The 56,389-nt window shown below is 64.8% G+C and carries 53 protein-coding genes and 1 pseudogene (2 of these 54 only partly in view); 27 read left to right on the top strand and 27 right to left on the bottom strand.

The genetic code is table 11. The annotated features are described in order from the left end of the window. The 4 genes from AB7535_RS15105 to AB7535_RS15090 all read left to right on the top strand — a co-directional run. On the top strand, positions 1 to 73 hold the 3' portion of the coding sequence (locus tag AB7535_RS15105) for a phage tail protein (protein WP_166096569.1). 473 nt of this gene lie to the left of the window's left edge; only the last 73 of its 546 coding nucleotides appear in the window; its start codon lies beyond the left edge, outside the window; the stop codon is at positions 71 to 73. A 110-nt stretch (positions 74 to 183) separates the two neighbouring features. Next, positions 184 to 711, top strand: a complete 528-nt coding sequence (locus AB7535_RS15100) for a phage tail protein (protein WP_166096568.1) — start codon at positions 184 to 186, stop codon at positions 709 to 711. Between the two features lie 40 nt (positions 712 to 751). Next, positions 752 to 1,300, top strand: a complete 549-nt coding sequence (locus AB7535_RS15095) for a phage tail protein (protein WP_085401505.1) — start codon at positions 752 to 754, stop codon at positions 1,298 to 1,300. A gap of 10 nt (positions 1,301 to 1,310) precedes the next feature. Beyond that, positions 1,311 to 1,838, top strand: coding sequence for a GNAT family N-acetyltransferase (locus AB7535_RS15090; protein ID WP_224580747.1), 528 nt, complete (start codon positions 1,311 to 1,313; stop codon positions 1,836 to 1,838). Here the strand turns inward: AB7535_RS15090 and AB7535_RS15085 are convergent. Next, complete coding sequence (locus AB7535_RS15085) at positions 1,835 to 2,791, bottom strand: alpha/beta fold hydrolase (RefSeq protein WP_439036586.1); 957 nt, start codon at positions 2,789 to 2,791, stop codon at positions 1,835 to 1,837. The genes AB7535_RS15090 and AB7535_RS15085 overlap by 4 nt on opposite strands. Before the next feature lie 152 nt (positions 2,792 to 2,943). On the opposite strand from AB7535_RS15085, the gene AB7535_RS15080 reads away from it, so the two are divergent. The 6 genes from AB7535_RS15080 (at position 2,944) to AB7535_RS15055 (ending at position 9,657) form a co-directional block, all read left to right on the top strand. Continuing rightward, positions 2,944 to 4,206, top strand: a complete 1,263-nt coding sequence (locus AB7535_RS15080) for a D-alanyl-D-alanine carboxypeptidase family protein (RefSeq protein ID WP_439036585.1) — start codon at positions 2,944 to 2,946, stop codon at positions 4,204 to 4,206. A gap of 2 nt (positions 4,207 to 4,208) precedes the next feature. Next, positions 4,209 to 4,895, top strand: a complete 687-nt coding sequence (tmk, locus tag AB7535_RS15075; protein WP_085401502.1) for a dTMP kinase — start codon at positions 4,209 to 4,211, stop codon at positions 4,893 to 4,895. Next, complete coding sequence (locus AB7535_RS15070) at positions 4,892 to 5,938, top strand: DNA polymerase III subunit delta' (RefSeq protein ID WP_439036584.1); 1,047 nt, start codon at positions 4,892 to 4,894, stop codon at positions 5,936 to 5,938. The genes tmk and AB7535_RS15070 overlap by 4 nt, the downstream gene beginning before the upstream one ends. Before the next feature lie 109 nt (positions 5,939 to 6,047). Then, positions 6,048 to 8,057 (top strand): methionine--tRNA ligase, encoded by a 2,010-nt coding sequence (gene metG / locus AB7535_RS15065; protein WP_166096564.1) that lies wholly within the window; start codon positions 6,048 to 6,050, stop codon positions 8,055 to 8,057. A gap of 12 nt (positions 8,058 to 8,069) precedes the next feature. Continuing rightward, positions 8,070 to 8,846, top strand: a complete 777-nt coding sequence (locus tag AB7535_RS15060; protein ID WP_283016468.1) for a TatD family hydrolase — start codon at positions 8,070 to 8,072, stop codon at positions 8,844 to 8,846. A 13-nt stretch (positions 8,847 to 8,859) separates the two neighbouring features. Then, entirely contained in the window at positions 8,860 to 9,657 is a 798-nt protein-coding gene (locus AB7535_RS15055) for an MBL fold metallo-hydrolase (protein WP_283016467.1), read from the top strand. Positions 9,658 to 9,672: 15 nt separating this feature from the next. Here the strand turns inward: AB7535_RS15055 and AB7535_RS15050 are convergent, their stop codons facing one another. The 5 genes from AB7535_RS15050 to AB7535_RS15030 all read right to left on the bottom strand — a co-directional run bounded on the left by AB7535_RS15050 (position 9,673) and on the right by AB7535_RS15030 (position 16,202). Further along, positions 9,673 to 11,322 (bottom strand): acyl-CoA synthetase, encoded by a 1,650-nt coding sequence (locus AB7535_RS15050; protein WP_283016466.1) that lies wholly within the window; start codon positions 11,320 to 11,322, stop codon positions 9,673 to 9,675. A gap of 23 nt (positions 11,323 to 11,345) precedes the next feature. Further along, a complete protein-coding gene (locus tag AB7535_RS15045; protein WP_354123802.1) occupies positions 11,346 to 13,235 on the bottom strand; it encodes a TRAP transporter large permease in 1,890 nt (629 codons plus the stop codon). Between the two features lie 30 nt (positions 13,236 to 13,265). Continuing rightward, the gene (locus AB7535_RS15040; protein WP_354123803.1) at positions 13,266 to 14,285 is read right to left on the bottom strand and encodes a TRAP transporter substrate-binding protein; all 1,020 of its coding nucleotides are present in this window, start codon (positions 14,283 to 14,285) and stop codon (positions 13,266 to 13,268) included. Positions 14,286 to 14,790: 505 nt separating this feature from the next. Beyond that, positions 14,791 to 15,342 carry a 4-hydroxylaminobenzoate lyase gene (locus AB7535_RS15035; RefSeq protein ID WP_439036583.1) on the bottom strand — a complete coding sequence of 184 codons (552 nt, stop codon included), beginning with the start codon at positions 15,340 to 15,342 and terminating at the stop codon, positions 14,791 to 14,793. Then, the gene (locus AB7535_RS15030; RefSeq protein WP_439036582.1) at positions 15,309 to 16,202 is read right to left on the bottom strand and encodes an ABC transporter substrate-binding protein; all 894 of its coding nucleotides are present in this window, start codon (positions 16,200 to 16,202) and stop codon (positions 15,309 to 15,311) included. The genes AB7535_RS15035 and AB7535_RS15030 overlap by 34 nt, the downstream gene beginning before the upstream one ends. A gap of 228 nt (positions 16,203 to 16,430) precedes the next feature. On the opposite strand from AB7535_RS15030, the gene AB7535_RS15025 reads away from it, so the two are divergent. Together AB7535_RS15025 and AB7535_RS15020 are read left to right on the top strand one after the other, a co-directional pair. After that, positions 16,431 to 17,408: a LysR family transcriptional regulator gene (locus AB7535_RS15025; RefSeq protein WP_354079939.1), complete on the top strand. Its 978-nt coding sequence runs from the start codon at positions 16,431 to 16,433 to the stop codon at positions 17,406 to 17,408. Between the two features lie 145 nt (positions 17,409 to 17,553). Next, entirely contained in the window at positions 17,554 to 18,750 is a 1,197-nt protein-coding gene (locus AB7535_RS15020; protein WP_354079937.1) for a M24 family metallopeptidase, read from the top strand. A 149-nt stretch (positions 18,751 to 18,899) separates the two neighbouring features. Here the strand turns inward: AB7535_RS15020 and AB7535_RS15015 are convergent, their stop codons facing one another. Further along, positions 18,900 to 19,715, bottom strand: coding sequence for a hypothetical protein (locus tag AB7535_RS15015; RefSeq protein ID WP_354079935.1), 816 nt, complete (start codon positions 19,713 to 19,715; stop codon positions 18,900 to 18,902). Between the two features lie 290 nt (positions 19,716 to 20,005). Here AB7535_RS15015 and AB7535_RS15010 point away from each other — a divergent pair, with 290 nt between their 5' ends. Then, positions 20,006 to 20,644: a ClpX C4-type zinc finger protein gene (locus AB7535_RS15010; protein WP_354079933.1), complete on the top strand. Its 639-nt coding sequence runs from the start codon at positions 20,006 to 20,008 to the stop codon at positions 20,642 to 20,644. Positions 20,645 to 20,674: 30 nt separating this feature from the next. Here the strand turns inward: AB7535_RS15010 and fsrB are convergent, their stop codons facing one another. The 5 genes from fsrB to AB7535_RS14985 form a co-directional block, all read right to left on the bottom strand. After that, positions 20,675 to 21,967, bottom strand: a complete 1,293-nt coding sequence (fsrB, locus tag AB7535_RS15005; protein ID WP_354079931.1) for a siderophore utilization protein FsrB — start codon at positions 21,965 to 21,967, stop codon at positions 20,675 to 20,677. 498 nt (positions 21,968 to 22,465) lie between these two features. Further along, entirely contained in the window at positions 22,466 to 23,872 is a 1,407-nt protein-coding gene (locus AB7535_RS15000) for a Dyp-type peroxidase (protein ID WP_354079929.1), read from the bottom strand. 81 nt (positions 23,873 to 23,953) lie between these two features. Continuing rightward, entirely contained in the window at positions 23,954 to 24,412 is a 459-nt protein-coding gene (locus tag AB7535_RS14995) for a hypothetical protein (protein ID WP_354079927.1), read from the bottom strand. 207 nt (positions 24,413 to 24,619) lie between these two features. Next, a complete protein-coding gene (locus AB7535_RS14990) occupies positions 24,620 to 26,620 on the bottom strand; it encodes a primary-amine oxidase (RefSeq protein ID WP_354079926.1) in 2,001 nt (666 codons plus the stop codon). A 15-nt stretch (positions 26,621 to 26,635) separates the two neighbouring features. Continuing rightward, on the bottom strand, positions 26,636 to 27,832 hold the full coding sequence (locus AB7535_RS14985; protein ID WP_354079924.1) for a serine hydrolase domain-containing protein: 1,197 nt from the start codon (positions 27,830 to 27,832) through the stop codon (positions 26,636 to 26,638). A gap of 179 nt (positions 27,833 to 28,011) precedes the next feature. On the opposite strand from AB7535_RS14985, the gene AB7535_RS14980 reads away from it, so the two are divergent. Next, a complete protein-coding gene (locus AB7535_RS14980; RefSeq protein WP_439036581.1) occupies positions 28,012 to 29,001 on the top strand; it encodes a helix-turn-helix domain-containing protein in 990 nt (329 codons plus the stop codon). 177 nt (positions 29,002 to 29,178) lie between these two features. Here AB7535_RS14980 and AB7535_RS14975 read toward each other — a convergent pair whose 3' ends face one another. From AB7535_RS14975 to AB7535_RS14955, 5 genes are all read right to left on the bottom strand, one after another. Then, positions 29,179 to 29,952, bottom strand: coding sequence for a MetQ/NlpA family ABC transporter substrate-binding protein (locus tag AB7535_RS14975; RefSeq protein ID WP_354079920.1), 774 nt, complete (start codon positions 29,950 to 29,952; stop codon positions 29,179 to 29,181). Between the two features lie 28 nt (positions 29,953 to 29,980). Then, a complete protein-coding gene (locus AB7535_RS14970) occupies positions 29,981 to 30,646 on the bottom strand; it encodes a methionine ABC transporter permease (RefSeq protein ID WP_135213629.1) in 666 nt (221 codons plus the stop codon). Beyond that, a complete protein-coding gene (locus tag AB7535_RS14965; RefSeq protein WP_439036580.1) occupies positions 30,636 to 31,775 on the bottom strand; it encodes a methionine ABC transporter ATP-binding protein in 1,140 nt (379 codons plus the stop codon). The genes AB7535_RS14970 and AB7535_RS14965 overlap by 11 nt, the downstream gene beginning before the upstream one ends. Positions 31,776 to 32,007: 232 nt before the next feature. Then, positions 32,008 to 33,480 (bottom strand): DASS family sodium-coupled anion symporter, encoded by a 1,473-nt coding sequence (locus AB7535_RS14960; protein WP_354079915.1) that lies wholly within the window; start codon positions 33,478 to 33,480, stop codon positions 32,008 to 32,010. Positions 33,481 to 33,607: 127 nt separating this feature from the next. Continuing rightward, positions 33,608 to 34,414 (bottom strand): enoyl-CoA hydratase/isomerase family protein, encoded by an 807-nt coding sequence (locus tag AB7535_RS14955; protein ID WP_063986375.1) that lies wholly within the window; start codon positions 34,412 to 34,414, stop codon positions 33,608 to 33,610. 120 nt (positions 34,415 to 34,534) lie between these two features. On the opposite strand from AB7535_RS14955, the gene nthA reads away from it, so the two are divergent. From nthA to AB7535_RS14940, 3 genes are read left to right on the top strand one after another with little or no spacing between them, the layout of a single operon-like run. After that, on the top strand, positions 34,535 to 35,158 hold the full coding sequence (nthA, locus tag AB7535_RS14950) for a nitrile hydratase subunit alpha (protein WP_354079912.1): 624 nt from the start codon (positions 34,535 to 34,537) through the stop codon (positions 35,156 to 35,158). Next, entirely contained in the window at positions 35,155 to 35,814 is a 660-nt protein-coding gene (nthB, locus tag AB7535_RS14945) for a nitrile hydratase subunit beta (RefSeq protein ID WP_248883302.1), read from the top strand. The genes nthA and nthB overlap by 4 nt, the downstream gene beginning before the upstream one ends. Further along, positions 35,814 to 36,191 carry a nitrile hydratase accessory protein gene (locus AB7535_RS14940; protein ID WP_354079910.1) on the top strand — a complete coding sequence of 126 codons (378 nt, stop codon included), beginning with the start codon at positions 35,814 to 35,816 and terminating at the stop codon, positions 36,189 to 36,191. Before nthB ends, AB7535_RS14940 begins: the two co-directional genes overlap by 1 nt. A gap of 243 nt (positions 36,192 to 36,434) precedes the next feature. Here the strand turns inward: AB7535_RS14940 and queC are convergent, their stop codons facing one another. Beyond that, positions 36,435 to 37,151 (bottom strand): 7-cyano-7-deazaguanine synthase QueC, encoded by a 717-nt coding sequence (gene queC / locus AB7535_RS14935; protein WP_354079908.1) that lies wholly within the window; start codon positions 37,149 to 37,151, stop codon positions 36,435 to 36,437. A gap of 137 nt (positions 37,152 to 37,288) precedes the next feature. On the opposite strand from queC, the gene mazG reads away from it, so the two are divergent. Both mazG and AB7535_RS14925 read left to right on the top strand, forming a co-directional pair. Beyond that, positions 37,289 to 38,143 (top strand): nucleoside triphosphate pyrophosphohydrolase, encoded by an 855-nt coding sequence (gene mazG / locus AB7535_RS14930; protein ID WP_439036579.1) that lies wholly within the window; start codon positions 37,289 to 37,291, stop codon positions 38,141 to 38,143. Between the two features lie 192 nt (positions 38,144 to 38,335). Then, positions 38,336 to 39,358: a DUF2278 family protein gene (locus AB7535_RS14925; protein WP_439036578.1), complete on the top strand. Its 1,023-nt coding sequence runs from the start codon at positions 38,336 to 38,338 to the stop codon at positions 39,356 to 39,358. Between the two features lie 78 nt (positions 39,359 to 39,436). On the opposite strand, the gene hflX is transcribed toward AB7535_RS14925, so the two are convergent. From hflX to AB7535_RS14905, 4 genes are all read right to left on the bottom strand, one after another. Continuing rightward, a complete protein-coding gene (hflX, locus tag AB7535_RS14920; RefSeq protein ID WP_439034979.1) occupies positions 39,437 to 40,816 on the bottom strand; it encodes a GTPase HflX in 1,380 nt (459 codons plus the stop codon). An 11-nt stretch (positions 40,817 to 40,827) separates the two neighbouring features. Then, entirely contained in the window at positions 40,828 to 41,076 is a 249-nt protein-coding gene (gene hfq / locus AB7535_RS14915; protein ID WP_007591126.1) for an RNA chaperone Hfq, read from the bottom strand. Between the two features lie 248 nt (positions 41,077 to 41,324). Continuing rightward, positions 41,325 to 42,695: a nitrogen assimilation response regulator NtrX gene (ntrX, locus tag AB7535_RS14910; protein ID WP_071914044.1), complete on the bottom strand. Its 1,371-nt coding sequence runs from the start codon at positions 42,693 to 42,695 to the stop codon at positions 41,325 to 41,327. A 17-nt stretch (positions 42,696 to 42,712) separates the two neighbouring features. Continuing rightward, the gene (locus tag AB7535_RS14905; protein ID WP_354123807.1) at positions 42,713 to 45,100 is read right to left on the bottom strand and encodes a sensor histidine kinase; all 2,388 of its coding nucleotides are present in this window, start codon (positions 45,098 to 45,100) and stop codon (positions 42,713 to 42,715) included. A 45-nt stretch (positions 45,101 to 45,145) separates the two neighbouring features. On the opposite strand from AB7535_RS14905, the gene AB7535_RS14900 reads away from it, so the two are divergent. Continuing rightward, the gene (locus AB7535_RS14900; RefSeq protein ID WP_166096546.1) at positions 45,146 to 45,430 is read left to right on the top strand and encodes a histidine kinase; all 285 of its coding nucleotides are present in this window, start codon (positions 45,146 to 45,148) and stop codon (positions 45,428 to 45,430) included. Between the two features lie 165 nt (positions 45,431 to 45,595). On the opposite strand, the gene ntrC is transcribed toward AB7535_RS14900, so the two are convergent. From ntrC to dusB, 3 genes are read right to left on the bottom strand one after another with little or no spacing between them, the layout of a single operon-like run. Continuing rightward, positions 45,596 to 47,038, bottom strand: a complete 1,443-nt coding sequence (gene ntrC, locus AB7535_RS14895; RefSeq protein ID WP_028147560.1) for a nitrogen regulation protein NR(I) — start codon at positions 47,036 to 47,038, stop codon at positions 45,596 to 45,598. Positions 47,039 to 47,047: 9 nt separating this feature from the next. Further along, positions 47,048 to 48,223: a two-component system sensor histidine kinase NtrB gene (locus AB7535_RS14890; protein ID WP_028147561.1), complete on the bottom strand. Its 1,176-nt coding sequence runs from the start codon at positions 48,221 to 48,223 to the stop codon at positions 47,048 to 47,050. Continuing rightward, a complete protein-coding gene (dusB, locus tag AB7535_RS14885; RefSeq protein ID WP_193560863.1) occupies positions 48,220 to 49,221 on the bottom strand; it encodes a tRNA dihydrouridine synthase DusB in 1,002 nt (333 codons plus the stop codon). Before dusB ends, AB7535_RS14890 begins: the two co-directional genes overlap by 4 nt. A 282-nt stretch (positions 49,222 to 49,503) precedes the next feature. Here dusB and AB7535_RS14880 point away from each other — a divergent pair, with 282 nt between their 5' ends. After that, positions 49,504 to 50,685 (top strand): bifunctional 2-C-methyl-D-erythritol 4-phosphate cytidylyltransferase/2-C-methyl-D-erythritol 2,4-cyclodiphosphate synthase, encoded by a 1,182-nt coding sequence (locus AB7535_RS14880; RefSeq protein WP_135213616.1) that lies wholly within the window; start codon positions 49,504 to 49,506, stop codon positions 50,683 to 50,685. 3 nt (positions 50,686 to 50,688) lie between these two features. Next, positions 50,689 to 51,300, top strand: a complete 612-nt coding sequence (locus AB7535_RS14875) for a CinA family protein (RefSeq protein WP_439036577.1) — start codon at positions 50,689 to 50,691, stop codon at positions 51,298 to 51,300. Positions 51,301 to 51,349: 49 nt separating this feature from the next. Here the strand turns inward: AB7535_RS14875 and AB7535_RS14870 are convergent. Beyond that, positions 51,350 to 51,478 (bottom strand): annotated as a pseudogene (locus tag AB7535_RS14870) (mechanosensitive ion channel domain-containing protein); the annotation flags it as partial. Continuing rightward, entirely contained in the window at positions 51,479 to 51,658 is a 180-nt protein-coding gene (locus tag AB7535_RS14865) for a hypothetical protein (RefSeq protein ID WP_071914051.1), read from the bottom strand. It lies immediately after the preceding pseudogene. 562 nt (positions 51,659 to 52,220) lie between these two features. Here AB7535_RS14865 and AB7535_RS14860 point away from each other — a divergent pair. The 5 genes in view from AB7535_RS14860 to AB7535_RS14840 are tightly spaced (at most 19 nt apart) and all read left to right on the top strand, a layout consistent with a single transcriptional unit that may run on beyond the window. Continuing rightward, positions 52,221 to 52,832, top strand: a complete 612-nt coding sequence (locus tag AB7535_RS14860) for a c-type cytochrome (protein WP_225048829.1) — start codon at positions 52,221 to 52,223, stop codon at positions 52,830 to 52,832. Positions 52,833 to 52,840: 8 nt separating this feature from the next. Next, positions 52,841 to 54,097 carry a cytochrome c gene (locus AB7535_RS14855; protein WP_439036576.1) on the top strand — a complete coding sequence of 419 codons (1,257 nt, stop codon included), beginning with the start codon at positions 52,841 to 52,843 and terminating at the stop codon, positions 54,095 to 54,097. Positions 54,098 to 54,116: 19 nt separating this feature from the next. Beyond that, entirely contained in the window at positions 54,117 to 54,293 is a 177-nt protein-coding gene (locus AB7535_RS14850; RefSeq protein WP_166096542.1) for a hypothetical protein, read from the top strand. Next, positions 54,290 to 54,853 (top strand): cytochrome C oxidase subunit II, encoded by a 564-nt coding sequence (locus AB7535_RS14845; protein ID WP_135213614.1) that lies wholly within the window; start codon positions 54,290 to 54,292, stop codon positions 54,851 to 54,853. Before AB7535_RS14850 ends, AB7535_RS14845 begins: the two co-directional genes overlap by 4 nt. Continuing rightward, positions 54,840 to 56,389: the 5' portion of a b(o/a)3-type cytochrome-c oxidase subunit 1 gene (locus tag AB7535_RS14840; protein WP_135213613.1), read on the top strand. Its footprint extends 73 nt past the window's final position; only the first 1,550 of its 1,623 coding nucleotides appear in the window; the start codon lies at positions 54,840 to 54,842; its stop codon lies off the right edge, out of view. The genes AB7535_RS14845 and AB7535_RS14840 overlap by 14 nt, the downstream gene beginning before the upstream one ends.

Below are 56,389 nucleotides of genomic sequence, written 5' to 3'. Positions count from 1 at the left end.
TAACAACATGCAGCCCTATCTCACGATCAGCTATCTGATCGCGACGCAGGGGATTTTTCCGTCGCGAAGCTGAGCGGCTGCACGGCCGCATTTTCGCAAACGTAATCCGTCCACTTCAATTTTCCCATATTCGCGCATTCGCCGATCGGATCGGAACGGGCGCACACCAAAGGATCATATGCGATGGCAGATCCGTTTCTCGGCGAGATCAGGTTGTTCGGCTTTCCGCGGGTGCCGGACGGCTGGTTCGCCTGCAATGGACAGTCGGTCTCGATTGCCCAGTTTGAGACGCTTTACGCCGTGATCGGCACCACCTATGGCGGCGATGGCGTCAACACGTTCAACCTTCCTGATCTACGCGGCCGTGTGCCGATCGGACAGGGACAGGGGACAGGCCTTCCGAACTATACGCTGGGCCAGCCCGGGGGTGAGGAGAACCACACCCTGATCGAAGCCGAAATGCCGACCCACAGTCATGCGCTGATGTCCTCGACCGTGACGGCAACGGATGTAACGCCCGGGCCGACCCTTCATCTTGCCACGGCGTCAGCAGGTGAACTCTACGCACCGATTGCGAACGCTGGGACGTACTCCACGATGGCCCCCTGCGTCGCCACTTCGGGCAACAGCCTCGGGCACAACAACATGATGCCGAGCGTCGTTGCCAATTACTGCATTTGCTACGCGGGCGTCTTCCCTTCGTCCGGTTAGGCTGCGCACGCATCCGTATTCAGTCTCAAGGAAAGACAACATGTCAGATCCGTTCGTCGGAGAAATCCAGGCTTTTACGTTTCCTTTTGCGGTCGGCGGCTTCAACAGCGCCTGGCTGCCGTGCGGCGGCCAGCTCCTGCCAATTCAGGGTTACAGTGCGTTATTTGCACTCATCGGTACCTACTACGGCGGCAATGGCACGACCAATTTCGCCTTGCCGAACCTGAACGGTTCGGTCGCGATCGGTCAGGGGCAAGGCCCGGGATTGCAAAATTATGTCGTCGGCGAGACCGTCGGCAGTTCGACGGTGACGCTGATCGGCGACAACATGGCGAGGCACACGCACGCCCTGCAACTCGGCGACAAGAGCGCGACAGGCGCTACGGCAGGTCCCGGCGCGGCGGGGACCACGGTTGCGATCGACCCGAACTTCACCGGCTTCACGGCGCCACCCGGCAGTCTCACCTTGGTGCCAAGCGCCGTCACACTCACCGGGCAGAACCTGCCGCACGACAACATGCAGCCGACCCAGGCGATCGTCTGGTGTATCGCCTATGCGGGAATCTTTCCGGCTTTCGGCAGCTCCTGAACGATCTTGAGTGCGCGACGGCATGATTGACGGCGCGCCGCTCGACATCGTCCCGGACGATCCGGCGCTTCGGCTTCGGCCCGCAGGCCCGAATGACGAGCCGTTCATCCGGCATCTCTTCGAGGAGGTGCGGACGGGGCAATTCACCGCGACCGGATTGTCCGGGCCGATCGTCGGCCAGATCATCGCGCAACAGTTCCGCGGCCAGGCGGCCAGCTATGCCGCGCAATTTCCGGGTGCGATCTCGCTGATCGTCACACAGGACGCGACCGCGATCGGCCGGCTGCTGCTTCATTGCGAAAGCGAGCACTGGCACATCATGGACATCGCGCTGCTGCCGGCCGATTGCGGTCGCGGCGCCGGCACGAAGATCCTCGACGCTCTCGAAGCGAGCGCACGGCAGCAGGGTGTCGGCGCGCTGACGCTCTCGGTGCTCGCGGACAATTCGGCCGCGCTCAGGTTTTACCTGCGGCGAGGATTTGCCGAGACCGGGCCGGCGGGCGCCGCTCACATCGCGATGAAAAAGGATCTCGGCTAACGCACAGCCACTTCGTGCAGGAACTTCAGCAGCGCAGCGTTGACCTCGTCGGGCCGCTCCTGCTGGACCCAATGGCCGGCGCCCTCGATGATCAGCTTCCGCGTCAGATTGGGCAGCACGCGCTCGAGCTCGTTGACGCGCTTGGCGCCGATCAGGCCGGTGATGACGGCGTCTTTCGAACCGGCAATGAAGAGCGATGGCTGATGGATCTGCGCGTCCTGCCAGGGCGCCGTCAGCTCCCAGTTGCGGTCGAGGTTGCGATACCAGTTCAGCCCGCCGCGGAAGCCGGACTTGCGGAAGCTTTCGGTGAAATAGGCGAGGTCAGCCTCGCTGAGCCAGTTGGGCAGCGGCTCCTCGGCGAGCGCGTGACCGAGAAAGCCCTTGCCCTCCTGGACGAACATCGCGGCGCTGGGATCGGCAAGGCCGCGCCCGCCGAGCACGATGCGCATGGTGCGGGCGATGTCACGCTCGAACTCGGCCTCGGCGACGCCGGGTGTCTGGAAATACTGCCAGTAGAAATTGGTGACGCCGCCCTGGCGCAGCAGATCGAGCGGCTTGCCGCGGCCGCGGAATGGCGGCGGCACGCTCAGGCCCGCCACCGCCGTGAAGATGTCGGGCCGGAACAACGCCGCATGCCAGGCGACCGGCGCGCCCCAGTCGTGGCCGACCACCATCGCCTTGCTCTCGCCGAGCGCGTGCACGAGGCCAACGACGTCGCCGACCGTGTCGAAGATCGAGTAGGCGGCAACGTCCGCCGGCGCCGCGCTCTGGCCGTAGCCGCGCATGTCGGGGGCGACGACGTGGAAACCGGCGTCCGCCAGCGCCGGGATCTGGTGGCGCCAGGAGTAGGATAGCTCGGGCCAGCCGTGGCACAGCACCGCCAGCGGACCCTGGCCGGCCTCGCGGATGAACAGGTCGATCCCGTTGGCCTTGATCACGCGGGTGGACAACATCGCTTTTCCGCCTTGTTTCAGGGGTTTGGTCGGGAAATATCAGGTGCCACGATAGGGGCGCGCCGAGAATCGTGCAATCTCGGGTTCGGCGGCCAGCCCCGTGTTGTTCGCACCGGTTCCTGCTGTTAGAACGCCGCTCTCAGGGCTTCGCCATGGCATTTCGTCTTTTTCCGCTCCGTCGCACCCGGTTCTCCGCCGGTGCGCTGGCGCGCGGGCTGATCGCGGCGGTTCTGGTGGCGGGCATCGGCTGGGGCGGTGCCCTCTACGCCGCCAACCAGAGCATCCAGGGCGCCAAGAAAGCCGAGGATTCCGGCTTCGACGGCGACGCCCCCACCGCGATCCTGATCGAGGCCTCCAGCGGCAGCGTGCTGTTCGAGAAGAACGCCGACGAGCTGCGCGCGCCCTCCAGCATGATGAAGCTGATGACGGCCGAGGTGGTCTTCAATGCCATCAAGAAGGCCGACATCAAGCCGACCGACGAGTACCGGATCAGCGAGAACGCCTGGCGCAAGGGCGGGGCGCCCTCGGGCGGCTCGACCATGTTCGCCGCCATCAACAGCAAGGTTTCGGTCGACGATCTCCTGCATGGCGCGATCATCCAGAGCGGCAATGACGCCTGCATCGCGCTGGCCGAGGGCATTGCCGGCAACGAGAAGATCTTTGCCGCCGACTTCATGACCAAGCGTGCCCGCGAGCTCGGCATGACGAAGTCGACTTTCGGCAATTCCAACGGCCTGCCCGATCCCGGCAACAAGATGACGGTGCGCGAGCTCGGCATCCTCGCGCGCCACATCATTCTCGACTTCCCCGAATTCTACAAACTATTCGGCGAGAAGGAGTACACCTGGAACAAGATCCGCCAGCCCAACCGCAATCCTCTGCTCAATTCAATGGAAGGCGCTGACGGTCTGAAGACCGGCTACACCAAGGAAGGCGGCTACGGCATGGTCGGCTCGGCCGTGCAAAACGGCACGCGGCTGATCGTGGTCGTCAATGGCCTCGAAGATTCTGAGGATCGCGCCACCGAAGCCAAGAAGATGCTGGAATGGGGCTTTCGCAATTTCGAGACCCGCACCTTGATCGCGGCCGACCAGCAGGTTGGCTATGCAAAAGTGTTTGGCGGCGAGAGCCGCTCGGTCAAGCTGGTCGCCAAGACGCCCGTCAAGGTGATGGTGCACAAGAACGGCAGCGACAAGCTGATTGCGCGCATCGTCTATAGCGGACCGGTGCGCGCGCCGATCGAAGCCGGCCAGAAGGTCGGCGTGGTCAAGGTCTGGCGCAGCGGCAATATCGCGGTGGAGACGCCCGTCTATGCCGCCGAAGCGATCGGCACCGGCTCGACCATGCGCCGCGCGATCGACGGTGCCAGCGAGCTCGTGATCGGCATGTTCCGCGCGGGCGCCGAGAAGCTCTGATCATGAGTGAGAGCGCAGCACAGCGACCGTCCGGACGCGGACGCTTCATCACCTTTGAAGGCGGCGAGGGCACCGGCAAGTCGACCCAGATCAAGAAGCTCGCCGACCGCCTCACTGCGGCGAGGATGCGGACCCTCGTCACGCGCGAGCCCGGCGGCTCGCCGGGTGCCGAGATCATGCGCCACCTGGTGCTGTCGGGGATGGGCAAGCTGCTCGGGCCCGAAGCCGAGACGCTGCTGTTCGCGGCTGCTCGCGATGACCATGTCCGCACCGTGATCCAGCCTGCGCTCAATCGGGGCGCCTGGGTGCTGTGCGACCGCTTCGCCGACTCGACGCGGGCCTATCAGGGCAGCCTCGGCCGCGTGCCGATGGGCCTGATCAACGCGATGCAGCGGGTCACGATCGGCGATCTCAAGCCGGACCTCACCCTCATCCTCGATTTGCCGGTCGAGATTGGATTGCAGCGCGCCGCCGTGCGTCGTGGTAGCGGCACACCTGACAGGTTCGAGGGCGAGCAGCTCAGCTTCCACCAGGGCCTGCGCGAGGCCTATCGCAAGATCGCCGAGGACGATCCCGGCCGTTGCGTCCTGATCGATGCCAATTCCGATCCCGACACGGTTGCTGGACGAGTCTGGACGGCGCTGCGCGACCGTCTTCTCCCAACCCCTGCATCGGTGGTTTCCCTATGAGCCCGCGCCAGGCCGAACGCGAAACCGCCATTCCGCATCCGCGCGAGACGAGCCTTCTGTTCGGCCATCGCGAGGCCGAGACGGCGCTGCTCGCGGCCTATCGCAGCGGGCGCATTCCGCATGCCTGGTTGATCGGCGGGCCGCAGGGGATCGGGAAGGCGACGCTGGCCTATCGCATAGCGCGCTTCGTGCTTTCCAACGGCCAGCCGCTGGCGCCGTCCGTGCAGCGCGCCGAGACCCTCGCGATCGATCCTGATAACGCCGTGGCGCGGCAGGTTGCGGCCAGCTCGCATGGCGGGCTGTTGACGCTGGAACGCACCGCCAACGACCGCGGCGTGATGCGCACCGTGATCACCGTGGACGAGACGCGCGAGACGATCGGTTTTTTCGGCTCGACTGCCGCGGCAGAAGGCTGGCGCGTCTGCATCGTCGACACCGTCGACGAGCTCAATCCGAATGCCGCCAACGCACTGCTGAAAATCCTCGAGGAACCGCCGCAGCAGTCACTGTTCCTCCTGGTCAGCCACGCGCCGGCGCGTGTGCTCGCCACGATCCAGTCGCGCTGCCGCAAGCTGCGCCTGCGCCCGCTCGGCACGGATGATGTGATCGGCGCCGCAGCTTCGGCGGCTGACCTCGATCCGAACGATCCGGCGCTACACGAGGCCGCGGAGGCCTCCGAGGGCAGCGTCGCGCGGGCGCTGACGCTGCTCGGCGGCGATGCCCTGAAGCTGCAGCAGCGCACGGCGGCGCTGCTCGCGCGCCTGCCACAGGTCGATCCGCGCGAATTGCACACGCTCGGCGATTCGCTCGGCACCAGCGATCGAGTCGCGCTGGCGGCCTTCATCGACGGCATCGATCGCTGGATTGCGGAGCGCCTGCACTCCGACGAGGCCAATGCCAACCAGAATCTGCCGCGCCTTGCGCGCCTAGCTGAGGTATGGGAAAAGATCGTCCGCGCCGCGCGCGACACTGAATCCTACAATCTGGAGCGAAAGCCCTTGGTTTTCTCGGTGTTCGGCTGGCTGGCGGACGCAACGCGCTAGAGCATGATCCGGAAAAGTGTGCAGCGGTTTTCCGACAGGATCATGCTCCAAATAATGACCTAACGCAGGTTCGTTTCCAAATTTCGAGAAGCCGGTAAAGGAATTCGTCGTGGCCACGCGAGCTAAGAAAACCGCTAGAGGCAAGAGCAGCAAGAAGAAGGCTGCCAACAAGGCCGCGAAGAAGGCCGTGAAGGCGCTCGCGCGCAAAGCTGCCAAGAAGGTCAAGAAGACCAGGAAGGCTGCCGCCAAGAAGGGCGTGAAGAAGAGCGCTGCGAAGACGACAAAGAAGGTCGGCAAGAAGGCCGCGAAGAAGCAGGCCGTCGCCAAGAAGGCGGTGAAGAAAGCGGCCAAAAAGGCAGCCAAGTCTCCGGCGAAGAGCAAGGCTCCCGCGAAGAGGGCCGCCAAGAAAACGAAAGTGACTGCGCCTGCCGTGACCGTCGCACCGGCTCCCGTCGCCACGCCGCCGAAGGTTGTGAAGCCCAAGGTGTCGAAGCCCAAAGTGTCGAAGCCTGAGGCGCCGCCCGCACTGAGGCCCGTCGCAGCTCCGCAAGCCGCAACTCCTGTTGCCGCTCCCGCGCGCGACAACGTCTTCTACATCTCGACCGCCATCGCCTATCCCAACGGCAGCCCGCATATCGGCCACGCCTATGAGGCGATCTCGGCCGACGTGCTGGCGCGCTTTGCGCGGCTCGACGGCAAGGACGTGTTCTTCCTGACCGGCACCGACGAGCACGGTCAGAAGATGGTCCAAACCGCGCAGAACGAAGGCCTGACCCCGTCCGCGCTCGCGACCCGCAATGCTGGTCGCTTCAAGGAGATGGACGAGCGTCTGAACGTGTCGTTCGACCGCTTCATCCGCACCACCGAAGAGCAGCACCATCGCTCCAGCCAGGAGATCTGGCGGCGCATGGAAGCGAACGGCGACATCTACGCCGACAGCTATGCCGGCTGGTACTCGGTGCGCGACGAGGCGTATTACGCCGAGGACGAGACGCGCCTGAACGACGACGGCGTGCGCCTCGGACCGCAAGGCACGCCAGTCGAATGGGTCGAGGAGAAGAGCTATTTCTTCCGCCTGTCGGCCTATCAGGACAAGCTTCTGAAGCTCTACGAAGATCATCCTGAATTCATTGGCCCGGACTCGCGCAAGAACGAGGTGGTGAGCTTCGTACGCGGCGGCTTGCGCGATCTCTCGATCTCGCGCACGACCTTCGATTGGGGCGTGAAAGTGCCCAGCGACGAAGAGCACGTGATGTATGTCTGGGTCGACGCGCTGACCAATTACATCACCGGCGTCGGATTCCCCGACGAGAGCGACAAGAACTGGCGCTACTGGCCGGCCGACGTGCACATCATCGGCAAGGACATCATCCGCTTCCACGCGGTCTACTGGCCCGCATTCCTGATGTCGGCCGGCATTTCGCTGCCGAAGAGGGTCTATGCCCATGGCTTCCTGTTCAACAGGGGCGAGAAGATGTCGAAGTCGGTCGGCAATGTCGTCGACCCCTTCAATCTTGCCGACCAGTATGGCGTCGACCAGATGCGCTATTTCTTTCTGCGCGAGGTCTCGTATGGCCAGGACGGCAACTACAACCACGAAGCCATCGTCGCGCGCATCAATGCCGATCTCGCCAACGATCTCGGCAACCTCGCGCAGCGCTCGCTGTCGATGATCGCCAAGCAGCTCGGCGGCGTGCTGCCGGAGCCGGGCGAGTTCAGCGACAACGACAAGGCGATTCTGGCGATGGCGGACGGCATGATCGCCGCATCGCGCGAAGCGATGGCGACGCAGCAGATCCATCACTGGCTCAACGCCGTGTGGGCCGTGGTCGCGGAGGCCAACCGCTATTTCGCGGGCGAGGCGCCGTGGGCGCTCGCCAAGACCGATCCTGTCAGGCAGAAGACGGTGCTCTATGTCACCGCCGAAGTCGTGCGCCAGATCGCGATCCTGGCCCAGCCGGCGATGCCGACTGCCTCGGGCTTGCTGCTCGACAGCCTCGGCATTCCCGCGGGCGAGCGGAATTTCGTGATGCTCGGGGGCGCCAAACGGATCGCGCCCGGCTCGACGCTACCGGCGCCGACACCGGCGTTCCCGCGCTACATCGAGCCGGCGGCCTAGGGCGTTCGGGCGATGCTGGTCGACAGCCACTGCCATCTGGATTTTCCGGACTTTGCGGAAGATCTCGACGGGATCGTCTCGCGTGCACGTGCGGCCGGCATCGGCCGTATGGTCACGATCTCCACGCGGGTGCGAAAGCTCAATCAGCTTCTGGCCATCGCTGAGCGCTACGACGACGTCTACTGCTCGGTCGGCACCCATCCGCACAACGCGGACGAGGAAGACGGCATCTCGCCGGACGAACTGATCGGGTTGACCGGGCATCCCAAGGTGGTCGCGCTCGGCGAGGCCGGGCTCGACTATTTCTACGACAACGGCGCGCCGGAGGCGCAGGCGAGGGGCTTCCGCGCCCACATCGCGGCGGCCCGTGCGACCGGCCTGCCGCTGGTGATCCACACCCGCGAGGCGGACGAGGATTGCGGCCGCATCCTGGAGGAGGAAGCGGCCAAGGGATCGTTTCGCGCCGTGCTGCATTGCTACACGGGCGGGCGCGAGCTGGCGCTGAAGGCGGTGTCGCTCGGGCTCTATGTCGGGTTCACGGGCATCCTGACCTTCAAGAAGTCGGAGACCCTGCGCGCGCTTGCGGCTGAACTGCCGTCTGACCGTATTCTGGTTGAAACAGACTCGCCCTATCTTGCGCCCGGCAAGTTCCGGGGCAAACGCAACGAGCCGGCCTATGTGGTCGAGGTCGCCAAGGTGCTAGCCGAAACGCGCGGCGTGTCGCTCGATGAGATCTCACGCCAGACCACCGAAAACTTCTTCCGCCTGTTCTCCAAGGTGAAATCTTAGGACTGGGAGCCGCATGACGCTGACGCTGACGATCCTGGGTTGCGGCTCCTCCGCCGGCGTGCCGCGCCCGGCACTCGGCTGGGGCGCCTGCGACCCCAACAATCCAAAGAACCGCCGCCGCCGCTGCTCGCTGCTGGTTGAGCAGACATCACACCACGGCACCACGCGCATCGTGATCGACACCTCGCCCGACCTGCGCGAGCAGCTCATCGATACCAATGTCGACCACATCGACGCGGTGTTCCTGACCCACGAGCATGCCGACCAGACCCACGGCATGGACGATCTGCGCTCCGTCGTGCTCCACATGCGCAAGCGCATTCCGGTCTATTTCAACCAGTCGACCGCGAAAGACATCATGGCGCGGTTCTCCTATTGCTTCATCTCGCCCGAGGGCAGCGACTATCCGCCGATTTTGCACCGGCATTCGATCGAGGCCGGCGAAAGCCGGACCATCAGCGGCAAGGGCGGGGACGTGACCATGACCGCCTTCCTGGTCCAGCACGGCCAGATCCCCGCGCTCGGCTATCGCATCTGCAATGCCGCCTACACGCCCGACCTCAACGACATCCCGCGCGAGAGCTGGGGCGCGCTGGAGAATCTCGATCTCTGGATCGTCGACGGCTTACGCTACACCCAGCATTCCAGCCATTTCAGCATCAACGATGCGCTGTCCTGGATCGAGCGCTTCAAGCCCAAGCGCGCCGTCATCACCAACATGACGGCCGACGTCGATTACGAGGTGATCCGGCAATCGCTGCCGGCGGGCGTGGTGCCGGCCTACGACGGCATGCGGCTCGAGACGCACTGATCGCGCCGGCTCGGTTCAGGCCGAGATCGCCTTCGACGAGCCGATCTCGTTACGCAGCAGGAATTTCTGGATCTTGCCCGTGGACGTCTTCGGGATCGGTCCGAACACGACGGCCTTCGGCGTCTTGAAGCCGCTCATATGCGTGCGGCAGAAGGCGATGATTTCGGCTTCGGTCGCGCTGGCGCCGTCCTTCAGTTCGACGAAGGCGCAGGGCACCTCGCCCCATTTCGGATCGGGCTTTGCGACGACGGCTGCGAACAGCACGGCCGGATGCTTGTAGAGGATGTCCTCGACCTCGACGGAGGAAATGTTCTCGCCGCCGGAAATGATGATGTCCTTGGAGCGATCCTTGATGATGACGTAACCGTGCTCGTCGAGCACGCCGAGGTCGCCGGTGTGAAACCAGCCGCCCTCGAAGGCTTCTTTCGTCGCCTTCTCGTTCTTGAGGTAACCCTTCATCACGATGTTGCCGCGGAACATGACCTCGCCGATGGTCTCGCCGTCGCGGGGCACCTCCTGCATCGTCTGCGGATTGATGACGGTGACGCCTTCCTCGAGCGGGTAGGGCACGCCCTGCCGCCGCTTCATGCTGGCGCGCTCGGCGGCGGGCAGATCGTCCCAGCCGGGTTGCTCGGCGCAGACGGAGGCGGGGCCGTAGACCTCGGTCAGGCCGTAGACGTGCGTAAGCCTGATGCCGATGTTTTCTGCGCCTTCGAGCACCGCGACCGGCGGTGCGGCGCCGGCGATCAGGCCGACGACGCCGCGCGCGGCACTGCCCTTCGGCGCATCGGGTGCGTTGATCAGCGTGTTGTAGACGATCGGCGCGCCGCACATGTGGGTGACGCCGTGCTGCTTGATCAGCTCGAAGATTTTTGTCGGCTCGACCTTGCGCAGGCAGACATTGATGCCGGCGGCCGCAGCGATGGTCCAGGGGAAGCACCAGCCGTTGCAGTGGAACATCGGCAGCGTCCAGAGATAGACCGGATGCTGGCCGAGCTGGCCGGCGAGGATGTTGCTGACGGCGTTGAGATACGCGCCGCGATGATGGGTGACGACGCCCTTGGGATTGCCCGTGGTGCCCGAAGTATAGCTCAGCGCGATGGCGTCCCATTCGTCCTTGGGCGGGATCGCCGCGAAGTCCGGGTCGCCTTGCGCAACCGCCGCCTCGTACTCGATCTCGCCAATGCGCTTGCCGCCCTTGAAAGCGGCGTCGTCGACGTCGACGACGAACGGCTTCGGGCCCTTCATCTGCGCGAGCGCGTCGGTGATGACAGTCGAAAACTCCGGATCGACCAGGATGATCTTGGCGCCGCCATGATCGAGCTGAAACGCGATCGAAGGCGCATCGAGACGAATGTTGAGCGCATTGAGAACGGCGCCGGTCATGGGGACGGCGAAGTGCACCTCGTTCATCGCCGGAATGTTCGGCAGCATCGCCGCGACGGTATCGCCGACGCCGATGCCCTTGCCGCCGAGCCAGGACGCAAAGCGTTTGCAGCGCTCATGCGTCTCGCGCCACGTGAAGCTGCGGCCCTCATAGACAGTGCTGACGTGGTTGGGATAGACGGCGGCGCTGCGCGCGAGGAAGCTCAGCGGGCTCAGGGGGACGTAATTGGCGGGGGTCTTGTCGAGGCCGATATTGTACTGGTTCTGCCGCTCGCTCATCGAACCCTCCTTGACGCCGCGCTCTACAGGAATCCGATCGAGATCCAGGGGAAGATCGCGACGATGATCAATCCCACCAGCAGCGCCAGCAGATAGCCCCAGATCGGCCTGATGCCTTCGGCCGGATCGACGCGTCCGATGGCGCAGGCGGCATAATAGCCGACGCCGAAGGGCGGGGCGAATAGCCCGATACCCATGGCGAGAATGATCACCATGGCGTAGTGCACCTCGTGCACGCCGACGGCACGGGCGATCGGAAACAGCAGCGGCCCGAACAGCACGATTGCCGGAATGCCCTCAAGCACGCTGCCGAGGATGGTGAAGGCCAGGATCGACACGGCGATGAAGGTCGCAGGCCCCCCGGGCAATCCGGTCATGGCTGAAGCCAGCGAGCGCGAGAAGCCGGATTGGGTGAGCCCCCAGGCCATGCCGGTCGCCGTGCCGATGATCAGCAGGATCGCGCCCGACAGCGCCGCGGTCTCGACCAGCATGGGAAACAGCCGCCGCCAGTCGAAGCGGCGGTAGACGAGGAGGCCGACCAGGGCGCCGTAGACGATGCCGATGGTGGAGACTTCGGTCGCGGTCGCAATGCCCTCGACCACGGCGTAGCGGATCACGAAGGGAAGCGCGAGCGCGGGCAGGGCGATGACGAAGGTCTTGCCGATCTCGCCACCCGTGGCGCGGCGCACATGGCTCATGTCCTCGTGGCGATAGCGCCACCACACCAGCATGCAGAGGGTGATGGCGAGCACGACGCCGGGCAGCAGGCCGCCGGTGAAGAGGGCGGCGATCGATACGCCCGTGACCGAGCCGATCGTGATCAGCACGAGGCTCGGCGGAATGGTCTCGGTTTGGGCACCCGTAGCCGCAAGAAGCGCCACGAGGTCGCCGGGCTTGGCGCCGCGCTGCTTCATTTCCGGGAACAGCACGGGCGCCACCGCCGCCATGTCGGCGGCCTTGGCGCCGGAGATGCCGGAGACGAGATACATCGCGCCGACCAGCACGTAATGCAGGCCGCCGCGGACATGGCCGAGCAGGCTCGCCAGGAACGCGACCATGGCCCGCGCCATGCCGGTCATCTCGATCAGAAGCCCCAGGAACACGAACAGCGGCACCGAGAGCAGGATGAGGTGGCTCATGCCCTCGTCCATCCGCCCGACCAGCACCATCACCGGCGTCCGCGTGGTCAGCGCCAGATAGCCGTAGATCGCGAGGCCAAACCCGAACGCAATGGGAACGCCGGCAAAGACGCAGAAGCCGGCGACGCCGACGAAGAAGATGACGAGGTTGAGGTTGCCGAGCGGCCGCAGATAAGGCTGCGCCAACCAGAACAGACCGACGATGACGGCAACCGATATCACCGCCGTCAGCACCATGCGGTAATCGGCGGCGCGCAGCAGCCGCAGCAGCGCGAACACCGCCATCAGGCAGATGCCGGCCGGCAGCGCCGCGGCGCGCCACATGTTCGAGATCTGGAGCGCCGGCGTGGTGATGAAGCTTTCCTCGTAGGCGTATTCGGCGGATGGCCAGACGATCAGCGCCAGGAACGCCAGCGCCGCGCAGGTCGCGACCATGTCCAGATAGGCGCGCAACGCCGGCCGCGCGCTCGCGACGAGCGCCGTCATGCGCATGTGCTCGGAGCGGCGGAATGCGACCGCCGCGCCCAGCATCGCCAGCCACAGGAACAGGATCGAGGCGAGCTCATCCGACCAGATAAGCGGCCGGTGCACGCCATAGCGTGCGACCACGCCGGCAAACAGGATTACGATCTCGGCGACGACCAGGATTGCCGCGGGGATCTCGACGGCGAGGCCGAGGAGGCGCTCCAGCGAGGCCAGCACGGGGGATCGGCGAGGGGGCTGAACAGCCACCTCGCCCACCACTTCGGTCGCCTGAACCTCGACATGAGCCATCTCGATAAGAACCTCGGCGGCCCCGACGCGTTACGACAGCTTGCCGACGGCCTTTTCCAGGAGATCCCAGGCCTGGTCGCCATACTTGCCCTTCCACTCGGCATAGAAGCCGGCGGAGCGCAGCTTGTCACGGAACGGCGCCACCGCAGGCTGGTTGAAGGTCAGGCCTTTGCCCGCGAGCTCCTGCTGGAGATTCGCATTGAGCTTGGCGGTATCCTCACGCTCCTTGACGGCGGCGGCGTTGATGTTCTTGGCGACGACGGTGCGCACATCCTCTGGCAGCGCGCTCCAGGCGCGGCGGTTGGCCAGGAACCAGAATCCGTCCCACATGTGGTTGGTCAGCGAGCAGTACTTCTGCACCTCGTACAGCTTGGCGGTCGAGATGATCGCCAGCGGGTTCTCCTGGCCCTCGACGATCTTGGTCTGAAGCGCGGAATAGACCTCGGCGAAATTGATCGAGGCGGGCGCGGCGTCGAACGCCTTGAACATCGAGGTCCACAGCGGTGACACCGGCACGCGGATCTTGAAGCCCTTGAGGTCGTCGGGACCGGTGATCGGCTTGCTCGACGACGTGGTCTGGCGGAAGCCGTTGTCCCAGATCTTGTCCATGACCTCGAGGCCGGCCTTCTTGATCTCGCCGCGGACATGGGCGCCGAGGTCGCCGTCCATGGCCTTCCAGACCGTGCCGTAGTCCGGGAACGCGAAGCCGATGCCGTTGATGGACGCGGCCGGCACCAGGGTCGACAGGATCAGGCCTGACAGCGTGAAGAATTCGACGCCGCCGGACCGGATCTGGCTCAGCATGTCGGTGTCGGAGCCGAGCTGGTTGTTCGGAAAGATCTGGAGGTCGAACTTGCCGTTGGTCTCGGCCTTGATCGCCGCCGCCATCTCCTTGGCGCGCACGTTCAGCGGATGGGTGTCAGGCAGGTTGTTGGCGTATTTGTAGGTGAACTCGGCGCTCTGGGCGCGGGCCACATGGGGCGCACCGAGGCCGCCCAGGACCGCGGTCGCGGCGGAGGCCTTGAGAAGCGTGCGTCGGGAAAAGCTCATGGGTCTGCTTCCTCGGAAGTTTGTTGTTGTTCTGAGATGCAAACCTATACGGACGGAAGGCCTGAAGGTCATCTGCGATCTCGCGAGGTCTCGCTTATTGCAGCCGGACACCGTCGCGGCAATATCGGCTTTCGGCAGATGGGCCGGATTCAAAATCTGAAAAACAACCCCATGCACAGTAGCCGTCAAGAGCCGGGAGGCCAGTCGCCGCGCATCGCGGAAACGGACGGCAAGCGAAGGCGCGGTGTCAGGAATTCGACCTAAATACCTGATCTAATTATATATAAAGATATTCCATAATATACCTTATGCGAATTACGGATATGGCGGTCCGGGCTGGGGCCCACTTGGCGCATGGTCGCCGAAATCCCTCCCCACCGTTCATGGTGAGCCGCCCTTGCTGGCTCTGGCGTCGCGGCGCATCGCCGCGCGCGGACTCAGCTGTGCATTCATCTGAACGGGTGACGCTCGCGCACGGCGTCACCCGAGACGGTCCGGCCGGCGATTAGGACGGCGCGGCGAAGTCGTAGGAGATGCGTCCGGCGGGCAGATAGAACAGCGCGATGACGGCGCCGCCGCGCACCTCAGGATAGTGCCGGCTGCCGGGATCGGGCGCGGTCCAGCCGGGCCCTTGCCAGCCCTGCAGCCCCTTGAGCTCGGCGCCCTTGTCCAGCGGCACGACCAGGTTCAGTTCCCCATATGGGTGACCGTGATATTGCCCGCGGAGCACGTCGTGGTCGTCCTCGTCCTTGAAGCGGCGCGGATCGGTGCTGTTCATGTAGACGGCCGTGATGCTGAACTGGAACGTTTCAGGCGTCGGGTCCATGATGCGGCTGCGCCGGTAGTTCGGACCGTCGACCTCCTGGTTCGCCGCCCAGCCTTCCGCGACCCCGAGCTTAATCAGGTGTGCCAGGTCCTGGTAGAGCTGGCTGCCCTCGCCGTATGTTTGGTTGAGCCACCGCTCCATCTCCGCGCCGGGCGTCATATCCTTGACCTCGCGCAGAAACGGAATGCTGTACTGAATCAATTCGTCTCGGCTTCGAAGCGCTTCGACCACGCCCGCGTATCCTCGTTCAGGTCCCAATAGAACGCCGAGCTCAGCATCAGGCCCTGGGCACTCTGGAGCCCGAGACTGTGAATGTCGGCAATGAAGACGAGCAGCCCGACCAGCTTCTGCCGCTGCGTGATGCCGAATTCGCCGGCCTGCTTGACGACGTTGATGAAGTCGCCGCCGGTGTCGGCGAGCGCGATCACGTCCGCCTTCGATGACTGTGCCTGGAGCAGGAAGGACGAAAAATCCGGCGTATTGAGCGGATGTTTCACGGCGCCGATCACCTTGCCGCCCGTGGCGTCGATGACCTTGCGGCTATCGGCCTCGAGCTGGGCGCCGAGGGAATAGTCGACCGAGATGAAGTACCAGGAGCTCGCGCCGAGACGCGACATCGCCCGCGTCGTTCCCTGCGACAGCGCATAGGTGTCGTAGGTCCAGTGAATTCCGGTCGGCGAGCATTCGTCGCCGGTGAGGCGCGACGTGGCGGCGCCGGTGGCGAGGAAGAGCTTCTTCTTGTCGCGTGTGATGCCCTGCACCGCCAGCGCGACCGCGGAATTGGGCACGTCGAGGATCACCTCGACGTTTTCATTTTCGAGCCAGCGCCGCGCGATGGTCGCTCCCACATCGGCCTTGTTCTGGTGGTCTCCCGCGACGATCTGGATGCTGCGCCCCAGCACCTGACCACCAAAGTCGTCGACCGCCATTTGCGCCGCGACCACCGAGCCCTGGCCGCCATTGTCGGCGTAGAGCGAGGACATGTCGGTGAGAACGCCGAGCTTGACCGGACCATCCTGCGCAATGGCCGGCGCCATAAACAGCGCCAGTGCTAGTCCGAAAGCTCCGATCGACATCCCGCAGGATTTCATTGCCCGTCTCCTCCAAATTCGGCGCTGGGATCATGACGGGATCGCGCGAATGCGGAAGTGAAACTCTTGCAGAGTGATCCTGAACCGCCTTCAGATTGGTGGCCCGAACGCCCGGGCGTCGCAGTCCGGGCGCCCTGCTCGGTTGCGTTGGCCGCACGCATGGCCTTAACTGGAAACCATCGCAGGTACGCAACGGGCGCGCGATCCGCCTGCGACGGTGTCCTGCACGTGGCTGTTTCCTTCAAGACCCTGGACCTGAACCTGCTCAAGGTCTTCGACGCCGTGATGGAAGAGCGCAGCGTGCTGCGTGCAAGCCAGAGGGTTGCGCTCAGTCAATCCGCCGTGAGCCATTCACTCGCCCGGCTCCGCGAGATGCTGGAAGACGATTTGTTCGTGCGCACGGCGACCGGCATGCAGCCGACCGCGCGCGCATTGACGATGGCGCCGCAGGTTCGCGAAGCCCTGCGATCTCTCGAGGCGGCGGTCGAGCAGCCGCGCTTCGTTCCGGCGGCCTCCACCAGGCAGTTCACGCTCGCCGCCAACGACTTCACCACGATGGTGCTGGCCTCACCGCTCCTGAAGATACTCGGGCTTGAAGCGCCGGCGATCGACCTGATCATCAAGCCGGTGACACGGATCGACCTTGCCGAGCAGATCGACCTTGGTCGCATCGACGTTGCGATCGGTGTCTTCTCGGATCCGCCGAGCCGCTTCCGGACCTCGCTGTTGTTCGAATATGACGACGTGCTGATCGTGGGCGGAAAGCGCAAGCTCGGCCGGATCGACAACGCGGCCCTGGCGCGCATGCCGCTGGTCGTTGTCTCCTTCGGCGGCGAGCAGGAGGGCGCAATCGGAGGCTTCATCTCCGAGCGCGGCCTCGCAAGGCGATCGGAAATGTATGACCGCGCGGCGCTCGAACGGGCATTGTCCGAAAGCGACCGGCCGCCGCGCATAGCTGTTTCGCTGCCGCATTTCCTGGCGCTGCCCGCCCTGCTCGCGGACTCCGAACTGGCGGCCATCGTTCCGCGGCCATTGGCGCGGGCGTTCGAACGCGAGCATGCCATCACGACGTACGAACTGCCTTACGCCACAACCCCGGTCGAGGTCCGGCTGTTGTGGCACGAACGTATCGAGGGCGAGCCATCGCATGACTGGCTTCACGATATCCTCAGGCGTGCGACCGCGGACCTCAGGCGTGGACGCTAGCTGGCGACGGTCTCAGTCCTGGTTCCATTTGCCATTGGGTCGTTCGGTTGGGGCGCGCGAGTGGAGGTTGTGCTAGACTAGGCGCCGCAGTCCTGAAGAGGTCAACGATACAAGGCGGTCTCAACCGCCGCTCAAGGAGCCCGTCATGCAGGAGAACGTCACCCGCGCGAACAGCTCGCGCGCCATTCCGTTCGACGCCGCCAAGCTCGACCGTCTCATGGAGGCCGCCGGCCTCGACGTGCTGGTCGTGACCTCCAAGCACAATGTGCAGTATTTGCTCGGCGCCGAGCGCGCGATCTTCTTCGACTACATGGACGCGATGGGCGTCAGCCGCTATCTGCCGGTGCTGGTCTATCCCAAGGGGGCGCCGGACAAGGCGGTCTATATCGGCCACCGTCTGGAGACCCATCAACGCGCCGTGGCTCCGCCATGGGTACCGCAGGTCCGGACAGAGTCCAACGGCTCGGTGGATGCCGTGACGCGGGCCATTGGCCTGATCCGCGACGCCGGCGTGCCCTTGAAGCGGGTCGGCGTCGAGATGGCGTTCCTGCCGATGGATGCGGGCCGGGCGCTCAGTGACGCCCTGCCCGGCGCCGACCTCAAGGACGCGCTGCTGGTGCTGGAGCGGCTGCGGGCGGTCAAGTCGGCGGACGAGCTGGCCAAGCTCAAGACGGCGTCCGAGCTCGTCATCGCATCGATGCTGGAGGTGATCGCCGCGCACGGTCCGGGCACCACCAAGCAGCAATTGTCGGACAGCTTGCGCATCGCCGAGGCCAATCGCGGCCTGACATTCGAATACTGCCTGCTCGCCTGCGGCAGCAGCCACAACAGGGCGCCATCATCGCAGCGCTGGGAGCAAGGCGACGTGCTGTCGCTCGATTCCGGCGGCAATTATCACGGCTATATCGGCGACCTCGCCCGCATGGCCGTGCTGGGCGAACCCGACAGCGAACTGCAGGATTGCCTGGCCGAGATCGAGGCGGTTCAGCGCGCCGCCTTTGCCGCGGTCCGACCTGGCGCCCTCGGCGGCGACATCTACGTCGCGGCCGAGCGGCAGCTTGCCCAGATCACTCAGCGCGACTTCACAGATTTCCTGGCCCATGGCATGGGTCTCGTCAGCCACGAGGCCCCTCGCCTGACCGCCAAAGGTCCGGTCCCCTACGACGACACCGACGCCCGGCTGCCGCTTGAAACAGGCATGGTGGTCTCGATCGAAACCACGATGAAGCATCCGAAGCGCGGCTTTATCAAGCTCGAGGATACGGTTGTGGTGACGCCGACCGGGTATGAGATCTTTGGCGAGGGCGGCCGCGGGTGGAATTTGGGCGGCAGCGCGCTTTAGCTTGATGGCGTTGCAAGACCCTCATGGTGAGGAGCGCGGCACGCGCCTCTCGAACCATGAAGGCCCGCCTCTCGCGTGTGGCCATCCTTCGAGACGCCCGCTTTGCGGGCTCCTCAGGATGAGGTGCGGAGTGAGGTGAAGCTGCGCAATTACCGCGCCAGCAGCATCTCCAGCTGGCTCTGCGCCTTCTTCACCGCGCCCGCGAACCAGCTCTGGCTTGGCGCCTCCTTGGCGAAACACTTTGTGTAGGCGTCCATGGCCTGGTCTTCCTTGGCCATGGCGTCCTCTGGAGTCTTCCTGGCCATCATCTGCTTCCAGACTTTTTCGCAGGCCGGGATCTCGGCCGTCTTTACGGCATCGGTGACGGCGAGGAAGAAGACCTTCTCGCCCTGAATCGCGACCACGTCGATTTCATGCGGCGCGCCCTTCAGGTCGCCGTTGCCGCGCACGCCGAGCACGGCGACCGCGGCACCGGCGGAAGCGGGCTTCGTGATCGGCAGCTCGGTATATTTGGCGAAGGCCGAGTCCTGGATCGCCTGATAGTAGAAGCGGTCCGACTTGAAGGCGGCGCCGATCTCCTGCGGCAGGCCGTCCTCGCGGTGCTCGCCCAGCCAGTGCTTGAGCAGCGCGGTCGTCGTCACCACGGCCTGCATCTTGTCGCCCTCTGAGGCGAAGCCCAGCCCGTCGAGATGGCCGAAGCCCGAGTCGCCCTTGAACAGCGTGTCGGCGTTCGACTTGCCTTCCGCCGGCAGCCCCTTGATCGTGACCGGTCCGACCAGGCCGCGCAGCACACCGGTCAGCTCGTTGAGCGCCGCATCGTGCTGTTTGAAAGTCTCGTCGTTCTCCTTGGCTTTGGAGAATTTTGCGATGTAGCGATCGCGCAAATCGAGATAGTGCTGCTCGGGCGTGGCGGCGTCGGTGGGTGTCGCGAAAACGAGCAGGCAGAGCAAGACGAGCAATCTCATTGCAATTTCCGGACGACTGGGAGCGATCTCCAGTCTTTGTGCCGGTGCCGGACGGGAAGGTTCATCGGCTCCTGAACTGCGAACGTGCGTGGCGGTCGGAGGTGTGGATGTACCCGTTTCAGGTTGACAAGAGCGGCCGTCCAGCGCCAAAATTCGATCGGGTCGATACACCCGCTGCCTGCGCCCTTTGGGGATGGTGAACGTATCAAAGTCGCCCTCACCCTCGCTATTGGCGAGCGGGTCGGCAAGGCAGGCACCGATCTTCTCCGTTCGCCGATACGGGTGCTCTCATGCGCGATTTCCGCGATGCGAAGGCTATGGCTCGTTCCTTGCGCGATGCCTTGAATGCCAAAGCCGTGCAAACCACTCACAGCGAAGCTTTGGAACTGATCGCGAAAGCGTTCGGGTACGAGAACTGGAATATTCTGTCGGCCAAGATCGATGCGGCGCAGCCGAGTGCAGGCGTGCAGAATCCTGCCCAGCAGGATCGTCCCATCTACTGTTCGTTCTGCGGCATGAACCGGCATGAAGTGAGCAAGCTGGTGGCCGGGCCGGCTGTCTTTATATGCGACGAATGTATCGACCTATGCACCGATATCGTTGATGAGCAGCTGCTTCGCCTCATCGAAGGAGATGCAGACAGTGCTCGCGCCATGCCCACCGATAGACTGCTTCACTATGTGGAGCACGCGAACAAAGGGGTGGAGCGCAATCGGCTGTTGTCGCAGAGCATCGAAAGGATTTTTGCGCTTCGACAGAACGCCTCGGCGGCGAATGATGACGTGTTCAAGACATCCAAAGTCGCTCGATTGAGAGGCAAGACGTCCGACGAACTGCTGGCGATGAAGAAATTTTCGCTAAGTCAGTTGAAGCGTTACAAGCAGGCGCTGCAGACCGCGATGCCCATCGTCAACGAGCGGACTCTGTAAACGCGCAGACGATCGAGCGGCACGCCGGCCCTACTCCGCCGGCGTGAGTTGCTGCCGGCTCAGGCGCATCGCCGCCGTCTCGCGCGCCCGGACGCGGGCGCGGCGCTTGCGCCACCAGATCACGACGCCGGTGACCGACAGTGCCGCCACCACGAGGCCCATGATCGAGATCAGGATGCGGCCGAACAGCCCGACGATGCGGCCCGAATGCAGCGGGAATTGCGCCTGCACGAAGATGTCGGCGGCGGTGCCGACCCAGGGCAGCCGTTCGCCGATCGGGCGGCCGTCCTCGCTGTCGTAATAGAGCTGCGCCGGCCCGACGCCGCCGGCGCCGTGATCGTCGCCGGGATGGAAGAACGCCGCGGCATAGACGCCATGGGCCGGGCCGTAATTGATCGAGCCGACCGGGACGGTCCACCCTCGCCCCTTGCCGTCGGCCGCCGCGCGCGCAGCGATGTCGTCAAACGTCACCTTGGGCTCGATGGGATCGTCGAGATCGCGATAGGGCCGCTGCTCATAGGGCGTCGGCGTGTAGTTCGACACCATCTTCATCATCGGCGAGAACACCTCGAAATAGAGGTTCAGCGAGAACGCCGTGAAGGCGATGATGAACAGCACGCCCCAGGTCCACAGGCTGAAGGCGCGATGGATATCGAAATTGATCCGGTAGGCGCTGCCCGATGCCTTGATGGTCCAGGCCGGGGCCCAGCGCGCCCAGAAGCCCCGTTCGAGCTGGCGCGTGACCTGGGGTGCCCGCGCGGCCTTGGCGCGCCGTCGCGAGGGCAGCGTCAGATAGAAGCCGACGAAGCAATCGATGGTCCAGATGATGGCGATCACGCCGAGCACGCGCATGCCCCAGCGATCGCTGCCCCAGAATTCCGGGATGTGCATGGTGTAGTGGAGCTTGTAGAGGAACGAGACGAAGTTTTCGCGCGTCACCGGCCACACCGCGCCCCAATAGCGCCGGCCGAGCTCGACACCGGTGTTGGGATCGAGGAAAATCTGGTTGTAGTCGATCGCGAAGCGTTTTCCCGTCGCCGGATCGATCCGCGGCATCACGAAGAACCACAGCGAGTGCCCCTCCTCCGGCGTCATGAAGAGGTAGACGACGCGTGCGCGGGGATCGCGCTGCTCGATCATCTTCGCGAGCTCGATCGAGGGAAGCGCCGGGCCTTTGCTGGTGACATCGAACAGGTGGTGGTTCAGCACCTCGTCGATCTCATGATCCCATGAGATGATCGCGCCGGTGATGCCGGAGAAGAACAGGAATCCGGCCGTGAGCAGTCCCGCCCAGCGATGCAGCCTGCCGAATATCGCTCTCATCGTCTCGACTCTCATCAAGCGGGTCCGGCGCGCTGCGCCGGCGCTTCCACCGAGACCGTGGGAATTTGAGTTTGCGCCTGCACGGGCGCGAAGGGAACGCAGAGAGCGAATATGCTGACGGCGCCGAAGAAAAGCACCTGAAGCTGTCGAACAAGCGCATTGGAGCACGAACGAAGTTGGAAGTCTGACACGTCTATCGAGGTCCCACGCACTGCCGGCTTTGCCGGAATGATTTTTGGACTCTCGCCCTAACGCGGGGACATCTTCAGTGCGAGGGACGAGGAGTTAGAATCTATCGAGACCGGGGAATAAATCGTGCGACCAATGCGCCCATCTGCGCGTCGAGGCGCATCGCCGGCTTCTATGAGCACTTCGATATGGAATGCTTCTAGAGTGAGAACATTCGCCGCTTGTCCGCAAACGCGTGACAACGGCGGACTCGCTGCCGCGAACGAATGGCTGCGGCGACGATGCGACGGCTGACGGGAGCCCGGCAGTTCAACCTTGCGCGGCAATCATCGTGTTGAGCGCTTTAACGCTCGGCGCAAACAGCACTGCGACGCCCTTGTAGCGGATAAATTGCTTCATCTGGAACGTCACGGAGGCGTCCCCCGCAAGCGGAACCTGGAACCGGGTCTCGGCCTTTGGGTCTGCCCGGTTTCCGGTCAACGCATCCTGCGCGTTGGCCCCGTTCGGAAGGCGCATGTAGGCGTCGGCAAAGTCCGTCTGATGCATCCACCGCAGGATGGTATAGAATTGCTCGTTGATCCTGGCGAAGTAGAACAGCCCTACGATGCCGCGGTCCTTGCCGTCGTCCTCCGTGCCCTCCAGATGAGGGCCGTAGGAAAATCCGCGGCGTATGACTCGCGGCGGCCCCTTGGGGAAACGAATCTGATTGGCGAATTTCAGCGGCTGATCGCGGCAATTGACAATGCGAATGTGAGCCCCGAGCGGGCATTTGACGCCGTTTGGATCGTCGCCATAGCCGAACGCATCGTTCAATTGGGGGGTCGACGGTGGTGCATCGGGAAAGCGTGACAGCGGCGACCCGTGTCGCCAGCGCCCCATCATCTTGGCCGCGATCCATTCCTCGGCCAGTTCCGGGCCGACATGCGGCGCCGCCTGCGGTGCATTCGCCTTCAGGAATGTGTTGAAGGCCGCAACGTCCTGATAAAGCCACGACAGGCCGACGTACGATCCATCGCGCGCGAAGTCCTGCCACGGACCGGGCTTGAACGGTGCAGTGGGAAAATCGCTGTTCGGATAGCCGACGACGATCTCGCGGCAATCGACGGCGTCGGAAGCCCTGGCAGCCGGCGCATCCTGCCAGTCAACATTGGGCGCGGTGATTCCATCGCGATAGCCAAAATGCAGGCGGCCGTCGGCTGGCCGACAGCCGGACAGCGCGCCGTCGTCCCAACTGTCGAGCGCCAATTCCCGGACAGCGAAGCCTGTTGCCGACTGCCGCACCTGCGCGAGGCAATCGGCTTTCTGCTCGGGCGTATCGAACCCGATGTGGATGGCGAGATCGATATCGCTCGACTTGAACTTGCCATCCCACCATCCGGCCGGAGCGCTGGCGTCGAAGAAACCAAGCTGTGTCGCAATGCCGCCATCCGGCGCCTGCGCGGGGTCCACGAACGATACCTCGAACTGCTGCCGCCCCTGCGCGACGTCAAGTTCGGCGCGACCCGACATCAACGTCGCGATGCCGTTCCAACTGAACATGAAGTGGAACGCGGGACCATCGGGATCCGGGCCTGCCCCCACCGCTGCTCGCGGTATCCATTGCCGCAGGAAGGACCTGGCACCGCCGGCGTCGCCAAACCTAAACAACAGAACCGCGAGCAGCGGCTTGGCGGAGCTTCGAGCGACGATCGCCTGCAAATTGCCGAGATCCACCATGGCGCCTGTCCTGCAAGAACGGTCAGCCGATAGGCAGCCTCAAAGCCGGCCTATCCCGAAAGCGCAAATACGCTCTGAAAGCTATTTCCCGAGCTTTGCCAGAATGTCCGCGACAGTCATGCCGTCGTAAGCCGAGAACAGCCAGCCGGACGGGTTGCCGCTGATGTCGGTTGAGCCGTCGGTCGCCGTGCCCAGCGAGCGCGCGTTGTGGTTCTTCGAGAATTCGAAGAACGCATTGGGATCGTTGATGTCCAGGCCAGTCGTATCTGCCAGGGAAAATATCGCGGCAAATATCGGCGTGAGCGCTCGACGGAAAAACTCGGTGTATTCCTGGTGCGTTCCCTCATATTCGGTGATGACCTGGATGTACTTGTCGTCGATGACGACGACGCGGGCGAAATGGACGATCCTGGACTGCTTCAACGCCGCCGCGATGGCGGGCTGAACTTTCTCAGTGAAGCTCGCCTCGAGATTCCGCAGCTTTGCCAGGGTCTCGGTATCCTGCTTGATCGGCAGCGTGAGATTCAGTGCATGGGTCATGGGAAATCTCCTTAAAGAATACAACCTTAAGATGGTATCACTCTTGAAAGGAATTGGAAGCGATCTTTTCGACCTGCGGCCGGCCGTCGCGTCGCGGGCCGTTCGAAAGGGGCAGCAATACTCCCCTGACAATTCGACCGCGAGCGCATGCGACCAGCGAACCAGCGCTGGTCGGCCTGCTGCGAACGTTGTTGTCGCGCGACGAGTCTAGGCTTTGCCGGTGTGGCAGCACGCGCCGCCGGCGGCGTCCTTCGGGTCGCCCGCCAGCACGCTGCGGCTGTTGCGCTCCGGCGGAATGTCGCCGGCGGCATTGGCCGCAAAGAATCCGGTCGGCTTCAGCATGAAGCCGGCATATTCGACCGGCATGATCGGAAAATCCTCGGGCTTGCAGACATGGGTGTGGCCGAAGGAGTGCCAGACCACGAGATCTGTATTCTCGATGTTGCGGTTCTGCGCGGCGTAGCGCGGCAGGCCGTCGCCGCCGGCATGGACATTGGGATAATCGCCGCTGGCGTATTTCTCGTCCTTGTCGAAGGCCGTGACCCAGACGTGCTTTGTGGCAAAGCCGCCGCGCTTGCGCACGTAGCTGCCCTCCTGCGCCAGCATCAGCGGGCTCGGATTGACCACGAGCTTGTAGGCCGGCGCGTTGCCGACCGAATTGGTCTCGTTGGGATTGCTGATCTTCCAGAACCGGCCGGTCTCGCCATTGGCGATCGCTGCCGCGTCGCGCTCGCGCGACAGCACGCGCGTGGTGGTATCGAAGGCATTGCCGTGCGGATTGTCCGCGCCCCAGGGCCGCGGCACGAACTCGTGCTCGGTGACGGTATTGCCGCCGCCATCGAGATCCATGTGCATGCGCACGTTGAAGAAATGCTGGTGCGTTGGGCCGCCCAGATTGTCGTCGACCATGCCGCCCCATTTGTATTTTTCGCCGGATGGCACGGCGGCGGTCTGGATGATGCCGGTGAGTTTTGTCTCGAGCTGGATCGTGCCGTCCTGGTACAGGTACCAGTAGAAGCCGTAATCGTAATTGCCGACGGTGGCGAAGAATGAGATGACGAGGCGCCGCGAGCGTCTTACTTCGAACAGGCCGTTGCGGAATTCGTAGTGCTTCCAGGCAATTCCGTAGTCTTCTTCATGCATGCAGATGGCATTCTGCATGACGAATGGCGCGCCCTTGTTGTCGGCGGCCGGCACGTCGAAATAATGGATGTTGCCGAGACAGTCGCAGCCGAGTTCGAGCGCATTGGCGAGCATGCCGAGGCCATATTCGCCGGCGTCGAACGCCGACTTCCAGAAATGGTTCTCGGTCGGATCGGCATAGGGCACCACCATCTCGGTGACGCTGGCGCGATGGATCAGAGAGCGCTTGCGATCACCGTCCTGGTAGGCGAGCTGATGCAGCACCAGCCCTTCGCGCGGCGTGAAGCCGACGCGAAAACTCCATTTCTGCCAGTCCACTTTCCAGCCATCGACCTTGAAGCTCGCGCCCTCCGGCTGCTCGATATGCAGCGGCTTGATGTCGGTGCGCGGGTGTTTGACTTCATGCGCGCCGTAATTCCGCTTCTTGCGCGGGATCGGCACGATCGGATCGGCGTCCGTGAGGTCGATGACCTTGCCGCCGATCAGGTCGACCACGGCCACCACGCCCTCGATCGGATGGGCGTAGCCGTTGTCCTGCAGATGTTCGCGGAAAAAGCTGACGGCGCGCACGATACGGGCGCCGCGTTCGTACTCAAAATCGAAGAAGCCCGAGGAGAACGGATCGACCTGGACCAGCTCGATATCCTTGTCGGTCAACCCGCGCCGGACCATCGCCGCGCGCCAGCCGGGGTCGGCCTTCACCACGGCCTCGCACTTGAAGAATTCCTCCAGCATCACCGGCGGCTGCCCGTAGGGCGCCTCGCGGTTCGGAATGACCTTGCGGCCGACGATCTCATTGCGCGCGAGCTCGACGATGTGCTCGATCGCCTCGCCCGTGGTGACGTCGAGCGTCAGCGCGAAGGCACGGCGCCCTGCTCCGCCCGTAGCCAATTCCTGTTTGGTCGGCTCCTCCAGCCGGACGGTCGGGAAGCGGCAGTTCTCCGGCGAGGTCGCGGCGGCACGAACCAGCGTGCAGGCGGCCGTGATCTCTTCGGCTGTCAGAGGATCGAGCGGATGCGGTGCTGCCGCTTGAATCGGTGATTTGGCTTTGACGGTATCGAGCATGATGATGACCAGAAATCAGCGCGGGGCGAGATGCGCGGTGATGGCGCGGAAGGCCGCGAGCCAGCGGTGGTCGAGCGGAACGTCCATCGCCTTCGGCTGCGTCGCGAGCTTGACGATGACGGTGTCGGTGGCCGCGTCGATATAGAGCCACTGGCCGTGGATGCCGATCCCCGCGAGATCGCTGCGCGAGGGATCGATCGTGTACCATTTGCTGCGGTAGCGGGCGCCCGGGAAGATGTCGGCGAGATCGCCGTCTTTCCACGCCTGGGGATCGCCGTTCTCGTGGATGTCGTCGATCCACCAGCCCGGCACCACCTGCCGGCCCTCGACCACGCCGCGGCAGCGGATCATTTCGCCGAAGCGCAGCAGATCGCGCGCGGTGACGGAAAGCCCGCCGGCGATGCGGCCCATGCCGTGGCTGTCGAGCGTGAGGGAGCCATCCTCCTCGGCGCCCATCGGCTGCCAGAGATAGTCGGAGAGGATGCGATGGTAGGGCATGCCGCAGGCGCGCTCGTAGACCCAGCCGAGCACTTCCGTGTTGGTCGAGACGTAGTGGAACACCTTGCCGTGCGGCTTTCCTGTCCCGCGCAGCGTGGTGAGATAGGCGCGCTGATGGCCGGCCTCGACGCCTGGCGGCGGCACGTCCCAGCCCGAGGAGAAGCGATAGCGCGCGACGTCGCCGGCCGGATCCTCGTAGTCCTCCTCGAACTTGATCGCGACCGCCATGTCGAGGACGTTGCGGACGGTGCAGCTGCCATAGACCGAGCTCTCCAGCTCCGGCACGTAGCGCACCACCCTCGCCTCCGGATCGAGCAGGCCGCGCGCGGCCAGCACCCCGCCGAGCGTGCCGGCGATCGACTTGCTGATGGAGCAGATCAGATGCGGCGTCGTCGCGCTCATGCCGTCGCCGTACCATTCGTGGATCAGCGTGCCCCGGTGCATGACCAGCAGCGCATCGCCGAAGGTTTCGCGCAACGTGGCCTCGACCGTGGTCGGCTTGCCGTCCGGCGCGGTGAAGTTGAGCTTTTGCAGCTCGCGCGGCGCGCTTGCCATCGGTGTGGGATGCGCGGAGCGACGGACCTCCGCGGTCGGCAGCACTTCGCGGGTGTGGGTGAAACCCCAGCGGATGGCGGGAAAGCTGCGCCAATTGGCACGGGTCACCTGGGCCTCGGGCGCGGGCGGGCTGCCGCGCATGATGTCCGTCGGTCGCATCTCGATCCTCCGCAAGGCCGTCCCGACTGCGATGTCGGAACGGCAAGGGAGAAGACTGCACACAGGCCGCATCGGGCGTTATCGAGATCCGGCAATATTTTGCTGGACAGCGGCCGTGGCCGTGCCAGTCTGGCGTAGTTCTTGCTGGCTATTCGGCTTGCAAATTCTGACGTGCTGTCATGGCCTTAAGCGCAACTCTTCCGATTCAAGACTCGGCTGCCAATCTACTTCAAGCGAGCAGCACGGACGTCGACGAGCATTGCGCCACGCTCGGCCGCTGGCGGCTGAGCTACGACCAGATCAGCGCCGGGGCGTTCCGGGGCAGCTTCACGCAACTCTCCCTGCCCCGGCTCGAAGTGTTCTGCGAGATCACCAGCCAGCAAGTCCGCCAATACGGCCAACTCGGTGCCGACAGCTTTGGCATCGGTCTGCCCTGGCACGGCGATGGCGAGGTGAATTGCAACGGGGCCAGTGTTGCGGGCTCCCAGGTCATCGCCAGCATCGACGCCGAGATCGACATGTGTACGCCGAAGGCGTTCGAGTTGCGCGGTGTCGTCGCCAGCGCGGTGCTGATCGCGGAGCTTGCGGCACGGCTCGACATCGAATTGCCGCGCGCCGTCTGGCACCAGTTGCGGGTGATCGAGATGGCGGCGGCGCCGGTCGCGCGGCTGCGCGCCCACCTCGCCGCCATTCACGAGACCATCACGGCCGCACCCGAACGGTTCGACGATCCGGCCGCGCGGCAGGCGCTGGAGGATGCCATCCTCATCGAGATCATGGACATGCTGCCGACGGCCCAGCCCAGCGATCCCGGCCGCAGCGCCACGGCCCGCAAGCGCACCGTGGATCGCGCCCGTGAGCTGATGCATGGCAGCGGCGATCGCTCGCTGTCGCTGCTGGAGGTCTGCAAGGCGGTCGGCGCGAGCCCGCGCAAGCTCGGCTATTGCTTTCAGGAAGTCGTGGGCACGAGCCCGATGCATTACTGGCGCGCGATGCGGCTGAACCGGGTGCGGCGGGACCTGAAGCGCGCCGGCGGCGCCGAGACGTCGATCTACGACGTCGCCGTGCAACACGGCTTCTGGCACTTCAGCCAGTTCTCGCTCGACTACAAGCGCCACTTCTCCGAGCTGCCCTCGGAGACACTGCGGCGCGCGAGGCTTGTCGCCTGACGCGCGCGTCTTCTACTCCAGGACAAGTCGTGGCTAGCAGCTCGCTTGCGGCCATCCTTCGAGACGCCCGCCTCTGGCGGGCTCTCGGGATGAGGTCGCGTTTTGCGTCGAGATATTGGACCCTCATGGTGAGGAGCCCGCGCAGGCGGGCGTCTCGAACCATGCAGACCGGGCACGTTACCAGGTCGGCAAATACGTGCCCTTGAAGCGCGTCTCAAGAAACGCCTTCACGGGATCGGAGTGATAGACCGCGATCAGCTGCTTCACCCACGGCTTGTCTTTGTCCTCCTCGCGGACGGCGAGGATGTTGACCCAGGGACCATCGGGGTTCTCGCGCGCGATCGCATCGGTCGCCGGATTGAGGCCGGCCTGCACGGCGTAATTGTTGTTGATCGAGACGACGTCGACGTCCTGCAGCGCACGCGGAAGCTGGGCGGCGTCGAGCTCGACGAAGCGCAGCTTCTTCGGGTTCTCGGTGATGTCGGCAATGGTCGAGGAGACGTTGTTCGGGTCCTTCAGCTTGATCACGCCGTGCAACGCCAGGATCATCAGGCCGCGGGCGCCATTGGAGGGATCGTTGGCAATCGCAACGCGGGCGCCTTCGGGCAGGTCAGCGAGCTTCTTGTATTTCTGCGAATAGACGCCCTGCGGCGAGCCGATCGTGTTGGCTACCTTGACAATTTTCCAGCCGGTCTTGGAGATCTGGTTCTTCAGGTAAGGCTCGTGTTGGAACGAGTTGGCTTCGAGGTCCTTCAGCGCCAGCGCCTGGTTCGGAATGACGTAGTCGGTGAACTCGACCACCTTGATGTCGAGGCCGCGCTCGGCACCGACCTTCTTTACGACGTCCATGATCTCGGCATGGGGACCGGCGGTGACGCCGACGCGGATGGTTTCAGCTTGAGCGGTGGTCGCAAGCAAGGCTGCAGCCGCAATGGTTGCGAGAAAGCGCATTGAAGTCTCCAGTTTCAGGGAATGTGTATCAGCGCTGCCGCAGGCGGCGGTTGACCCGGCGTGCGAGATAATCGCCCGCGCTCTGCACGAGCTGCACCAGCGCGATCAGAACGACCACGACGGCCAGCATCATCTCCGGCATGAAGCGCTGATAGCCGTAGCGGATGCCGAGGTCGCCGAGCCCGCCGCCGCCGACGGCGCCGACCATGGCGGAGTAGCCGAGCAGGCTGACCACCGCGAGCGTCAGTGCCAGGAGCAAGCCGGGCAACGCTTCGGGGATCAGTACCTTGAGAACGATCTGGATCGGTGATGCCCCGAACGAGGACGCGGTTTCGATCAGGCCGCCGTCGACCTCGCGGATCGCAGCTTCGACCAGGCGCGCGATAAACGGCGTCGATGCGATGACCAGCGGCACGATCGCTGCGGTCGAGCCGATCGAGGTGCCGGCAATGAGCCGGGTGAACGGGATGATGGCGACGACCAGGATGATGAAGGGCGTGGAGCGCGTCGCATTGACGACGATGCCGAGCACGCGATTGATGGTGGGCGCCGCGAACAGCTCGCCTTTCCGGCTGGTCGCGAGGAACACGCCGAGCGGCAGGCCGAAGGCGGTGCCGAGCAGTGCCGCGATGCCGACCATGTACAGGCTTTCGCCTGTTGCCTGGACGATGAGGTTGATGAGTTCAGGCGACATAGCCGAGACGCTCCGCCGGGAGTTGATATTGAGAGAGCCAGGCGAGCGTGCGCGTCACCGCGTCCTCGCCACCGGGAATACCGAGGGTCAATGAGCCCACATGCTGGCCGCCGATCTCGTCGATGCGCGCCGACAGCAGCGCCACGTCGAGACCGAGCTCGCGGGCAAGCCGCGCCACCACCGTGTCGCCGGCCCCTGCCCCGCGCACCTGGACGCGGATCACGGCCTGCCCGCCGGCAGACGGCTCCGACACGATCCGGCTCGCAAGCGACACCGGCAGGCTGTCGCCGATCACTTCGGCCAGGAAGGACTGCGTGATCGGATGCTTGGGGTGCGTGAAGATGTCGGCAACATGGCCGCTCTCGACGACATGGCCGGCGTCGAGCACCACCACTTCCTTGGCGAGCTGGCGCACCACGGACATTTCGTGGGTGATCAGCACGATGGTCACTCCGAGCTCGCGGTTGATGTTGGCGAGCAGATCGAGGATCGCGCGCGTGGTCTGCGGGTCGAGCGCCGAAGTCGCCTCGTCCGACAGCAGCACGCTCGGCCGCGTCGCCAGCGCACGGGCAATGCCGACGCGCTGCTTCTGGCCGCCCGAGAGTTCGGAAGGATAGCGGTCGTGCTTGTCGGCGATGCCGACCAGCGCCAGCAGCTCGGCGACGCGGGCCTTGATGTCGGCCTTGGCCCAGCCGGCGATCTCCAGCGGCAGCGCGATGTTGTCGGCCGCCGTGCGCGACGACAGCAGGTTGAAATGCTGGAAGATCATCCCGATCGAGCGCTGCGCCAGCCGCAATTCGCGGCCTGCCAGCGCCGAGATGTCGCTGTTGTCGACGATCACGCGGCCCGTGGTCGGCTTCTCCAGCCCGTTGATGAGCCGGACCAGGCTCGACTTGCCGGCGCCGGAGCGGCCGATGACGCCGGTGATCGAGCCGCGCGCAATCGCGAAGTCGATGTCTTGCAGCGCGTTGACACCGGGCTTGCCGCGATAGGCCGGATAGACCTTCGAGATGCCCTCGAAACGGACCATCGCGTCAGCGTTCCGGGCGGCAGGTGAAATCGCTTCAAGCGTTTCGATCTTCTGTCCGATCGCGAGCGATTGGTGGGCGTTCATGGAGGCGGCCTTCATGCACAACAGTTCTGCTGCCCCCGTGGGGCATGCGGGAACCGGTCGCGTCAAGCGACGGAGAGTGAAATCGCGGCGAGGGTTCCGGTGGAACGCGCTGCACTGCAGCACGCACCATCGCCTTTTCAGGTCTTCCTTGCAATGTCAGATATTTGCGGGGAGTTGGACGAAGTTTTCCTAATCCCACCCCGGCGAAGAAAATTCGTCTGCCGGGGGTATGAGCTTCCGGCCCCGCTCAACTGATCTGCAACCAGGGCAGCACGATCAGCAGCAGTCCCGCAAAATAGAGCAGCCCGAACAGCAGCCCAAAGCCCCAGAACTGGCCCTTCCCGATGTAGCCGCTGCCGAAATACATCGGCGCGGGTCCCGTCGCGTAAGGCGAGATCACGCCCATCAGGCCGAGCGAATACATGCAGAGCATGGCGAGCGTCGTAACCGGCAGGCCGGGGATGCCCGATCCGACCGCGAGCACCACCGGCAGCACGGCCGCCGCATGCGAGGTGATGCTCGAGAAGAAGTAGTGGATCCAGAAGAACAGCGCGACCAGCAGGATCATCGCGGTCGACGGCGACAGCCCCGCGAGCGGTTTGGCGTATTCGGTCGCGAACCATTTGATGAAGCCGATCTCGTTGAGGCCCGAGGCCAGCGTCAGCAGCGAGGTGAAATAGAAGAACACCTCCCAGGCGCTCTTCTCGCTGACGATGTCGGCGAACTCGATCACGCCCGTCACCAGCATCAGCGAGATCACGATGAACACGACGGTGGTGGCGTTGACGAAGTTCGAGCCGAGCAGCGGCACGTGGATGTCCGGGCTCGAGCCCGCGATCCACAGGAACATCGCGAGGACGATCAGAGCCAGCATGATCCACTCGTTGCGCGACATCGGGCCCATCTCGCTGACCTCCCTGGCCGCCCATTCAGAGATCTCCGGGCTGTGCTTCACCTCGGGACGGCAGACCACATAGCTGAGCAGCGGCACGAGGATCATCAGGAGGATGCCGAGCGGCGCAAAGCCGACGAACCACTGCGCCCAGCTCACCTCGACGCCGGCGGTCCTCTTGGCGATCGCAAGCGCGGCCGCATTGGGCGCGAGCGCGGTGAAGAACAGCGAGCTGGTGATCGCGGTTGCCGCAAACGCCGTCCACATCACATAGGTGCCGATCTTGCCGGCGGTCGGCCCGGGCTCGGAGCCGTAGATGCGCGGGATGTTGCTGATGATGGGATAGACGATGCCGCCGCTGCGCGCGGTGTTGGATGGCGTCGCTGGTGCCAGCAGGAAGTCCGACATCGCGACCGCATAGCCGAGTCCGAGCGTGTTGCGGCCGAGCTTCTGCACCAGCACCAGCGCGATACGGCGGCCGAGCTGGCTCTTGCGATAACCGATCGAGAATACGAAGGCGCCGACGATCAGCCACACCGTGCTCTCGGCAAAACCCGCCAGCATCCAGCGTAGCGATTTGCCGGGATCGGGATCGATATAGCCGGCGACGCCCGCGACCGTCAGCCCGATGAACCCGACCGCGCCGACCGGCATCGATTCGAGAATGAGTCCGGTGATGACGGCCGCGAACACGGCAAAATAGTGCCACTGATTGGCGTTGAGACCGGTCGGCACCGGCCACAGATAGATGGCCAACCACACCACGAGCGGCGCGATCAGCTTCCAGCTAAACCCTTTTGCCTGAGGCGTCTGCGAGCTTGCGGCCATGGGCCCTCCCCCTCGATTGTCGTCGCATTGTACCGCCCGTTGGCCGAGCCGTTTTTGTCCTAGCGCGCCGTATACGGACTGTCTGCGGCGCGATCAATGGTCTGACTTCACGTTCTACCGCCCCTTGCTACCGCCCCTTGAAGCGCGGCTTGCGGCGGGTCAGGAACGCCTCGATGCCCTCCTTGTGGTCTTCGGTGAGACTCGCCAGCGCGAACTGGTCGACGTCCATGTGGCTGGCGAGATCGTCCAGCGCGTGTGCCAGCCGGTTGACGGTCAGTTTGGTCATGGCGACCGAGAGCGGCGGCTGCGCGGCGACCTTCCGGGCAAGCTCCATGGCGGCATCGAACGCATGGCCGGGATCGGCCACCTGCTCCACCAAACCCCACTCGTAGGCCTCATCGGCCGAGATGCGCTGGTCGGCCAGGATCACCGCCTGCTTGGTGCGGGCCGGCCCGATCAGATGCAGCATGCGCGGGATGCTCTGCCAGCTCATGTTCATGCCGAGCCCGATCTCGGGCACGCGCAGATGCGCGTCGTGCCCCATCACGCGGAAGTCGAGCGCCACGGCCAGCGCGACGCCACCGCCGACGCAAAAACCCTCGATGGCGGCGATCGTGATCTGCTCCATCTCATGCCAGGCATGGGTCAGACGCGGCCCGAGCTTGAGATGCCGCCGCAGCGTGCCGAGATCCATGTCCTTGCGCGAGCGGCCCTCGGCATCCTTGAGGTCGAAGCCGGCGCTGAAGGCGCTGGTGCTGCCCGTCAGAACCACGACGGACGTTGCGGCATCATCCTCGAAGCTGCGCGCGGCCGCGGTGAGCTGGCGCAGCGCCTCCGGCGAGAGCGCGTTGATGCCGTCGCCGCGGTCGAACCGCACCACCGCAATCCGCCCCTCCGGTCCGAGGCCCTTCTCGATCGTCACGAAGTTCGTCACCAATGTCTCCCAATCCGCTTTGCTGCGAGGCTAGCCTACATCCGGCCTCACGAATATGGGACCCGGTTGCGCCCCAGCGCATACTCGACAGGCAGGGACCATTGCGCCTATCTTTGCGCCATGAGCCACGATCACGACCATCATCACGACCATTCCGAGCTGTCGGAGACCGAGCTGCGCGTGCGCGCGCTCGAGACGATCTTGACAGAAAAAGGCTATGTCGAGCCGGCCGCGCTCGACGCCATCATCCAGGCCTATGAGACCAGGATCGGACCGCACAATGGCGCGCGCGTTGTCGCCAAGGCCTGGACCGATCCGGCCTTCAAGCAGGCGCTGCTGGAAGACGGCAGCAAGGCCATCGGCACGCTCGGCCATGTCAGCCGCGTCGGCGACCATCTCGTCGTGGTCGAGAATACGCCAGAGCGACACAACATGGTCGTGTGCACGCTGTGCTCCTGCTACCCCTGGGAGATGCTGGGGCTGCCGCCGGTCTGGTACAAGGCTGCGCCCTATCGCTCGCGCGCGGTGAAGGACCCGCGCGGCGTGCTCGCCGATTTCGACGTCGCGCTGCCCAAGGACCTGGAAATCCGAGTGTGGGATTCCACCGCCGAGACCCGCTTCCTGGTGCTGCCGATGCGCCCCGCGGGCACCGAAGGCTGGAGTGAGGAGCAGCTTGCCGAGCTGGTCACGCGCGATTCCATGATCGGCACCGGCTTTCCCAAGACGCCTGGAGCGCCGTCGTGAACGGCGTCCACGACATGGGCGGCATGGACGGGTTCGGCAAGGTCGAGGCCGAGCCGAACGAGCCGATGTTTCACGAGGAATGGGAATCGCGTGTTCTCGCCATGGTGCGCGCGATGGGCGCGGCGGGCGCGTTCAACATCGACACCTCGCGCTTCTATCGCGAGACGCTGCCGCCGCACGTCTATCTCTCGAGCTCCTACTACAAGAAATGGTTTCTCGGGCTCGAGGAGATGCTGATCGAGAAGGGCTACCTCACCCGGGAGGAGGTCGCTGCCGGTCACGCGATGCAGCCTGCAAGGGCGCTCAAGCACGGCAAGTTCGACCTCGCCAATGTCGAGCGCGTCATGGTGCGCGGCAAGTTCGCCCGCCCTGCTCCGGCGCCGGCAAAATTCAACATCGGCGATCGCGTCCGCGCCAGGAACATTCATCCGACCACGCATACGCGGCTGCCGCGCTATGTGCGCGGCCATGTCGGTGTCGTCGAGCTGAACCACGGCTGCCACGTATTTCCGGATTCGGCGGCGATGGAGCTCGGCGAAAATCCGCAATGGCTTTACACGGTGGTGTTCGAGGGCCGCGATCTCTGGGGCGCGGACGGTGATCCGACCTTGAAGGTTTCGATCGATGCCTTCGAACCCTATCTGGACCCGGCGTGATGAGCAGCACGGCTGCGGCCGCCGCGACGGCGGCCATTCCGAGCATCCCGCGCGATGACGACGGCCCGGTGTTCCGCGCGCCCTGGGAAGCGCATGCGTTTGCGATGGCGCTGACGCTGCACGAGCGCGGCGTGTTCACCTGGCCGGAATGGGCCGCGGCCTTGGCCTCCGAGATCAAGCGCGCGCAAGCCGCCGGCGATCCTGATACGGGCGAGACCTATTACCTGCACTGGCTCGCCACGCTGGAAGGTTTGGTTGCAAGCAAGGGCGTCGCATCGACGGAGACGCTGCACCGCTACCGCGACGCCTGGGACCACGCCGCGGATCGGACGCCGCACGGCAAGCCGATCGAGCTGCGGCCGGAGGATTTTCGGTAGGTCGCGCCTGACCCGTCATTCCGAGCGCAGCGAAGCAATCCAGTATCTCTCCGCGGTGACAGTCTGGATTGCTTCGTCGCTTAGCTCCTCGCAATGACGACGTTGAGAGAGCGCAAGCTCTCTCCTCCGTCGTCGCCCGGCTTGACCGGGCGACCCAGTACGCCGCGGCTTCTCGGCTCAAGCACCTTCTCTGGAACACTGGATCGCCCGCTTTCGCGGGCGATGACGGCGGAGATTGGAGCGCTATTTGCGCCCCGCCGCAAACTCTCGCCATCCCTTCGCCCGCAAACTGCATGCCGGGCACTCGCCGCACCCGAAACCCCACTCATGCTGCGCGCCGCGTTCGCCGAGATAGCAGGTGTGCGAGTGCTCGCGGATGAGATCGACCAGTCCTGCGCCGCCGAGGTCATGGGCGAGCTTCCACGTCGCCGCCTTGTCGATCCACATCAGCGGCGTATGCAGCTCGAATGGCCTGGCGATGCCGAGCGAGAGCGCGGCCTGCATGGCGCGGATGGTGTCGTCGCGGCAATCGGGGTAGCCGGAATAATCGGTCTCGCACATGCCGCCGACGATGTGGGTGATGCCGCGCCGGTAGGCCAGCGCCGCGGCAAACGTCAGGAACACCAGATTGCGGCCGGGCACGAACGTATTCGGCAGGCCGTCGGCGCCCATCGCGATGGCGACGTCGCGCGTCAGCGCCGTCTCGGACACGGCCGCCAGCGTCGGAATCGACAGCGTGTGGCTCTCGCCGAGCCTTGCGGCCCAGTCTGCGCGCAGACCCTTGATGCCGTCGAACAGCCGGTCGCGGCAGGCGAGCTCGATGGCGTGGCGCTGGCCATACTCGAAACCCAGTGTCTCCACGCGTGCAAAGCGGCTGAGCGCCCAGGCGAGGCAGGTGGTGGAATCCTGGCCGCCGGAAAACAGCACCAGGGCGGTTTGTGATGAAAATGCGTCAGTCATGGCCCGCGCTTTAGCACTGCGGGCGCTGCTCGCCAATCTGCCGCCAATCGGTGGAAATCGGCCTGTTCCGCCGCGCCGCGCTGGGAACGGCGGGCCGCTTTTGGCATAAGGTTTTGGACCCAGGAGACTGCCCCGCAATGACCCCTTCCCGTGACATTTCCCGCCTGATCGAGATCATGGCGGCGTTGCGCACGCCGGTGACCGGCTGCCCCTGGGATCTCGAGCAGGATTTTGCGACGATCGCGCCCTACACGATCGAGGAAGCCTATGAGGTGGTCGAGGCCATCAGCCGCGGCGATCTCGATGACCTGCGCGAAGAGCTCGGCGACCTCCTGCTCCAGGTCGTGTTCCACGCCCAGATGGCATCAGAACAGAATGCCTTTGCCTTCGGCGACGTCGTGGAAGCCATCACCCGCAAGATGATCCGGCGCCATCCTCATGTCTTCGCCGACAAGGACGGCAATATCGCCTCCTCCCACGTCAAGGAGGTCTGGGATCGCATCAAGGCCGAGGAGAAAGCCGAACGTGCGGCGCGCCGGCCGCCGGAGGAAACGCCGACGCACAAGTCGTTGCTCTCGGGCGTCAAGGCCGGCCAGCCCGCGCTGACCCGCGCCATGGAGCTCCAGCGCAAGGCCTCGACCGTCGGCTTCGACTGGAACGACCCGCGCGCGGTGCTGCAAAAGATTCGCGAGGAAGCCGACGAGATCGAGGCGGCGCTCGACCGTAACGACAGCGAGGGGCTGGCGGAGGAAACCGGCGATCTCATGTTCGCACTGGTCAACCTCGCCCGCCACGTCGATGCCGATCCGGAAGCCGCGCTACGCGCGACCAACGCGAAATTCGAGCGGCGGTTTGCGTTCATCGAACGGGCGCTCGAGGCGCAGGGGCGGACGCTCGAGCAGGCGTCGCTGGCGGAGATGGACGCACTTTGGAACGCGGCGAAGAGTGAGGCGAAACCGGTATCGGAGTCTCGCTCGCAGGCCCGTCGCTAGCTTGCGGCCTGCTCCATAGGCCTGCCCGCAAGGATCGAAGCGGTCGCGAAGGAGATATAGGTCAGCATCTTTTCCCGAATGCAGCGAGGCGGTCATGGCGGATCGTAGTCAAGCCATGAAACCGTCACGACAAGCAGTCTAAAGTTGAGCAGCGGAGCCCGCGCAGCCGAAATCCCACCTCAGGTGAGTGCGATGCCATTAAAGCACTATTCGGTCCTCAAGGGACGCCCGATCGCGATGCGTTTCGGCACCGGCCAGTCGCCGCACTATCAAGTCCATGTCGTGGCCGACAACGCGGATTTCCGCATCGCCGTCAATGTGCAGTCAGGCGACGGAAGCGAAGTCGAGTTCCTGGTGCGATCGCACTTTGTCCATCCGATCACCGATCATCTCGCAGCGCTGCCGGAGGGCCTGCACCCGCAGCCGCCGAAGCCGGCCAGCATTGCGCTGGACTTCATTCGCGGCAATCTGATGCAGCCCCAGGAGATGATCCCGCTGCCGCTGTCCGTGCCCGGACCGGACAATGACCTCAACGAGAAGCTCGACCAGTTCGTCCAGCGCGCGCTCTCGAACGAAAGCGCGATGCTGTACGCATTCGGTGAGACATGGGGGCCAGAAACGAAGGCGGACAATTATTTCGGCTTCCGGCCGGGCCGCGGCATCCACGACATCCATATGAATCAGGGAAATCCGATCGGACGATTCTCGGGCGACAACGGGCCATGGCAAGACGGCGGGCTGGTGTTCGAATTCCCGGATCAGAAGCTATGGACGGCGGTCTTCCTCAAATTCCAGACGCAGGCCTGGCACACCGACGACAAGACCGGTGACCCCATCGATCTCGGCGCGCCGACACAGCCGCCAGATCCGACCGCTCCTCCGACCGGGCAAATGCCTGACGGACTCGTGCGCATCATCGCAGCACTCGTCAATGCCTTGAAGACGCCCGAGCGGGAAGTCGTCACGCTGCTCAATACGGCCGATCGCGACATCGATCTCACCGGCTGGATGCTGGCCGACAAGCAGAAGAACAAAATGGCCCTGTCAGGGAAGATCGACGCCGGCGGCACGCTCGCCATCGTCGTGCAAAAGCCGATGGAATTGTCGAACCAGGGCGGCATCATTTCGCTGCTGGACGAGCGTGGGATCAAGATCCACGGCGTCGCCTATACCAAGGCGCAGGCGAAGAATCCGGGCCTGACCATTCCGTTCTAGCGTTACGCGTCTCAACCCGGAAACGCGGATACGGTCGATATCGCACGCGAGCCGGTCGGGCGCACCGCGCCCTTCGGATCACGCCACGCGCGGCACGGCATCGAACCGGTTCACCACGATATCCCGCTTGGTCTCGTCGACCCGCACCGTCATGTCGAAGCGGCCGTCGTGCAGCTCTTTCGCCAGCACCTCCGCATTTCGATGCAGCCAGCTGATGCCGGCGCCGTCGGCGGCGTCGATAGAGAGATCGAGCGTGGTGCGCTTTGCGGCGAGCCGTTCCTCGATCGCCGCAAGCAGAGCGTCGATCCCCTCGCCTGACACGGCCGACACCAGCATCGCCGGATGATCCTCCGGCCGGCGCGCGGCGATGTTCAAGAGCTCTTCGCGCTTGTCAGGCTCGTAACGGTCGATCTTGTTCCAGACCTCGATGATGCGGCCGGAATCGTCGGGGTTGATGCCGAGCTGGCGCAGCACCGCGTCGACGTCACTCTGCTGGGCCTCGGCATCCTCGTGCGAGATGTCGCGCACATGCAGGATGACGTCGGCCTCCAGCACCTCTTCCAGCGTGGCGCGGAAGGCCGCGACGAGCTGGGTCGGCAGGTTGGAGATGAAGCCGACGGTGTCGGACAGCATTGCCTTGCCGCCATGCGGCAAGGTGAGCGCGCGCAGGGTCGGATCGAGTGTTGCAAACAACATGTCGGCGGCCTGAACGTCGGCGCGCGTCAGGCGGTTGAACAGCGTCGACTTGCCGGCATTGGTGTAGCCGACTAGCGCGACGACGCGATACGGCACACGCTGGCGCCCGGCACGATGCAGCCGCCGCGTCGCCTGCACCTTCTTCAGCTCGCCCTCGAGTTTCGAGATGCGCTCCTGGATCAGGCGGCGGTCGGCCTCGATCTGCGTCTCGCCGGGACCGCCCATGAAGCCGAAGCCGCCACGCTGGCGTTCGAGATGGGTCCAGGAGCGGACGAGGCGCGAGCGCTGGTAGTTGAGATGTGCAAGCTCGACCTGGAGCGAGCCTTCCTTGGTCTTGGCGCGGCGGCCGAATATCTCCAGGATGAGCCCGGTGCGGTCGAGCACCTTGGCGTGCAATTCCTTCTCCAGATTGCGCTGCTGGATCGGCGCCAGCGCGCAATCCATCACCACGAGCTCGACATCGAGGCTCTTGGCCAGCGCGGCGATCTCCTCGACCTTGCCCTTGCCGATATAGGTTGCGGGGCGGATCTGGCTGATCGGCGCGATGATGGCATCGGCAATGACGAGGTCGATCGCCCGCGCGAGGCCGGCGGCCTCATCGAGCCGGGCCTCCGCGTCACGCTGAACATGGCTTTCCGATTGCGTGTCGGCACCGCCCGCGCGCACACGCAAGTAGGGGCCGATGACAAGCACCCGCCCCGTCTGCTTCGCCCCTGCCGACCGCGGACGGTCGGCCTCCCCGTCGAAATTCCGGGGTTCCAATCAGATCACTCTCAAGCCGGCTGATCCTCGCCGCCTTCGAACAACTGGATCGGAGCGCCCGGCATGATGGTCGAGATCGCATGCTTGTAGACAAGCTGCGAGTGACCGTCGCGCCGAAGCAGCAAACAGAAATTGTCGAACCAGGTCACGATGCCCTGGAGCTTCACTCCGTTGACCAGAAAGATCGTCAGTGGCGTCTTGGTTTTGCGAACGTGATTGAGGAAGGTGTCCTGTAGGTTTTGTGCGCGGTCTGCCGCCATTGTTTTTTTCTCGCTTTGAGTTTCTTTTTATTGCGCCGGTTGCGGCCCTCTTTGTGACATTCGGGGCCTCTTCCGGTTGCTATTCCTCATGAGATCCCCCTCGGAGGAACAGCGGTTCGATTAGAGGACAGGACGGGTTATTAGGCAAGCCGCTTCACGCGGCAGGCCACGCCCAAATGCCCCGAAAAACTACGGAAATCGATGATTTTCCTCGCTAATCCCTGAGGTGCAGCCGCGACGTCGCGGTGTCAGCCGACACCGAGCGCCTTCAGCTTCCGGTGCAACGCCGAACGTTCCATGCCAACAAACTCAGCTGTGCGAGAAATATTTCCTGAAAAACGGCTGATCTGTGCAATCAAATAGTCGCGCTCGAACACCTCGCGCGCTTCGCGCAGCGGCAGCCCCATGATGTGCTCGCCATTGTTGCTGGTCGGCATCGCCGGCACCATCGAGCCGACGTCCTGCGGCAGCATGTCGGCGGTGATAATCACCTCCGGTCCGCCCGCGGCCAGAATCATGACTCTCTCAACGTTGTTGCGGAGCTGGCGTACGTTGCCGGGCCACACATGCGATTGCAGCACCGCCATCGCGTCCTGCCCGATCTGCCGCTTGGGCAGGCCGCTGCCGGCCGAGATCTGCTCCATGAAATAGTCGATCAATTCCGGAATGTCCTCGCGCCGCTCCGAGAGCGCGGGCACGCGGATCGGCACCACCGAGAGCCGATGATAGAGGTCTTCGCGGAAATGGCCGGCCGCGATCTCCTCTTCGAGATTTCGCGCGGTGGAGGAGATGATGCGGACGTCGACCTGCACCTTGCCGGTGCCGCCGACGCGCTGGAACGACTGCTCGACGAGCACGCGCAGGATCTTGTTCTGGGTTTCGCGCGGCATGTCCGCGATCTCGTCGATGAACAGCGTGCCGCCATGGGCTTCCTCGAGCGCGCCGGGCTTGCGCGCCTGCTCGCCGTTAGATTGCTCGACGCCGAACATCTCGTGCTCCATGCGCTCCGGCGTGATCGCGGCGGCATTGATCACGACGAACGGACCATCGGCGCGGCCCGAGGCGGTGTGCAGTGTGCGTGCGGTCAATTCCTTGCCGGCGCCGGCCGGGCCGACGATCAGGATGCGGCTGTTGGCCTTGGCTGCGCGGTCGATGGTCTGGCGCAACTGGTTCATGCTCGGCGAGCGGCCGACGAGCGAGCTTGCGCTCGGCGCGAGCTGCTTCAGCTCCTTGACCTCGCGCTTGAGCCGCGAATTCTCGAGCGCTCTGTTCGCGACCAGGATCAGCCGGTCGGCCTTGAAGGGCTTCTCGATGAAGTCGTAGGCGCCGCGCTTGATCGCGGCGACCGCGGTCTCGATGTTGCCGTGGCCGGAGATCATCACGACCGGCAGATCGGCATTGTCCTTCTTGACCTGCTCCAGCAGCTGCAAGCCGTCGAGCTTGGAGCCCTGGAGCCAGATGTCGAGAAACACCAGGTGCGGCCTGCGATTGGCGATCTCGGCGAGCGCCGTATCGCTGTCGCGAGCGGTCCGGGTCACGAAGCCCTCGTCTTCGAGAATGCCCGCGACGAGATCGCGAATATCGGCCTCATCATCGACAATCAGAATTTCACTTGCCATGGTTCGCGCCTGTCTTGTCAGATGCCTGTTGAGGCTTCGATCTTCGTTGAATCATTGGTCATTTCAGCCGGCTCTTTGGTTTCGGCGGCCGGCGGTTTTGTTTCGGGCGGCTTGGCGATGTCCGTGACCGCGTTTGCGGCCAACGATGCCTGCACGGTCCCCTCGCTCTTCGCGGGGGCACCGGAGATCGCAAAACGCATCCGCATCCACGCGCCGCGCTGGCCCTCGCGGAAATCGGAAGCGTCCTTCAGCTCGATACGCCCGCCATGGTCTTCGAGCACGCGGCCGACGATCGCCAGGCCAAGGCCGGTGCCCTTGGCCCGCGTCGTCACATAAGGCTCGAGGAGGCGCGAGCGCGCGACCTTGGGCAGGCCGATGCCGTTGTCGATGACGTCGATCAGCACGTCCTCGCCCTCGCGCGAGACCACGACGTCGATGCGGCCCTTGCCGTAATCCTTGCCGAGCTCCTCCGGCGGCACCTGCTCGACCGCCTCGGTGGCGTTCTTGACGATGTTGGTGACCGCCTGCGAGATCAGCCGCCGGTCGAACTGCGCGCGCAGCGGATCTTCCTTGAATTCGGCCTCGATATCGATCTCGGGATGGGCGACCTTCATCAGGAACACCGCCTGCCGCACGGTGTCGGCGACGTCCTCGCCCTCCATCACCGGCTTCGGCATCCGTGCGAAACGCGAGAACTCGTCGACCATGCGGCGGATATCGTCGACCTGGCGCACGATGGTATCGGTGCACTGCTCGAAGATCTGCTTGTCCTTGGTCTCGGTGATGTCCTTGCCGAACTTGCGGCGGATGCGCTCGGCCGAGAGCTGGATCGGCGTCAGCGGATTCTTGATCTCATGCGCGATGCGGCGCGCGACGTCGCCCCAGGCCGAGGTGCGCTGCGCCGAGACCAGCTCGGTGATGTCGTCGAGCGTGATGATGTAGCTGTCGTGCGGCTGGCTGGTCTTCTCGGCGCTGACGCGGACCGACAGGTTGCGCTCGGTGCCGTCGCGCGTGATCGTGATCTGGCCCTGCACCAGGCGCTGGGTCCCTTCCCGCGCCGTCTTCATCATCTCCTCGAGCTCGGGCAGCACGTCGGAGAGCGGATGGCCGAGCGTCTCCGCTTCGGAGTGCCCGATCAGCTTCTCGGCAGAGCGGTTGAGGATGCCGACGCTGCCCGAATTGTCGACGCCGATGATGCCGGCGCTCGCCGAAGACAGCACGGCCTCGATGAAGCGGCGGCGGCTGTCGATGAGATCGCTGGCGTTGACGAGTTCGTCACGCTGGCTGCGCAATTCCTGTGTCATCTTGTTGAAGGTCTCACCCAGCTGGGCGAGGTCACCTTCCGACTGATGCACGGGCACCTTCACATGGAGGTCGCCGGTCGAGACCGTGTGGGCGGCGTTCATCAGCCGCCGGATCGGGGCCACCAGCGAGTTGGCGAAGTTGAGGCCGATCAGCACCGAGGCCATCAGGATGGTCAGCGCGATCACCGCGAACATCAGCGCGAAGGCGACCTGGATGCCGAGCCGGCGCGACTCGATCTGAGCGTATTCGGCGACGCTGACCTCGGTCTGCTTGAGCTGGTTGACGACGTTCGGATCGAGCGGTCGCGCGACATAAAGGAAGGTGTCGCTGAAGGCGCGCAGGCGGATCACCGCGGCGACGAAGCTCGCATCCGGGAGCACCGCGATCTCGGGCTCGGATTCGTTGACGTTGCTGAGGAAGTCCGGCGCCGGCGGCGAATAGGCTAGCCGCATGCCGGTGTCCGCCGATTCCAGGATATTGGTGTTCTTGTCGATGATCATCGCGCCCGGCAGGTTGCGGGAGCCGGCGCTGGCGGTCAGCAGCTCGCGGAACGAGCGGCGGTCCTGGTCGTAGAGCGGCCGGGCGTGCGCGATGTCATTGGCCATGCCGAGAATGTCGCCGCGGATCAGCTGCGCGTGGTCTTGCATGTAGGCCCGCGCGATCGTCAGCGAATTCTGGATCACCTCCTTGGTCGGGCCGGAGAACAGCCGGTCGAGGCCGCGCTCGATGGTGACGTTGGCGACGACGGCGACCAGCACCGCCGGCAGCACCGCGACGATCGAGAACAGGCTGACGATCTGGACATGGAGGCGTGCCGCCGCCCGGCCCCGCCGACGCGCCAGGATCAGCTGCCAGAGCTCGCGGACGATGATGCCGACCAGCAGCAGGATCGTGGCCGCATTGATCAGATAGAACGAGCGGACCACCTCCGGCGTCGGCTCGATCCGCGTGAGACCGGTCAGGACCAGGAAGGTCAGGAGGGCCGACAGCAACGCCATCGCCACGGCAAGGGGTGCCAGCCAGCGTCGCACCGACCAACGCCGGGGCTCTTCCGCTGGGGCCGTGTCGAAGTGTGCGGCCGAGGTGTCTGCGCTGGTCATTCCGGCAATGGTGCTGAAAACGGGGTCCGCGGCGGGCGGATACTGATGTATTCGTACCACATTGTTGCCGAATTGCGACAATTCCGCGGCGCCCTCGCCGCGACGGACCGGCGCATCCACAGGCCGCTGTTCTGGCAAACCTCGCTTGCGGGAACGGATTCCCGCCCCTACGGCTTGACCGCCATGGACAGGTTCTTTCTCGCGATGATGGTGTCGGCCGTGCTGCTGCTGATCGTAGCCGCCGACCTCCTGGTCAATGGTCTCGGGGTGCAGCAGCCGCTGGCGAACGTCGCCAGCGCCCAGTCGGTCTCGGCGCGGCTGATCAGATGAGCGCGACGCAGCGCTCGGCGGTTGAATAACAATTCATACGTTCCAACGGAACGTTTCGGCCTGATTCGGACTTTTGCTCACCGCGTTAGCCACAACGGCCAGCGCGATCCGGAAGGCTCAGCTCCGCTTTGGTAGGGGGAGCTGAGCCACCGTCCGTTCGGAAAACTAGCCCCCGCTCCGATACACCTGGATATCGAGGTCCCGGATCTTCTTCCGCAGCGTGTTGCGGTTGAGGCCGAGCAAATCGGCGGCGCGGATCTGGTTGCCGCGGGTGGCGGCGAGCGCGGCCGTGAGCAGCGGCACCTCGATCTCTTTGAGGATACGGTGATAGAGGCCCGGCGGCGGCACGCCGTTCGGGAAGCCCTGGAAGTGCGAGGACAGATAGGCCTCCACGGCGCCGCCGAGATTGTCGACGCCCTGCTGGACAGCGGCACCCGGGCTGACCGTGGGCGGCGCCAGCTCGCCGTCGATGACGGAGCCGGTGATCACGTCCTGCGGATAGAGCGCGGCGAGGCGCCGGGCGAGGTTCTCGAGCTCGCGCACGTTGCCGGGCCAGCGGTGCTGCTTCATCCGCTCCAGCGCCAGCGCATCGAGCTTCTTCGGCGGCAGACCGTCCTTCTCGGCCAGTGTGAAGAAGTGCCGCACGAGGTCCGGCAGGTCTTCGATGCGCTCGCGCAAGGGGGGCAGCCGCAGCGGCACGACGTTGAGGCGGAAGAACAGATCCTCGCGGAACAGGCCCTGCTGGATCAGGACGCGCAGGTCCTTGTTGGACGCCGCGACGATCCGCACGTCGGTCTTGATCGGGGTGCGGCCGCCGACGGTGGTGTATTCGCCCTGCTGGAGCACGCGCAGCAGGCGGGTCTGCGCCTCCATCGGCATGTCGCCGATCTCGTCCAGGAACAGCGTGCCGCCCTCGGCCTGCTCGAACCGACCCGAGGCGCGGGTGTTGGCGCCGGTGAAGGCGCCGCGCTCGTGGCCGAACAGTTCGGACTCGATGAGGTCACGCGGGATCGCCGCCATGTTGACCGCGACGAACGGGCCGTTGCGGCGCTTGCCGTAATCGTGCAGCGCGCGCGCCACCAGCTCCTTGCCGGTACCGGACTCGCCCGTGATCATCACGGTGAGGTCGGTCTGCATCAGACGCGCCAGCACGCGGTAGATTTCCTGCATCGCCGGCGAGCGGCCGACCAGCGGGATCGCCTCCATCTCGGCGTCCTCGTCCGGCGTCGAGACCCGTTCCTTCGGCTCGGCCAGCGCACGGCCGACGATGGCGATCAGTTCCTTCAGGTCGAAGGGCTTTGGCAGATATTCGTACGCCCCGCGTTCGGAGGCGCGGATCGCGGTCATGAACGTGTTCTGCGCGCTCATGACGATGACGGGCAGATTGGGCCGCATCTTCTTGATCCGCGGCAGCAGGTCGAAGGCGTTCTCGTCGGGCATCACCACGTCGGTGATGACGAGATCGCCCTCCCCCTGGCTGACCCAGCGCCATAGCGTTGCGGCATTGCCGGTCAGCCTGACCTCGTAGCCGGCGCGGGATAGCGCCTGATTGAGAACCGTGCGGATGGCGGTGTCGTCATCAGCAACGAGAATGCTACCTGCGGGCATCGTTAATCCTCATTTCGCCCCCTGTGACGCAGACGACGACTTCCCGGCAGAGCCGTCGCGGCTGCTTTGATCGGCATGTTTGACCGATGTGGAATACATCGGCATCAGCACGCGGAAGGTGGTCTTGCGCGGCTGAGACTCGCATTCGATGATGCCCCCGTGATCTCCGATGATCTTTGCGACCAGCGCCAGGCCAAGACCCGAGCCGGTCTGCTTGGTGGTCACGAAGGGATCGAACAGGTTGGGCAGAAGATCGTCCGGCACGCCTGGTCCGTTGTCCTTCACGCAGAACTCGAGCGGCAGGGATACACGGGATTTTTGACCGGGGACTGACAGGCGCACGCCGGGACGGAACGCGGTGGTGAGCTGGATCTCGGCGTCGGGGACGTCGATCAGCGCTTCGGCGGCGTTCTTCACGAGGTTGAGGAACACCTGGACGAGCTGATCCTGGTTCGCCAGGACCGGCGGCAGCGAGGGATCATAATCCTCGATGAAGCGGATGTTGCGGGCAAAGCCCGACTGCGCCAGTCGCTTCACGTGATCGAGCACGGAATGGATGTTGACGGGACCGCGCACCACGGGGCGCTCGTCGCCGAACACCTCCATGCGGTCGACCAGCGTCACGATGCGGTCGGCCTCGTCGCAGATCAGCCGCGTCAGCATGCGGTCCTCGGACGAGGCCTGCTGCTCCAGCAGCTGCGCGGCGCCGCGGATGCCGGAGAGCGGATTCTTGATCTCATGCGCCAGCATGGCGGCCAGCGCGATCACCGAGCGCGCGGCGCTGCGATGGGTGAGCTGGCGGTCCATCTTGTCGGCGATGGAGCGCTCCTGGAGCATCACCACGATATGGCCGGGCCGTTCCGTCAGCGGGGCGACATGCAGATCCACCTGGCGGTCGCCGCCCATGCGCGGCGTGCCCAGATCGACCTTGTATTCGTTGACCGGCGAGTTCGACGAACGAACCTGGTCGATCAGCGCTAGCAAGGGGCTCCCGAACGGCACCAGCTCTTTCAGCGACTGCCGTTTCAGGAACTGCGTCGAGATGTCGAAGAAGGCTTCGGTCGCGATGTTGGCGGCGACGATCTTGCCGTCCGGCCCGATCATGAGCACGGGATTGGGCAGCGCATCCAGGATCGCGTCGCTCTCGGACGGAAGCGGCCGGCGATGGTCAGCAACTGAGCTCATGCAGCAGCGCTCCATGCGAAATCGTCGAAGGCATCTTGCAGCGACTGGTGGACGAGGCGCGGATCCTCGGAGGTGAGGATCTTCTGGCGCCAGGCTTTCAGCTTCTCGGCCGGCGCACGGCTCACATCGGCCGCGACGTCGAGCGCCCAGCCGAGATGTTTTCGCGCGTGCCGGAGGCCGATCCGCAGGCCGTAGAGCGCGCAGACGCCCTCATAGAGCGTGCGGACATAATGCAGCTGGGTCTCGAGCGACGGCGCGGCTTCGACCGCCCCGCCCTTCAGGCGGCGGCCGATCTCGCCGGGCAACCAGGGCTGCCCCTGCGCGCCGCGGCCGATCATCACGGCATCGGCGCCGGAGGCCTCCAACGCCGCGAGCGCCTTCTCGTAAGTGGTGATGTCGCCATTGACGACAAGCGGAATGGAGATCGCTTCGCGCACCGCGCGGATCGCATCCCAATCGGCCTCGCCCTTGTAGAACTGGCAGCGGGTGCGGCCGTGCACGGTGACGAGCTCAATGCCGGCGGCTTCCGCACGCCGCGCCAATTCCGGCGCGTTGCGGGTGTGATCGTCCCAGCCGAGCCGCATCTTCAGCGTCACCGGCACCTTCACCGCCGCGATCGTCGCATCGATCAGGCTGACGGCATGGTCGAGATCGCGCATCAGGGCGGAGCCGGACTGGCCGCCGGTGACATGCCGGGCCGGACAGCCCATGTTGATGTCGATGATGTCGGCGCCTCCGGCTTCGGCGATCCGGGCCCCTTCGGCCATCCAGTGCGCCTCGCAGCCGGCGAGCTGGACTACATGAGGCCCGATCCCGGTCGCTTCGCAGCGCAACCGTGACATCTTGTGGCCATTCGCGAGCTCATCGCTGGCGGTCATTTCGGACACGACCAGACCGGCCCCGAGCTCGGCGGCGAGCCGGCGGACGGGCGAGTCGGTGACCCCCGACATCGGCGCCAGGAAGACCGGGGTGGCGACCTCGATATCGCCAATTTTCAACGGCTTAGAGCCTGATACTGCCGAGCCGGTCACAGGGGTCTCGTTGCGTAGGCAGGGCCTCATCGCGCCTGCCATGACCTATCTTGCGCACAATTCTTGTGCAGTCAAGCGTCATGCCTACAGTTTAGACAGTTCTGCAAATCTTTCAAGTGCAGTGCAGCAAAATGCTGTTTCCCACAATCCGGGGAAACCCCTTTTTTTGCGGGCCTGCCGTGCTAGAGGCATGCGGCAATCACCCCACTCCCCCGACTCTCTTCATCACCAACTGAGTATTTGAGTCCTATGGCGAAATCACAGCGCACCGCAGTCGTCCTCGTCGCGGCCGGACGCGGCCTGCGGGCTGGCGCCGGTGGTCCCAAGCAATATCGCGAGATCGGCGGCGTCCCCGTGATCTACCGCGCCATGGAAGCCTTCAGCCGCCACCCCGACGTGTTCGCCGTGCAGCCGGTAGTGAACCCCGACGACAGCGCCATGTTCACGGCAGCGGTCGCAGGTCTCAGCCACGAGCCGCCGACCAATGGCGGCGCGACGCGGCAGGCCTCCGTGCTCGCAGGGCTCGAAGCACTCGCCAAGCATAAGCCCGATATAGTGCTCATCCACGACGCCGCGCGCCCCTTCGTCTCGGCAGGCGTGATCTCGCGCGCGATCGAGGCGGCCAGCCGCACCGGCGCTGCGCTCCCCGTCGTCCCTGTCACCGACACGATCAAGGTCACCGGCGAGAGCGGCAATGTCGAGGACACGCCGGACCGCGCAGCCTTGCGAATCGCGCAGACGCCGCAATCCTTTCGTTTCGACGTCATCCTCGAGGCGCATCGTCGCGCGGCAAAGGATGGGCGCAGCGATTTCACCGACGATGCCGCGATTGCCGAATGGGCGGGATTGACGGTCGCAACCTTTGAAGGCGATGTTGCCAATATGAAGCTCACCACTCCCGAGGATTTCGTGCGCGAGGAAGCGCGCCTGGCCAGCCTGCTCGGCGACATCAGGACCGGCACCGGCTATGACGTGCACGCCTTCGGCGAAGGCGACCACGTGATGATCTGTGGCGTACGGGTGCCGCACACCAAAGGCTTCCTCGCCCATTCCGACGGCGATGTCGGCCTGCATGCGCTGGTCGACGCCATCCTCGGCGCACTCGCCGACGGCGATATCGGCTCGCACTTTCCGCCGAGCGATGCGAAATGGAAGGGGGCTTCCTCCGACCAGTTCCTGAAATACGCCATCGAGCGCGTTGCGCAGCGCGGCGGCCGCGTCGCCAACCTCGAGGTGACGATGATCTGCGAGCGGCCGAAGATCGGCCCCTTGCGCGACACCATGCGCGCCCGCATCGCCGAGATCTCCGGGGTCGATATCTCGCGCGTCGCGGTGAAGGCGACCACCAGCGAGCGGCTCGGCTTCACCGGCCGCGAGGAAGGCATCGCGGCCACCGCGAGCGCCACCATCCGTCTGCCCTGGAGCGTCTAGGTCATGGGCGGCAGCGACGCACGCGCCCTCTCCCGCTCGCTGCGCGATCTGTGCCGGATGCGCAAGCTGACGATTGCCACCGCCGAGTCCTGCACCGGCGGTCTGGTTGCCGGCGCGCTGACCGACATTCCCGGCTCCTCCGACGTGATCGACCGCGGCTTCGTCACTTATTCCAATGACGCCAAGCGCGCGATGCTAGGGGTCGAGGCGAGCACGCTCGCGAATTTCGGCGCCGTCAGCAAGGAGACCGCAACCGCGATGGCGGTCGGCGCGCTGGAGCGTGCCGGCGTCGATCTCGCCGTTGCCATTACCGGTATCGCCGGCCCCGGCGGCGCCACGCCCGGCAAGCCGGTCGGTCTCGTGCATTTCGCGGTTGCCGCGCGCGACGGCCGCATCGTCCATCGCGAGCATCGCTTTGGCGCGATCGGCCGGACCGCCGTGCGCCAGCGCTCGGTGGTCGAGGCATTGCGCATGCTGATGGATCTCGCCCGCGGCCCGAAGGCCCAGCCCAAGCCCCGGCGCGCCGCCGCGGCAACCCGCCTGCGTCCCCGCGTGACCCGCTCGCCGCGCCGGCATGCGGTGAAGCGCAGGACGCCGCGGTCACCGCGCGGCTGAGCCACTTCATGCCGCCGCCAGCAGCGCGCTCGCGCTGTGATTGATGATCGCCACGCCCCACACCGACCTCGACGTCGGCGCCGATGTGGAAGGGCCGGAACAGCAGCAGCATCACGCCGGCAGCGAGATTGGACAGCGTGCCCTGTAACGCCAGACCGATCGCGAGCGATATCGCGCCCTATTGTTCCTGGCGCTTCGTCCGACAAATGACAGGGAGCTTCTGCTCAATCGCCTTCGCCAGCACCGTGCCGCGGGTCCGGCCGAGCTCTTTCGCTATCAGCGCAATCGGCTTGGTGCCTGCCAGGACCTTCAGCCTGCCAAGGTCTTCTTCGCTCCATGCCTGCTTCCAGCGTCCCATCTCCCCGATCCCGCGATAAGGCGCCCGCGCCCGACTCGGATTGTAGTCGAACCTTTCGCGAAGGGCAGAGCTCGCGGTGCGCCGTTTCCGGCAAGGGGTGTTGCGTCAGCGCGGTGCGTTTTGGCACAAACTGCACTTGTCGCCCGACGGGAAGATGCACTCTGATGATGGGTCGTCTGCCCGGCCCAAGCGGCAGAACATCCGCGCGCGCGCGAACGGATTCCACATTGCCGCGCTTCCCGCTTGTGAAGCAAAGCTCGGGCGGAATACGCCGCGAGATCGCGGCGTTACGCCAGTTTTCAAAAAGCACGCAATTCTTGTCGAATTCGATCAGGATCGCAAATGTGCAACCGCGACCAAGCGTCATCGCCATGTCCGATCTTGCGCGCGACTGTATTGGCGCAATAATGCGGCTCTACGCTGTGGCCAGGAATCAACCCGGTCCTGCTTTCTGGAGGGCGACGGCGTGTTCGCTCGCGACACTGCACTGGCAATCGCTATTGCTACCTTGGCCGCTATTGATGGTACTGCAGCACAAACGGCCAACCAGCCGCCGGATACCATGGCGGCGCGGGTGGAGGCGTGCACGCCCTGTCACGGCAACAAGGGCGAAGGCACCAGCGACGTCTATTTCCCGCGGCTTGCCGGCAAGCCGGCCGGCTATCTCTACAACCAGCTCCTCGCCTTCCGCAGCGGCCGGCGCAAATACCCGCCGATGAACTATCTGCTGGAGTTTCTGCCTGATCCGTATCTGGAGGCGATGGCCGAATATTTCGCCAGCGAGCATCCGCCGCTGCCGCAGCCCGCGCCGAGCGAAGTCAGCAAGGAAGTGCTGGCGCAGGGCGAGCTGCTCGCGACCAGCGGCGATGCCGGTCGTAACATACCGGCGTGCGTGAGCTGTCACGGCCCGGGCCTCACCGGCATGCAGCCCGGCATCCCCGGTCTGCTGGGCTTGCGCGCCGCTTACGTCAGTGCGCAGCTCGGCGCCTGGCGCTACGGCACGCGAACGGCAAAATCGCCGGACTGCATGCAGCTCGTCGCCGGCCATCTGACGGAAGCAGATGTTACCGCCGTTGCGGCCTGGCTCGCGACGCGACCCGCGCCCACCAACCCGGCCCCCGTCCCGAAAGGCACCTACGCGCTGCCGTTCGGCTGCGGCAGCCAGCCCAACTGACGAGGCGCATGATGGGCTCAAGACTGTCGATCACGCTGCTTTCGATCAAGCTCCTGGCCCTCGCCGCGCTCATCACGGCCGCGCAGGCGCAGGACAAGGCCGGCGACGTCATTGCGCGGGGTGAATATCTCGCCCGCGCCGGCGATTGCACGGCCTGCCATACTGCGGCTGAGGGCCGGCTGTTTGCCGGCGGGCGCCCGATGCCGACCCCGTTCGGAACGATCTACACCTCCAACATCACGCCCGATCCGGAGACCGGCATCGGCAAGTGGAGCGCGGACGATTTCTACAGAACCATGCACAACGGCCGTTTCCCGGATGGCGGGCTGATCTATCCGGCGATGCCGTTCGCGTCCTACACAAAGGTGACACGCGCCGACAGCGACGCGATCTTCGCCTATCTGCGCTCGATTCAGCCGGTGAACCAGAAGAACAAGCCGCACGAGCTGCGCTTTCCCTATGACAACCGCCAGCTCATCCTCGGCTGGCGCACGCTGTTCTTCCGCGAGGGTGAGTTCAAGTCCGACCCCACCAAGTCGGCGGAATGGAATCGTGGCGCCTATCTGGTCGAGGGGCTCGGCCATTGCGGCATGTGCCATTCGCCGATCAACGCGCTTGGCGGCACCTCGCAATCGGACGCCTTCAAGGGCGGCCTGATCCCGATGCAGAACTGGTACGCGCCGTCCCTCACCTCCAACCGTGAGGCGGGGCTCGGCGACTGGAGCATCAAGGACATCACCGACCTGCTCCAGACCGGCGTCTCCATGCGCGGCGTGGTCTACGGCCCGATGGCCGAGGTCGTGCACAACAGCCTGCAATATCTCAACGACGAGGACACGCGCGCCATGGCGGTGTACCTCAAGGGCATCGCGGAGCCCTCGCCTCCGCCGGCGCCGAGCTCGGCGCTGCCGACCACCGAGAGCAGCCTGCTGATCAGCCTCGGCAAGACCGTCTACGACAAGAATTGCGCGAGCTGTCACGGCGTCCAGGGCGAAGGCAAGCCGCCGCACTGGCCGCCGCTCGCCAACAACCAGTCGATCGAGATGCAGTCGGCGGTCAACCCGATCCGCATGGTGCTCAATGGCGGCTATCCGCCGGGCACCAAGGGCAATCCGATGCCCTACGGCATGCCGCCCTTCGCAGGCCTCCTCTCCGACAACGAGGTCGCCGCCGTCGTCTCCTACATCCGCACCGCCTGGGGCAATCGCGGCACGCCGGTGTCGGCGCGCGAGGCCAACGAGCTGCGCTCCGCACCGCTGAACTGAGAGGCGCCAGAGAACCGTCATGTTCAATTCCGATCCGCCGACCAGCCCAGCCGCCGCCGACCAGGCCGTCGAGGAAGTCGTCTCGCAAGGACCGTCTGGCGCGATCGTGCTGGCCGGCATCGCCACGGCCTGCGTGGTCGCGATGTGGCTTGCCTTCTATCTCTTCGTCTTCCTGCCGCGCGGATCACTGCAATGAGCGCAGAGGACACCCATGGCAGCGCCGAGGTCGCGGCCCGCGTCGAGCGGCGCTGGGCGACCATTGCCGTGATAATCGTCGTCGGCATGGCGCTTCTGGCAGCCTTCGCCGGCATCCATCGCGCCACCATGCCGCAGCCGCGCGTCGAGACCACCGATCCCTCGCGCATTCATCTGTCCGGCGAATTCGTCGAGAGCAATCTCGGCAGCGTGCTGGAGGCCAATGGCAATGTGACCGTGCGCGCGATCGGCCAGCAATATTCCTTCACGCCGGCCTGCATCGTGGTGCCCGTAGATACGCCGATCACGATGCGCGCCACCAGCGCCGACGTCGTCCACGGCATCCTGATCCAGGGCACCAACATCAACACCATGCTGGTGCCGGGCTACATCTCCGAGCAATTGATGCGCTTTACGAAGACCGGCGACTATCTGATGCCCTGCCAGGAGTTTTGCTCCTTCGGCCACGAGGGCATGTGGGGCAAGGTCAAGGTGATCAACAAGACCGACTTCGCCGATCGCGCGAAGGGTGGCGGGAGGCTGAGCTGTGTTGGCGAATAGGAAACTCATCCTCGCCCATTTCTGGCTGGCCTTCGGCGTGTTCGGCATCGCGCTCACGCTCGGCGCCTGGCAGATGTTCATCCGCAGCCCGATCGGCACCTGGCTGTCCAATCCCGAGCTCTATTACCGCTCGCTGACCGCGCACGGCACGGTGATGGGCTACGTCTTTCCCACGCTCGTCGCGATGGGCTTTGGCTATGCCATCAGCGAGTCCGCGCTGGAGCAGCGCCTGGTCGGCGTGCGCTGGGCCTGGACCGGATTTTGGCTGATCGTGATCGGCAGCGTCATGGCGCTGATCCCGGTCGCGCTGGGGCGCGCGTCGGTGCTCTACACCTTCTATCCGCCGCTGATCGGCAACGTTTTCTACTACCTCGGCGTCGTGCTGGTCGTGGTCGGCTCCTGGATTTGGGTCGCGCTGATGGCGATCAATCTGCGCGTCTGGCGGAAGGCCCATCCCGGTGCACCGGTGCCGCTGGCGATGTTCGCCAATGTTGCGGGCTCCTATCTCTGGGCCTGGACCGCGGTTGGTGCCGCGCTCGAGCTGCTGCTCCAGATCATTCCCGTCGCGGCCGGGCTGAAGGCCACGATCGACGCGGGTCTTGCCCGCGTGTTCTTCTCCTGGACGCTGCACGCCATCGTCTATTTCTGGCTGATGCCGACCTACATCGCCTATTACACCATCGTGCCGCGCGCGATCGGCGGCCGGGTTTATTCCGACAGCATGGCGCGGATCTCCTTCATCCTGTTCCTGGTGGTGGCGATGCCGATCGGCATGCACCACACCTTCGCCGATCCGCAGGTCGGCGCCGGCTTCAAGTTCATCCATTCGGCCTTCACGGCGCTGGTCGCGCTGCCGACGCTGCTGACCGTGTTCACGATCTGCGCCTCGGTCGAGATCGCGGCGCGCCTGCGCGGCGGCCGCGGCCTATTCGGCTGGATCAAGGCGCTGCCCTGGGACAACCCGATGATGCTGGCGCTGGCGTTCTCGTTCGTCATGCTCGGCTTCGGCGGCGCCGGCGGCCTGATCAACATGAGCTACCAGCTCGATGCGTCGATCCACAACACGCAGTGGATCACCGGCCATTTCCACCTGATCTTCGGCGGCGCCATCGTGATCATGTACTTTGCGATCGCCTATGATCTGTGGCCGCATCTGACCGGGCGCGAACTCATCGACATCCGCCTGATCCGCACCCAGCTCTGGCTTTGGTTCATCGGTATGATCATCACGACCTTCCCGTGGCACTGGGTCGGCATCCTGGGCATGCCGCGCCGCATGGCCTATTTCGACTTCGGCGATCCCGCGATCGCGCCGCAGGCGCTCTCGGTCACGTTCTCCGCGATCGGCGGCTTCATCCTGCTGGCGTCGGGCATCATGTTCATCGTCATCCTCGCACGTGGCATGCGTGCGCCCCGGGTTGACGCCGGCCCGTACCGCTTTGCGCTGGCTGTGCATCAGCCCGCGACCGTGCCGGTCGCGCTCAACACGCATGCGCTGTGGGTGGCGCTGATGATCGTCCTCACCCTCACCAATTA

This window comes from Bradyrhizobium sp. 956_D2_N1_4 (assembly GCF_052076025.1).
GTDB classification, from domain to species: domain Bacteria; phylum Pseudomonadota; class Alphaproteobacteria; order Rhizobiales; family Xanthobacteraceae; genus Bradyrhizobium; species Bradyrhizobium barranii.
Note: the sequence above shows the minus strand (reverse complement) of the source record. Positions and strands in the feature narration are given on the sequence as shown.

Bases quoted from the DNA above. Each gene is read 5' to 3' on its own strand.
- fsrB (WP_354079931.1), bottom strand. From the start codon at position 21,967: ATGAGAGCGATATTCGGCAGGCTGCATCGCTGGGCGGGACTGCTCACG.
- AB7535_RS14890 (WP_028147561.1), bottom strand. From the start codon at position 48,223: ATGAGCTCAGTTGCTGACCATCGCCGGCCGCTTCCGTCCGAGAGCGAC.
- hfq (WP_007591126.1), bottom strand. From the start codon at position 41,076: ATGGCGGCAGACCGCGCACAAAACCTACAGGACACCTTCCTCAATCAC.
- AB7535_RS14965 (WP_439036580.1), bottom strand. From the start codon at position 31,775: ATGAAGGCCGCCTCCATGAACGCCCACCAATCGCTCGCGATCGGACAG.
- AB7535_RS14995 (WP_354079927.1), bottom strand. From the start codon at position 24,412: ATGACCCATGCACTGAATCTCACGCTGCCGATCAAGCAGGATACCGAG.
- queC (WP_354079908.1), bottom strand. From the start codon at position 37,151: ATGACTGACGCATTTTCATCACAAACCGCCCTGGTGCTGTTTTCCGGC.
- AB7535_RS14875 (WP_439036577.1), top strand. From the start codon at position 50,689: ATGGGCGGCAGCGACGCACGCGCCCTCTCCCGCTCGCTGCGCGATCTG.
- AB7535_RS14985 (WP_354079924.1), bottom strand. From the start codon at position 27,832: ATGCGACCGACGGACATCATGCGCGGCAGCCCGCCCGCGCCCGAGGCC.
- AB7535_RS14925 (WP_439036578.1), top strand. From the start codon at position 38,336: ATGCCATTAAAGCACTATTCGGTCCTCAAGGGACGCCCGATCGCGATG.
- AB7535_RS15080 (WP_439036585.1), top strand. From the start codon at position 2,944: ATGGCATTTCGTCTTTTTCCGCTCCGTCGCACCCGGTTCTCCGCCGGT.
- AB7535_RS15050 (WP_283016466.1), bottom strand. From the start codon at position 11,322: ATGAGCGAGCGGCAGAACCAGTACAATATCGGCCTCGACAAGACCCCC.
- nthA (WP_354079912.1), top strand. From the start codon at position 34,535: ATGAGCCACGATCACGACCATCATCACGACCATTCCGAGCTGTCGGAG.
- AB7535_RS15000 (WP_354079929.1), bottom strand. From the start codon at position 23,872: ATGGTGGATCTCGGCAATTTGCAGGCGATCGTCGCTCGAAGCTCCGCC.
- AB7535_RS14880 (WP_135213616.1), top strand. From the start codon at position 49,504: ATGGCGAAATCACAGCGCACCGCAGTCGTCCTCGTCGCGGCCGGACGC.
- AB7535_RS15060 (WP_283016468.1), top strand. From the start codon at position 8,070: ATGCTGGTCGACAGCCACTGCCATCTGGATTTTCCGGACTTTGCGGAA.
- AB7535_RS14855 (WP_439036576.1), top strand. From the start codon at position 52,841: ATGATGGGCTCAAGACTGTCGATCACGCTGCTTTCGATCAAGCTCCTG.
- AB7535_RS14960 (WP_354079915.1), bottom strand. From the start codon at position 33,480: ATGGCCGCAAGCTCGCAGACGCCTCAGGCAAAAGGGTTTAGCTGGAAG.
- AB7535_RS14860 (WP_225048829.1), top strand. From the start codon at position 52,221: ATGGCGGCGCGGGTGGAGGCGTGCACGCCCTGTCACGGCAACAAGGGC.
- AB7535_RS14970 (WP_135213629.1), bottom strand. From the start codon at position 30,646: ATGTCGCCTGAACTCATCAACCTCATCGTCCAGGCAACAGGCGAAAGC.
- AB7535_RS14865 (WP_071914051.1), bottom strand. From the start codon at position 51,658: ATGGGACGCTGGAAGCAGGCATGGAGCGAAGAAGACCTTGGCAGGCTG.
- AB7535_RS15020 (WP_354079937.1), top strand. From the start codon at position 17,554: ATGCAGGAGAACGTCACCCGCGCGAACAGCTCGCGCGCCATTCCGTTC.
- AB7535_RS14850 (WP_166096542.1), top strand. From the start codon at position 54,117: ATGTTCAATTCCGATCCGCCGACCAGCCCAGCCGCCGCCGACCAGGCC.
- AB7535_RS15030 (WP_439036582.1), bottom strand. From the start codon at position 16,202: ATGAAATCCTGCGGGATGTCGATCGGAGCTTTCGGACTAGCACTGGCG.
- AB7535_RS14990 (WP_354079926.1), bottom strand. From the start codon at position 26,620: ATGCTCGATACCGTCAAAGCCAAATCACCGATTCAAGCGGCAGCACCG.
- mazG (WP_439036579.1), top strand. From the start codon at position 37,289: ATGACCCCTTCCCGTGACATTTCCCGCCTGATCGAGATCATGGCGGCG.
- AB7535_RS15100 (WP_166096568.1), top strand. From the start codon at position 184: ATGGCAGATCCGTTTCTCGGCGAGATCAGGTTGTTCGGCTTTCCGCGG.
- AB7535_RS15010 (WP_354079933.1), top strand. From the start codon at position 20,006: ATGCGCGATTTCCGCGATGCGAAGGCTATGGCTCGTTCCTTGCGCGAT.
- AB7535_RS14905 (WP_354123807.1), bottom strand. From the start codon at position 45,100: ATGACCAGCGCAGACACCTCGGCCGCACACTTCGACACGGCCCCAGCG.
- AB7535_RS15045 (WP_354123802.1), bottom strand. From the start codon at position 13,235: ATGGCTCATGTCGAGGTTCAGGCGACCGAAGTGGTGGGCGAGGTGGCT.
- AB7535_RS15040 (WP_354123803.1), bottom strand. From the start codon at position 14,285: ATGAGCTTTTCCCGACGCACGCTTCTCAAGGCCTCCGCCGCGACCGCG.
- AB7535_RS15085 (WP_439036586.1), bottom strand. From the start codon at position 2,791: ATGTTGTCCACCCGCGTGATCAAGGCCAACGGGATCGACCTGTTCATC.
- ntrC (WP_028147560.1), bottom strand. From the start codon at position 47,038: ATGCCCGCAGGTAGCATTCTCGTTGCTGATGACGACACCGCCATCCGC.
- AB7535_RS14980 (WP_439036581.1), top strand. From the start codon at position 28,012: ATGGCCTTAAGCGCAACTCTTCCGATTCAAGACTCGGCTGCCAATCTA.
- AB7535_RS15015 (WP_354079935.1), bottom strand. From the start codon at position 19,715: ATGAGATTGCTCGTCTTGCTCTGCCTGCTCGTTTTCGCGACACCCACC.
- AB7535_RS15070 (WP_439036584.1), top strand. From the start codon at position 4,892: ATGAGCCCGCGCCAGGCCGAACGCGAAACCGCCATTCCGCATCCGCGC.
- AB7535_RS14940 (WP_354079910.1), top strand. From the start codon at position 35,814: ATGAGCAGCACGGCTGCGGCCGCCGCGACGGCGGCCATTCCGAGCATC.
- AB7535_RS15055 (WP_283016467.1), top strand. From the start codon at position 8,860: ATGACGCTGACGCTGACGATCCTGGGTTGCGGCTCCTCCGCCGGCGTG.
- AB7535_RS14845 (WP_135213614.1), top strand. From the start codon at position 54,290: ATGAGCGCAGAGGACACCCATGGCAGCGCCGAGGTCGCGGCCCGCGTC.
- ntrX (WP_071914044.1), bottom strand. From the start codon at position 42,695: ATGGCAAGTGAAATTCTGATTGTCGATGATGAGGCCGATATTCGCGAT.
- tmk (WP_085401502.1), top strand. From the start codon at position 4,209: ATGAGTGAGAGCGCAGCACAGCGACCGTCCGGACGCGGACGCTTCATC.
- AB7535_RS14900 (WP_166096546.1), top strand. From the start codon at position 45,146: ATGTATTCGTACCACATTGTTGCCGAATTGCGACAATTCCGCGGCGCC.
- AB7535_RS14975 (WP_354079920.1), bottom strand. From the start codon at position 29,952: ATGCGCTTTCTCGCAACCATTGCGGCTGCAGCCTTGCTTGCGACCACC.
- AB7535_RS15095 (WP_085401505.1), top strand. From the start codon at position 752: ATGTCAGATCCGTTCGTCGGAGAAATCCAGGCTTTTACGTTTCCTTTT.